Origin of the sequence: Paenibacillus sp. UNC217MF, assembly GCF_000686865.1 — a bacterium.
Taxonomy (GTDB): domain Bacteria; phylum Bacillota; class Bacilli; order Paenibacillales; family Paenibacillaceae; genus Paenibacillus_B; species Paenibacillus_B suaedae.
This window is the reverse complement of the sequence record NZ_KK366027.1, coordinates 1,122,599-1,180,269: the sequence shown is the minus strand read 5'-3', so window position 1 is coordinate 1,180,269 and position 57,671 is coordinate 1,122,599. Positions and strand designations below refer to the sequence as shown.

The following is a 57,671-nucleotide window of genomic DNA, read 5'->3' as shown; positions in this document are numbered from 1 at the left end:
ACCATGTTCCGCATTTTCCATTTATTGCGCTGTTGGAACGGAGCTTGAATCGGATAGCACAGTTCTCGATGAAGCAGGTGAAGCCGATTCGAGAGGTTGCGAACAAGGACATCCCTCTACTGCTGATACACGGCAAGGCAGACACATTCGTGCCAACACAGATGAGCGAACAGATCTATCAAGAGAAGACAGAGGGATTAACGAAGCTGGTAATTATCGACGATGCTGTGCATGCGAATGCATACCCAACCGATCGTCAGATGTACGAGTCTGCTGTGCATGATTTCTTGAAGGAAGTTCAGGATCAATATGACGAGGCGGGAGTCAATGTGTGGACAGGAAGCAATGCGAATGGAGCATGAGGTGCTGGGATTTACGCCATGTGAATTTATAAATAGCTCCAATTCATATCGATGAAATGGATGAAGGATGACTGTATGATGCAGTCATCCTTTTTTTTGTCTTCAATTGACAAAAAACGATGGTAAACATGTTCATAGAATGGAGGATATCGGCAATAAAAACCAATATCTATGTGACAGCGGTTGAAGTGAAAACCGATGTCGAATCTTTGAAAAAAATAACACTAGTAAGCATATAATTATAGTATAATATAGGCTACCACATGACAAAAAATAGCAGATTTCGATCTCCGCAATCGGGACTCCTTAAGGAAACTCACCATAGAAACGAACCCCCGAACGGTATCCTGACTATATTTCATCCTGCTGCATTCCTGACATTATTCCATGCAATCCTTGAATTTCACGTTTTTGATCGAGAATGATGACCCATCAGTTAGGAGCTTTCTTCTAATTAGGTAGGAGGGTTATCTCTTCATCTCTTCCTATTCTTATCACTTGCCATTCGCATATTGGAATTGGCTTATATTTTGCCAAGGAGGGATGCCTGCTAGCGATGAACACAGGTAAGATGAGTAATTAGGCAAGAGGGGGGATATCACCGCAGCGAAACAGACAAAAAACAACAAGAATCAATAATAAACAATATTATTCGTTGCGATTCCACAATGTAGGTGTTAGTATGAAGTCAATTACAGGAAAATCAAACCAATTTTAGTGCAGGGCATTCATCATTTTCATATGATATCGAGGAGTGTGTTCTATGAAAAGAAACATGTTCAAAGTACTGATCCTATCATTAATGGCTGTAGTTCTTGTTGCAACAGGCTGTTCAACAAGCGGCAAGTCATCCTCAGGCAAGGCCGCCGTAGACAAGGGGGCAATTGCTGACCTTCCACAATCAATTAAAGACAAAGACATAAAAATTATGGTTATTCGCAAAATCGGCGGTGATGACCATACCGCACAGTATCTAGCTGGAGCCAAACAAGAGGGTGAATCGCTGGGCTTCGTAGTAGATACCTTCTCCGCGAATAACGATTCTGCCAAATTTCATGATGCGATCGCTCAAGCGATGGATAAAAAATATGACGGCGTTATCATCTCGCACGGTGATGATGCGGCAACGGTTGAAGATGTAAAGAAGTTGACGGAAAAAGGAATCCCGGTCGTTACATTTGACTCTGTTCCAGAAGTGTCTTCGGTGAATGGGGTAACCATGACATCACAGGATGATGGCCAATTGGCAAGTCTAGCGCTAGACAGTTTGAATAAGCAGCTGAACGGCAAAGGGAATATTGTATACCTCTGGGTAGATGGATTTCCGCCAATGGTAGCTCGTAACGGAATCTATCAGCAATTTTTGAAAGACAATCCTGGTATTAAGGAAGTGGAGCGTTTCGGTGTGGCTGCAACAGACACATCTGTTCAGACACAGAATGCTGTTGCAGCGATGCTGACGAAGCACGGCAAAGGGGAAATCGATGCGATCTTCGCAACATGGGACGCGTTCGCAATTGGAGCAGCACGGGCGTTGAAGGAAGCGGGTCGTGAAGAGGTTAAAATCTACGGTATCGATGTATCGAATGCTGATCTGCAGCTCATGCAAGAGAACAACAGTCCTTGGGCTTCCACGGCGGCAGTAGATCCGAAGGTAATTGGGGCAGTCAATTTGCGCTTGCTGGCGAAGAAGATTGCTGGTGAAGATACACCTCCGAAATATGATTTGAAGCCGACTTTGATTACTCAAGTTCAATTGAACTCCATAGGTGATGCTGTCAACATGGAGAGCCTGAACAAGATTATTCCGGGCTGGGGTGTAAGCACGGACTTCGAAGAAGACTGGATGAAGGCGCTTAAGAAGGCTAACAAGGCGCAATAACAGGTCGAAGCTAGTCTCGCACAGTGACAGCGAACAGGCAAGCGTCGGATCAGACAACTGGTTAGGCGCGCGAAGCGCTTGCCTGCTCATCGTGAACAGGGGGTCAGGGAGATGGGGAAGACGAGCAAGATACTCCTGGAAATGAAGGATATCTCGATAGAGTTTCCCGGTGTACAAGCGCTTAAGAACGTTCATTTTACAACAGAGACGGGGAATGTGCATGCGCTGATTGGCGCTAATGGGGCAGGGAAGTCTACTTTAATGAAGGCATTGTCCGGTGCGTATAGTCACTATACCGGGGAAATCTGGATTAATGGTGAAGCGGTGACGATCCGTTCGCCGCGTCAGGCGAAAAACCTAGGGATTCAGATTGTCTATCAGGAAGTTGATACTGCGCTGATTCCTTACTTGACAGTAGGCGAGAATATCATGTTGGAAGATATGGTTCATGATATGGGGCCGAAGCAATGGATCAGATGGAGGAGACTTCATGATTCCGCTGGGCACATATTGAAGCGAATGAATGTTCAGGTACCAACCAAGAAACTCGTCAGTGAATTAACACTGGCGGAGAAGCAGATGGTGTTAATCGCGAGAGCAATCTCAACGAAATGCCGCTTTCTTATCTTGGACGAGCCAACAGCGCCGCTAAGTCATGCAGAGACGACTGAACTGTTCCGCATTGTACGCGATCTGAAGGCGAACAATGTAGGGGTTATCTTTATTTCTCACCGCTTGCCGGAACTGTTCGAGATCTGCGATGATATCACGATCATGCGCGACGGGGAACTCGTGACGAAGATGCGGATTGCGGATACCACCCCTGTTGAGACGATTGAATACATGTTGGGCAAGAAGCTTGGCGAGCAGTTCCCAGGGCGTGCATCTTCCATTGGAGGCCTGCATTTTGAAGTTAGCAATCTATCTGACTTTCATAAGATTGCAGATATTCATATGCATGTGCGCAAAGGGGAAATTGTCGGCGTCGCAGGATTGGTTGGAGCGGGCAAGACGGAATTATGCAAAGCGCTGTTCGGGGCTTCCGAGATTCAGTCGGGACAGCATAAGCTCGATGATCGACCGATAACCATTCGCAATTCACATGATGCCGTAAAGGCAGGAATTGCGCTTGTTCCCGAAGAGCGGCGCAAGGAAGGGATATTGATATTTGAATCTGTCGTGCATAACATCTCGGCAGCGAATCTATCGAGGTATTGCAAGTGGGGGCCGTTCCTTCAATTTCGCAAAGAAAGAGAAGAGGCAAGAAGGCTTATTGAGGAACTCGGCATTAAGACGCCTAGCGAACATACGAAAGTGCAGAATTTATCGGGCGGCAATCAGCAGAAGGTTGCGATTGGAAAGTGGCTGCTGGCTGATGCGGAAGTATACATATTTGACGAGCCAACCAAGGGTGTGGACGTCGGGGCGAAGAAGGACATCTTCGAGCTAATTACGAGGCTGGCGGAGCAAGGGAAGAGTGTAATCTACGCCTCCTGTGAATTGTCGGAAATCGTAGGCATTACGGATCGTGTGTATGTGCTGTACGACGGACAGATTGTGAAGGAACTGCACACGAACGATACGAATGAAGAGGAATTATTGTTCTATTCAACAGGAGGTAAATAGGTATGAGCATAATTCGGCGTAGTCAAGCTCAAGGACAGACACCCAAGTCGTTTGACTTTTTCGATTTTTTATATAAATACGGCACCATCATTACAATATTGCTATTGATCGCTGTGTTCGGAACGCTGTCAAGCAGCTTTTTGCTGCCGTCCAATATTATTAATATTTTGCGTTCGATCTCGATTGTAACCATTATTTCTATTGGGATCACGATCTCGCTTGCGGTAGGCGGTTTTGACCTGTCCGTTGGTTCCGTCGCCTCGCTTGCAAATGCGATCGTTATTTCTATGTTCGTATGGCATTCGCAAAATACATTCATCTCGATCATTGCTGCGGTACTGGTATGTCTGATTGCAGGTGTAGTGAACTCGTTCATGATCGTGAAGGTGAAAATACCGGACATGCTCATGACGCTGGCAACGATGTTCATTATACAAGGCTTGGCGCTTACCTATACAAGAGGGGCGACTGTCTCGCAAAATATGGTGATGCCGGATGGCTCGTTCGCAACGGGGAAGATAAGTGCTTTATTTGCTAAGATCGGGCAAGTTCCTTGGATTATTGTCATAATGCTCATTGTAGTCGCTGTTGTGCACGTATTCTTGAACTATACAAAACATGGCAGATATATGTATGTAATCGGGGGCAATATCGAGGCGGCGAAGCTGTCAGGAATCGCCGTCAATAAGTACCGAGTGCTTGCTTATATTCTATCAGCAGGGTTTGCGGCGATTGGCGGCATTATACTCGCTTCGCGTGTTATGACTGCAGAGGTGAATGCTGGTGCGCCGTATTTGATGGATGCAGTAGCGGCAGCCTTCATCGGCTTCTCTGTAGCAGGTGCTGGGAAACCGAATGCATTCGGTACATTCATTGGAGCAATCCTGATTGGGATCTTGCAAAATGGTCTTGTCATGATGTCGGTTCCATACTATGCGATGGACATCGTGAAGGGGACGGTGCTCGCATTTGCACTGGCATTAACGTATTACAAGAAAAAATAAGGCTTACGGGAGGGGAAAGGAATGAAATATACAACGTACTTTACAATGCAAGAAGCAGATGTAATCGACTATGCGTTAACGAAGCTGGATGTATTCTCCGAGGATGCGAGCTTGACCTGCAAGGAGATTGGGGACGGCAACTTAAATTACGTGTTCCGGCTCGTCGATGAGCAGTCGAAGCGTTCTATTATCATTAAGCAAGCAGGCCCTGTAGCGCGGATTTCGGATGAATTCAAGGTATCTCCTGACCGTAATCGCATCGAAAGCGAGATTCTGAAAATCCAAAATGAGCTTGCACCTGGACTTGTCCCGGAAGTATACAACTATGATCCGATCATGAACTGCTGTGTGATGGAGGACTTGTCCGATCATGTCATTATGCGCACCGCGTTATTGAACCGGGAGCAGTTCCCTCTGTTCGTGGAGCATATTACGACATTTATGGCGAACACATTGCTGTTGACATCTGATGTTGTCATGAATCATAAGGAGAAGAAAGAACGGGTTAAAACATTTATTAATCCTGATTTGTGTGAGATTACCGAAGATCTTGTATATACGGAGCCATTCTACAATTGTGCGAGAAACGATGTCTACGAGCCGATTCGTGAATTCGCAGCTAAGCATTTGTGGGAAGATGAAGCGTTGCTGCTGGAAACGGCTAAGATGAAGTTTGAATTTATGACGCATACTCAATCTCTGATTCACGGCGATTTACATACAGGATCAATCTTCGTGAAGCAGGATTCGACCAAAGTGATTGATCCGGAGTTCGCTTTCTACGGGCCAGCAGGATACGATGTGGGCAATATTATTGCAAACTTAATCTTTGCCTATGTGAATGCAGAATGTACAATGGAAGCGGGCGACTTGAAGGAACGTCATATGGAATGGATCATTGAAACGATTCAAGACGTTGTTGACCAATTCCAAACGAAATTCTTATCCTTATGGTCAACATCTGTTCTAGATAAGTCAGCTTCGTATTCCGGATTCGATCGATATTATCTTGATCTGATTATGAAGGATGCAGCGGGTGTTGCGGGGCTTGAATTGTGCCGTCGCACACTCGGCATCGCGCATGTGAGAGAGATTGCATCCATTGCTGATGCTGATGCAAGAGAACGTGCTGAGCGGATGTGTCTCATCATGGGCAAGCAGCTCATTATGGATCGTTCTGACATGAAGCGAGGCAGTGACTATTTCCGTATCATCAGTTCAAGCAGCGAGATGTACAGCCGATAGAATGGGAGGATGGAAGGATGAGTCAAATGAACAGCAGTCAAACAGTCAGCATGATATCGTCAGTTCGGTTAGAGGATGAGAAGAATACGCTAATCATTCTAGATCAGACACGTCTCCCAAATGAAACCGTATATCTCGAGCTTCAGAAGCTCGAAGATATTTGGGATGCTATCTATCATTTGAAGGTACGTGGTGCGCCTGCTATCGGCATTGCGGCGGCATTCGGGGTATATTTGGGTGTGAAGGGATCCTCAGCGGACACGTATGAGGAATTCTTCGAAGATTTCGGCAATGCGAAGCAATACTTGGGTTCGTCGCGACCAACGGCAGTGAATCTGTTCTGGGCGCTGAATCGTATGGAAGCAAGGCTGGAACAGGTGCGAGAACGCTCTGTTGCTGAGATTAAGGCAGCGTTGAAAGAGGAAGCAGAAGCGATTCGCGCAGAGGATGAACAGGTATGCGAGAGCATCGGCCGCTATGCATTGTCTCTGCTTCAGCCGAACTGGGGCATCTTGACACATTGCAATGCGGGGGCCATTGCAACAGCGAAGTATGGAACAGCTCTTGCACCTATCCATCTCGGCCAAGAGCAGGGCTATCAGTTCAAGGTATACGCAGATGAGACGCGTCCATTGCTGCAAGGGGCTCGCTTAACGGCCTGGGAGCTTAAGGAAGCGGGCGTGGATGTAACGTTGATCTGTGACAATATGGCATCTATCGTTATGAAGGAAGGCAAGATACAAGCTGTATTGGTCGGCTGCGACCGAGTGGCGGCGAACGGTGATGCAGCGAACAAGATTGGCACTTCTGGTGTGGCCATCCTGGCAAAGCATTATGGCATCCCGTTCTATGTATGCGCGCCATTATCTACGGTGGATTTGGAGTGTCAGACAGGCGACGATATTCATATCGAGCTGCGTCCTGACAGTGAAGTAACGAGCAAGTGGTATGAGCAGCCAATGGCGCCAGAAGGGGTTAAGGTATACAATCCTAGCTTCGATGTGACCGATCATTCTCTCATCACAGCAATCATCACGCAGCATGGCATTGCTTATCCGCCATTTGCAGATTCTCTGTCAGAGATGTTCCGCAAGGAAGCTGCGTCTAAGAAGGGTTGATCGACTGCTTAAAGTAATCGAGTTTATATTAATGAGACGAATCCGTTTCTAAACAAAAATCCCCTGCATGCAAATCGACAACGAACAAGGCGATTTGTCTGTCAGGGGTTTTCTTATTGTACATGTATTTATTCGCATTCGTATAAGGAGATCCCCTTCGTGCTAGTGACCTCATGCCATGTTTCATCCAAACGCTGATCAGTAACAATGGTGTGGATTTGATCCAAATCACAAATACTTGCGAAAGAAGTTCGGTCGAATTTCGTATAGTCCGCAGCTAAATATACCTTGTTTGCCCGTTCTGCGGCAATGCGCCGAACCTCAGCTTGTTGTTCATTGGAGTCTGTCAGTCCATGCTGGATGCTGACTGATCGGCAGGAGATGAATGCCATATCGAAGAAATAGCTCTTCATATTCACTTCCGCATTTCTACCCAGAGCCGACATGGAGCTGGAGGATATGCCGCCGCCAATGACAACAAGATGCACTTGTGGACTGTTCATCAATACATTAATAATTTTAATTGAATTGGTTACGACCGTCAGACGCTGCTCCTGAATCTGTTGTGCGATGTACAGTGAGGTGGTAGAGGCATCTAAGAAAATGGAGTCTCCGTTTGAAATAAATTGAGCGCATTGCGCTGCAATTCGCTTCTTGCCATCAACATGGATATGTTCTCGGAGCTGGATATTGATATCATTTTGAACACCATCAGGTATGTACGCACCTCCATAAGTTCGAGTCAATACGCCTTCCTCCTCTAGTTGTTTCAAATCTCGACGAATGGTCTCCTCCGTGACTTGAAATAGTGAAGTAAGCTTGGCGACCGTAACGCTCTTCTCCTCTTGGATGATATCTTTAATTTTCGCTTTTCTCGTAATAGGCAGCATATTGTCCGTTCTCTCCGCTTATGTTTGATTTTAACTCCATTATATCATACCTCCTCTCTATAGCTTGCCAACTTCATGCATAAACAATCCACATAAAACAACACAATACATTGACAAAACGGATATAAAGTACGAATATTAATTATGTGGCATACGAGGATTCAAACTTTAGATATAAGCCTCTTTATGTTTGATGTGGAGACAAGCCAGAGACACAGGGGGTGTGAAGGATTGAATAAGCTGCAAGCTAACTCAGATATGGAAATGAAAGAACTCATCTGTGAAATCGGCAGAAGGATGTATGCACGGAATTATGTGGCTGCAAATGATGGGAATATTACGATGAAGACGGAAGCGGGTACCATTTGGGCGACACCGACAGGGGTAAGCAAGGGCTATATGACACCTGACATGCTGGTGGAGATGGATATGCAGGGTAATGTTTTGTCGGGTACATACAAGCCTTCTTCTGAAATTAAGATGCATTTGCGAGTATATCAGGAGAACTCGGAGGTACGTGCTGTTGTTCATGCGCACCCTCCAGTGGCAACGGCATTTGCTATTGCGGGGATTGATCTGGATCAAGCTATTTCTCCCGAGGCAATTGTTAATCTGGGACGAGTAGCCGTTGCGCCCTATGCGACACCAGGTACGCAGGAGGTTCCTGATTCGATTGCCCCATATTGCAAAGGATATCATGCTGTGCTCCTAGCGAATCATGGTGCATTAACGTGGGGGAGGGATATGACAGAAGCCTATTTCCGAATGGAATCGCTGGAGCATTATGCACTGATGTACATGTATGCGAGCAGGTTGCTTGGTCGCACGAATGAATTGTCAAGTGAGCAGGTCGCGGAACTCGTAGACATACGAAGCCGGATGGGCGTTACAAGCGGTGGAAATCCATCGTTAAGGCGGCGGGAGGAAGACACCCTCTTCGATCAACTTGCGGATAAGATAGTAGAACGAGTGGTATCCAAATTAAAATCGTAGATATGCGCATCGAAACAGATCCCGAAGTCGGCAGGGTGAAGGGATTATTAGAAATTCAGGATGGATATTAATTCTAATTTCATACACAGACAGCCCCAAAGAATAGTCACAATCCATGCAGCTGCGTCGGATGCGATATCTTTGGGGCTGTTACTTTTTCTAAAGGGAGATATTTATTGTTTTCTCTGACTCATTCCATTCCACAGTGCTTGGCAATGCATCACGAAGCAACTGAAGTGGAACCATGAACTTGCCTTTGTATACAATCATGGGAGCCGTAAGTTTATTAATCGTTCCGTCAATGGAGAAGGTGTAATGGTTATGCTTAATTGGGACAATCACTTGCCGTTTCGCTGAAGATATGTAGATTTTGTTGTCTTTAACCGAATAGTTTGCTTGTAGTGCCTTTAAGGTATCGATAAGTGGAAGCATAAGCTGGCTGTCATGGCGTACAGCCTGAATAGGCAGTTTAGTTGCTTCCTTGTTAAGAGTGATGGCAGCTGCTACTTCCGTGACGATAGGTTTGTTTTCTTTTGCCTGTTTATTAGTTGTGTTACCAGGTTTAGCGTTGTTTTTGTTTTTTGTTGTTGATTTACTAGATGATGAAGATTTGGAAGAGTTGGATGATTTGGACGACGAACTCTTCTTAGAAGAAGACTTAGATCCACCATTGTGATAGTGGTATTCCCCATACTCCAATCCCCATTTTTCGCAATTCGTTCTACACGTATGACCCCCGTTGCTATCTGTTCGGCCAGGGTGTGCGATTGAGATCGATGAAAATGTCGTCATCGCAACGATACAAGCAGTACTTACGGCTATCAGCTTACTCCATCTTACACGTTTCATCGTGGTAACCCCTTTCTATTCGCATAGGTATTATGGATCGATTCTATTATAGTTCCACTACCTCTTAAGAACTAGGAAATATTTGAGAAATGACGAGATAGGTCAATGATTATCGTGTTTTTTGCCATTATGCAATTTCGGATGGCTGTGAGATAATGAGATGTAGAAGCATCTGCAGCAGGGGAATCCTGCACGGATAGCGTAAGGATGACGAAGGGGAATGACGTTCATGGCGGGCATAAATGAAAGATTAATGAAGCAACTTGAATTTGTGAAGGAATTGGATAAATTAAAGAAGGTGTTTCGTCGTTCGTATTTGCTTGATGGAAGCCGCCATGAGAATGATGCCGAGCACACATGGCATTTGACAGCGATGGCAATGCTGCTGCACGAATATACAAGTGAACGCAATATGAATTTGCTCCGTGTGTTCAAAATGTTAATTATTCATGATGTGGTCGAGATTGATGCAGGGGATACCTTTGCATATGACGCTGAAGGCAATGCAAGCAAGTTCGAGCGCGAGTCCAAGGCGGCCAAGCGGTTGTTTGGCATCTTGCCAGAGGATCAGAAACTGGCGCTAACCCAATTATGGACGGAATATGAGCAGCGTCAGACACCGGAAGCACAATTTGCCGTTGCACTTGATCGTTTGCAGCCGCTGCTTCACAACTATGTGACAGAAGGCAAGTCGTGGAAAGAGCATAAGGTAACGAGTGAGCAAGTGTTGGCGCGGATTCAAGCCATCCGAGATGGAGCTCCAGAACTGGGGAAGCTAGCGGAAGAACTCATCCGCAGTTCGGTGGAGAAGGGATACTTGGCTAACTAAGGCTGTCTAGCATCAAACCGTGAATACAGGGGGAAGGAGTGAATATGCATCCTTCCCCCTTTTCTCTTTGTTCATCTAGACGTAGAGAACCCAACGATTGCGGGTTTCACTCGAACCTTCCAGCTTCCATCCATTATGCTCATAGTATCCATTGAAGCTAGACTGAATAGGGCAGGCTGATTCTATCGGATGAGGAGCTAAGGTATCCGGCATTTGTCGCAATAGATGCTGCCCCCTGAACGGTTCCGCTACAGCAAATTGATAGAGAGAGATGCATGTACACCGCAATCCCATCCTCAATATTCTTCACTATTTGCCAACTAGAACGAACACGTTGTGATCTGGAGCTTCCATGACGGCAACGTGTCCAGATTCGGTAGGGAACGGTTCTCGAATCCAATGAATATCAGTCCGTTCTTGCAGCTTCGCATACGTCTCTCGTACATCATCAACGAGAAGTTCGATATCGATTTCTTTCAACTCAGGGTTGTCCTGCAGCACAAGCTCTGAGCTGCGTTCATCTGGGAAAGACAACCCCACAATTGTCCATGGTTCCCCATTTGGAAGAGGGCGTGTGATCGTCCAACTCTCTTTTAACCCAATTGCGGTGTAGACAGCAACGGATTCCTCTATGTTGGCAGTATATAATGCGGCACATTCCATTTTTCGTATCATTCTATTTCCTCCTTGTATCTCGTACTACTCATACTGTACTATCTAACCATGACAAATCATGTCATAGTTATGAAATCGTTTTACGATAGGGGGAGGGGGGAGTCTTGGGCATGAACAAATCCCAGCGACTCATTGAGTTGATGATGATTGTGAACAAGAAGCAGCAGTTTACCGCGCGTGAGCTGGCGGAAGAAAGTGGTGTATCCGTACGGACAATATTGCGGGATTTGCGCCAATTAGAAGAGCTTGGTGTTCCTCTATATACGGAGTATGGACCTAGAGGCGGGTTTCGTTTGTTGAAGGAGAAGCTGCTTCCGCCGCTGACATTTCTGGAGCAGGAGGCGTTTGCTATCTTTTTCGCCGTTCAGCTGCTGCAAGAATATAAGACAATCCCATTTGGCAAGGATGCCACGAGGGCATTATCGAAGTTCTATCAGGTGCTGTCTCCACATACACAAAAGCAAATCGACGCGATGAAGCGCTGTGTACGATTTTGGGTTCCTCCTCGTGAACAGGATATACCGCATTTGCAGCAATTGCTGCATGCTTCGCTCGACAATAAGGTGATCCAGATCCGTTATGCTTCCATCAGAGGAGAGGAATTGCGCGATATCGTTCCAATCGGCATATATGCCCATAATGGCTATTGGTATTGCCCAGCCTACTGTATGGAGCGGAAAGGGTATCGGTTGTTCCGTGCGGATTGCATGCTTGAAGTGATCGAGGTTGAGCAGCATACAGTACCTATGTTAGAGCTAATGAGCTTGGAAGAGTGGTTCGAGCCTCCCCAACTGAAGGACGATGTTGTTGCCATTTATGTGGAATTGACGAAGCTTGGGGTTCGGAAATGTCAAGCCGATCCATGGTTGGATAAGTCGCTGACTGTGCGCGAAGATGGGACGGGTGTGATCAATCACGTGATCGCGGCGACTGAGGTAGGCTATTTGGCGGACATTCTGTTTGGAATGGGGACAGATGCGCATGTCATCGAACCTCCAGAGATTATAGAGTTGATTCAGCAGAAGGCGGAGCAGTTAATTGCACAATATCAACACTTAGAGAGGTCCACTATGAATCTCTATTACCAGTCTATTTGAGGGATATTCTGGGGTTAAACCCCGTCTTTGGGCTTATTGTAATTGTGTGATCCCAATATATACTAAACAGAGAAGTAATAGATTTGGAGTAAATTTGGTAGGAATAACGAATTAATAGAGTGTGATTTCACATAAATTGACAATAATAGTCAAATGGTGCTAGAGTTGACTTATCACTACGTGCTGGTGTGAGAGGTGCCTTAGCTTATGATACTTACCGTCTCTTTTGGAAGACAAGGCCGTGAGTGGTTCGATATTGATGTAGCGGATGATTGTACAGTAGTTCAGTTGAAGGCAATACTTGGACTGAAGCTATTCGGAGAACCACCGAAGAATCATATGCAATATATTTTGGAAGTCAAGCAGCCAGAAGGATTATGGAGTACTGTTCCTGAGCAGCAGCGTTTGCTGGAGGCAGGTGTCCGTGAAGGGGCATACATTCGTGTACAGCGAGCGTTCTCCACGACTACAGATTCAGTACCATCGTTTGGTCGCCGAGCATTGTTCCAACTCGATGAGGCTGATGAACATACTGAGTAGTCGTGACAAGAGGAACGAGACGAGGAGTTGTTCAATGTGAACGTGATGTATCAGAGATCGCCTCGCATTAAGCCGGAATTACCAGAGGAGAAGCTTGAGATATTACGGCCTCCTGCTGAACCGTCGCGTCCGACGTTCTCTATCGTTACACTGATTATTCCGATTGTGATGACCTTGGTCAGTATCGGTTTCTACATATATATGTCCATGTCAGGGAAGATGGGCAATAGTAACTATATGATGTTTCAAATGATTACCATCTCGATGATGCTTATGTCCTATACGCTTCCATTTTTCTTGTATTTGAGCAACAAAAGACAGTACGTGCGCAAGCAGGCGGAACGAAGTCAGATGTATCTGGCCCAATTGGAGAAGCATCGTCTGGAGATTATCGAGAAGCAGCACGAGCAGCGAGCAGCGATGTATGCGATTCATGGTGATCCAGATGTGTGCCATCAAATTGTGAAAAATCGCAACAGCAGCCTGTGGGAACGCGGGCCTTTTGATGTTGATTTTATGGATGTTCGCATTGGCACCGGAGAAGTGCCTTTTTATATGCCAATCATTACTCCGCGAACCGATGGCTACGAGAAGGATCCGCTTATCGAAGCGGCTCATAAGCTCGAACAAGATTCTCGCACAGTAGATGAGGTTCCAATTACCTTGCCGTTGTATGAGTCGAAGGTAGTCGGAATCGTTGGAGACAAACATTCCGTTATGGAAGCAGTGCGGATTGTGATTGCTCAGCTGACGACAAGGCATTCGCCTGATGAGGTGAAGCTAGCTGCGCTCTACGATGAGCAGGAAGCAGAGAATTGGGGCTGGCTGCGATGGCTTCCGCATACATGGAATGATGATCGTACACAGCGTTATTTGGCTGATCGGCGTAGTACGGCACATCAATTGGCTGATCAATTGTATGGAATTCTAAATCGTCGCAAGAGTTTCCAGACGACAGGCGAGAAGAAGAAGCAGCTTCCCATTTATGTTGTTCTGCTGCAGGATAGCCAAATGATCGAGGAAGAGCCGCTATATCCTCTTCTATTAGAAGAAGCGAGCCGAGTGGACAGCTGTACCCTAGTGCTGTCTGATCGCAAGGAGCGGCTTCCGATGCAATGCCGCCTTATTGTCGAAGTCGGTGCAGATACTGCTGTATCTACGCAAAAAACGGATCAGGAGGGGATCGTTCAGCATTCCTTCCATATGGATCATTTATCTGCTGATAAGATCGATACGCTGGCAAGATATATGGCGCCGATTCGCTTGAAGCGTTCGGCTGCTTCAGATCTTCCACCCGTTCTAACGTTGTTCGATATGTTCGGTGTAGAACAAGTAGATCAATTGAAGCTGGTGGAACGCTGGAATCGAAATCGATATCCAGATACATTGCCAGTGCCCGTAGGTGTGCGTGCTGGTGGCAAGCTGGTGTCCTTGAATCTCCATGACAAGATTGAACGCAAGGGACACGGTCCACATGGACTTCTCGCAGGAACAACAGGCTCAGGCAAAAGTGAGGTTATTCAATCGCTAATTGCTTCACTGGCAGCTGAATACCACCCTCATGATGTGGCCTTCATGCTGATCGACTACAAGGGCGGAGGAATGTCTAATACGTTCGAGAAACTTCCTCATGTCGTAGGAACCATTACGAATCTAGACGAGAGCCTGATCGAACGTGCACAGGTATCGCTTCGTGCTGAGCTGATTCGCAGACAACACATCTTGAATGATGCGGGAAACATGCAGCATATTGACGAGTATTACAAGTCGCCGCTTCGCTATCAGAATCCGCTGCCTCACTTGATCATCATCATTGATGAATTTGCTCAGCTTAAGAAGGATCAGCCAGAATTCATGGATGAGTTGATCAGTATAGCAGCTATTGGACGTACATTAGGTGTTCACTTGCTGCTGGCGACTCAGAAGCCTGCCGGGGTAGTGGATGAGAAGATATGGAGCAATACACGATTCCGCATCTGCCTTCGTGTTCAGAGTGAAGGCGATAGTCGGGATATGCTCAAAATTCCGAATGCAGCTTGGATTACGCATCCAGGGCGCGGGTATTTTCAGGTGGGCAGTGACGAAGTGTTCGAGGAGATGCAATTCGCATGGAGCGGTGCACCTTATCTGGTAAAGCGTCAGGAAGGTCAGCCGCTGCGAATTGAAGTGAGCGAGGTTCGTCTGAACGGGAAGATGGAGGCTTTGCTGCCTAGTGATACACTATTGTCGGCCTATGATGAGCAAGATCAGCTGAAGCAGCTTCAAGTATTCATTGATGCTGTTGCCGAGGCGGCATGTTGTGAGGGAATTAATCGATTGCAAGGGCCATGGCTCGCCCCGCTGCCACAAGAGCTAGGTCGCAGTGAATTGTTCAAGCGTACACGGACGTTGTCAGGTGTTTCCGGTGATTTTAAGGGAATACAACCAATTGTAGGCTTGCTGGATGACGTCATGAACCAACGGCAGGAGCCGCTTGGCATCGAAATGGATCATGAACATTGGGCAGTATACGGAATGCCGGGAACGGGAAAGACAACATTTGTACAGACACTTCTCATGTCTCTCGCTGAGCAGTATGAACCTGATGTCTGGCACGGCTATGTTGTGGATATGGGGCGTATGCTGAAGGATTATGCTGACTTGCCTCATGTGGGCGCGGTAATTGCAGGTGAGGATGAAGATAGACTCAAGCGGCTGTTCCGCTATCTTCTTGCGAAGGTGAAGGAACGAACAGAGATGTTGTCCGAAGCCGGCGTCAAGACGATTGCTTCTTATCGGCAGGTAACACAGCTATCGGTGCCGAATATTGTTGTTATCATTGACGGGTATTTGAATTTCCGAACTTCCTATCCGGATGAGAATGAATGTTTGGAATATTTGCTTCGAGAAGGCGGCAGCTTGGCCATTTCATTCGTGATTACAGCCAATCGCGTAACCGATATTTTTGACAAATTCCGTAGCAATATATCGAATGCGATTTCGTATGAATTAGCTGATCCAAGCGACTATTACTTTGCTGTGGGCAGACCGGCTAGAACGCCGGCGCGGCTGCAGGCAGGTCGCGGACTCATTAAGCATAACGGGGTACCGATCGAATTCCAGACTGCTTATCCTGCGGATGGGAACAATGATGTAGAACGTGTTCTTCAGTTGCGTTCACAGATTCGATTGATGCACAATTCCTGGCAAGGGGCTGCAGCCCCACTCATTCGCAGCTTGCCTGAGCGTGTGCGTCTTAGTGAACTGCTGAAGCTGCACGACGATTCATACGAGGAAAGTGAGATCATAGAAGCGGAGCAGCTGCAATGCTCGGAACGGTTGCAACCCGTGCCTGTTGGCGTGCGCACAGATGATTTGGAGCCATATCTGGTCAATTTGAAGGAAGGTCCTCACTTCGTCGTCGCAAGTCCTATGGAGAGCGGCAAGACCTCATTCCTTACGAGCTGGATGCTGTCTTTGGCTTATCATATGTCTCCAGAACGTTTGCATATCTATGCGATTGATGTTCGATATGGGGACAATGGCGTTGCTTCGCTAAGAGACTTGCCTCATGTAAGGGAGATTGTAACAGAGGAAGAGCGAATTCCTGGATTCATTCAGCAAGTATATGATCAGGTCTCGTCCCGGAGTAAGGATGGAGGGGATCCAATCCTACTGCTGGTTATGGATGATGCAGATATGCTGTGCAAGCAGCTCACAGATTACACGGTCAAAGATCAACTGTCTGCGATCGTACGCCAAGGTCGGGATAAAGGGGTACATCTCGTATTGGCAGGGGTTCCGTCTGATTTTCCAACCTTCGGGGTGGACTGGTTTAACGATGTCAAAGCATCGCAAGCGGGATTTTTATTTGGGACGATTGATGCGAATGATCTGTCCTTCTTCCGAATCCCGATCTCAGAGTCGCAGTCTTCTGGATCTAGTGGGTCGAAGGTGCTTCCTCCTGGTCAAGGATATTTTGTTAGACGCAAATTTACAAAAATAAAGACAGCAATACCCTACGATGAAAAATGGACTCCGGCCGCATGGACAACACATATACATAAACGTTGGAAAGTGCGGGTCTGATGGGGGGTGGACACATTGGTGACGAGTAACGAACCATATCTACAAGCGCAAGATGGCAGAAGCGGTATTGAGCTTCATGTAAAAGAATTGTATTTTCTCGCTGGAATCATTGGATCTGATCGCTTGCTTGGGATCGAGGATCCATTTCGGGGCTATCTAACTGAGGAAATTGCAGAAGAATGGAATAAGGTCAAAGCTGCGCTGCTGCGCAAGGGATACTTAACGGAAGAGCCTGGAGGCAGAGAGCTGGCTATGCCATCTCACGTCTATTCAACGGTAGCGGTAACGGGATTGGCAAATCGCTCCTGCTGGGTTCGGTTTTCAAATGCAGCAGATGAGGGGCCTAATCGCGAAGTATATGAAGGCTATTTTCATTTTACGAATGAATTAGTCATCGAACGAGCACAGAAGCGGCTCCAACCGGAAATTTGCTCCTTTCGAGAATATGACTCGACGAATGAGGCATGTTCCGTCATTGTGAACCGCATGAACTGGGCTGATCAGCCGGAAAGCGAGATAGCTGCTGTTATGCTGTCCAAAAGGCATTTCCATAAACTCTATGAGCATGCAGATGATCTTTCCGTAGAGCAAATGACAAGTCAGCTAATGACCTTCGATGGAGAGGAAGCGGGAGCAATGGCCCTGGCGCATTCGCTGAAGCATCGTACCGCAGAAGGGGAGCTCTTGTTTCTTGTGTGGAATGAGAAAAGCTGGGATGTACAGGGAGCTGCTTTTCTCGTCGGAGGTTCCCGCAATTGGCTTATTCGGCAAAGCTCCAAAGGTGATGAGGATTGGCTGACTGCCACATTAACAACAAAGGAACAACTTGAAGGCCTGTTAATCGAGTGGGAACGCCAGCATTCTATAGAAGAAGGAAGGTGACATCGTGCGCATTATCGTAACGCCGGATGCGCTTCGTCAGGGGAGCCGTCAGTTGCAGGCAACAGCGGAGCAATTGAATGCGATTCAATCGTCATTGGAACGTTCTCTGCAGACGCTGGAGTGGGAGGTTTCTATTAAGGCTGCGATCGGAGAAAAATGGCAGCAAGCTTCTCGGTTATCGGCTCAAATACATACGCTTTTGTTTGATTTAAGCCAGCAGCTTCAGTCCAAGGCGGATCAGTTCCAATCAGCTGATCAGCAAGCGCACCCGATTCTAGGCCATGCCTATCAAATCGGTTCGGCGGCGTCATTATATTCAACGATAGGGATTGGGGGGGCATCACTGATTATCCCTGCTCTAGGGACACAGGTAGGCGCCATATCGAACCCAAATGCGGTTGTTCGGGCGATTGGCACACAAGAGGATAAAGGTTCAGGCGGTTGGAATTGGAAGCCAACGACTCCTGAAATGTATGGTTATGGCAAAGACGGATACCGCATGATCAATATGGCGAAGAGCGGGTTCAATGTGAATGTTCGTGGAGACGGCTACGTGACAATCAGCGGTGCAAGATCGAAATTCGCACTGTCTGAGGGGATTCAAGGAACGAGATATGCGGCATCGAATGCAGCGAATCATGCAAATGTGTGGAAATTCGTTGATCCAGTAGTTGCAGCAAAGGAATCGCTCTCTATCAAGGGATGGAGTGCCAAGCTTGGATATGCGGGGCTTGCATACGATACAGGTACCGCAGTCATGACGGATTACGAGAAGGGTGGCCCTAGTCGTGCAGCTGCCAGTACTGTTGTGAATGGATCAATCGGAGTAGGTACCATGGCAGCGAGTGCTGCCGTGGGAGCCTGGGTAGGTTCAGTCGTTCCTGTTGCCGGCACTATTGTAGGGGCAGGAGTAGGGTTAGCAACAGGAGCTGCTATCTCTATGGTTACGGAGGTAACCATTAACGGCAAGTCTATCAAGACCCATGCGGTTGATGCCGTTGACACTGTGGTGGATACCATGACTGATACCGTTGCGAGTGGAACGAAAGCGGCAACTGAAGCCGTTCAAGATGGCGTTAAAGCGGTGAAGAGCGGTGCAACGAAGGCTGCTGGCAAAGTTGTGAATAAGGTTTCAGATATGTTCGGTTCAGTAGGTAAACTGCTGCCTAGTTGAAGCTATTAAAACGGGTCTAATAGACTGACCTAATTTATGACATAGGAACTATATTATGATATTTATTTATCGCTCTGTAGGATCAGAATACTGCTCATGTTATTTGTACATTGGTTAATATGATCAGCTCGTCGCATCGCGTTTGCAGCTTCGATAAGAATTGTAGGATGCAAGAGTAGAAAGGGAAGGATGAATTATGGGGAATCAAACTGAACAACAACATGTTGGGAATGGAGAGGATGCATTGCTTCCACTCGGCTCTATCGTACTGCTGCATGAAGGAAGCAAAAAATTAATGATATATGGCCGCAAACAGCTGCAGATCACTACGAACCGTTTGTTCGACTATTTGGGAGTCATATATCCTGAAGGGTATATTGATGAGAACTACTCCTATTTGTTCAATCAGGAAGACATTGAAATGATTGTCCACGTTGGCTATACCGATGTGGAAGAAGAGCAGTTCCAACTCGTACTTCAGAGCGTTCCTCAGGCTCAGGAGTCCACATTTTAGAATTAGGACTGCAGACTCTTTTAAATTTGTAATAGATTTCATGTACAATTATGAATAGAAATATTTGCATAATTTATTTGTCGTTCAAATGTCTATGTCTACCAAAAGGAGGAACAAACATGGCAGGTCGCATTTTAATTACACCGGAACAGGTTGATCAAGTATCGAATCAATTCAAGCAGGGTGGAGATCAGAGTCAACAGATCGTAGCTACCCTGACACAGGCTATTCAAGGAATGGAAGGTCAATGGGAAGGGATGACGAAACAGCGCTTCTTCCAAGAATTCCAAGAAGCAAGCAAGCAGATGCAATCCTTCGTTCAAACCTTGAACACAATTAGCGAAGAATTGAAGGCTATTGCGCAGAAGTTCCGCTCTGTGGATGAACAGCGCTAATCGTTCAATTCTTACTTGAATACGAAGAGGAAGCCGGGCGTAGGACACTCCCGGTTTTTCTTACATCATACAGATGCATCATCTCGGGAGGATAGGAATTATGTCATTTCAGCCACAATCAGGAGATACGATCATTATTCAAGATATCGAATATCGGTTCGGCGAACATCCGGCAGCTCCTGGCCTCGTATATGCGCAGGCTGGCAGACAGGGTGTCATCTATCAGCTGCTTCCAACCCGAGGAGATGCTGTAGAGGCAAAGGCGCTCAAAGTGTTCCATCCGAAGTATCGTATCCCTGCGATGGTATATCAATCTGAGCTGCTCGATACCTATAGTGAGCTTCCAGGACTAAGCGTGTGCAGTCGGAACGTATTGACCCCTGAGAAAAACGGAGGACTTATCCAGAAGAGCACGGATTTGCTCTATGCAGTGGTAATGCCGTGGATACATGGCCCGACGTGGCTGGATATCGTTGCAGAACATAATCGGCTGACACGCCAAGACAGCCTGCAGATTGCCAAATCGCTGGCACGAGTATGCTCCGGTATGGAGCAGCGAGGTCTGGCACATTGCGATTTGTCTGCGCCGAATGTCATGCTTCCGTTTTTCTCGGAAGTTAAGCAGAGTTCGAAGGCATCATCGATTGAACTGGTAGATGTGGAGCAGCTCTATAGTCCTAAGATGGATCGACCGGATGTGCTGTTCAGTGGCTCTCCAGGATATGCTGCACATCGTGCGCTGCTGACAGGGATGTGGAGTGCATATGCAGATCGATTCGCAGGCAGCATTCTTCTTGCAGAGATGCTTGGTTGGTCATCTCAGCAGATCGTGGATAAGGCATGGGGCGAGAGCTATTTCGACCAACGTGAAATGCAAACCTCCTGCGAGCGTTATGAGGGATTGAAGCATGTATTAACAGAACGATATGGCGGCAAAGTATCGGATCTGTTCTCACGCGCTTGGGAAAGCCAGGATTTGAGCAGTTGTCCGACCTTCGGTGAATGGTTGATTGTGCTTAATGGCGTAGCCGAGGAAGAACAGATCGTTATAGACGTTAAGCAGCAGAATGCGCCAGAAGGAACGCAAGCGATTCATGAGCAGCGTTCAGAGGATAAAGCGATAGATAAAGAGGCGGAAGGATACACAGAAAATTCTGCTGTACAACCCGATGCAGTATCCGTCCCCCTTATTCCTGCTCGGGCTGATGTTGATCCAGATGTGGTCAATCGCCTGTTCCGGCAGGCCAGAGAACTAGAAGAGCAAAATCAACTGCAAAGTGCCTTGGAAGTGTACCGATCGGCTCATCATTTTGTTGAGAAGGAAAGTCCGATGCATATTGAGCTGGCTGCGGCGATTCAAGACTTGGAGCAGAAGCTTGCAAGGGTAGCAGATCAAATGCCACGGTCTAAGGTCAAGCTAGGGAAGCGAGCGATTGCGATCATTAGTGTAGCGTCAGCCCTCCTATTGCTTGGCTGTGGAGCTTTTGTGGTAAATCAGATGAACGAAGATGCGGTCAAGAAGGCTGCGGAAGAACGAGCGCTGCTTGACGCGAAGACTCAACAGTTGAAGGCGGAAGAGGAACGGAAGCAGGAAGAAGCAAAAAGGGTTCGTGAGGAAGAACAGCTCAAGGAGGAAGCGCGCAAGCAAGAGGAACAGCAACGCAAGGAAGATGAGCAGAAGCGCATAGAAGAACAGCAGCGCATCAAGAAGCTGGAGGAACAGAAGAAGAAGGATGCGGAGCGGAAACGCCTGCAGGCCCAGTATGATCAACAAGAGCAATATGAGAAGTATGTGGAGTGGAAGAAGAAGCGGGATGAACAGCTGAAAATAGAACAGGCTCGCGAGCAGGAGCGCAAACGGCTGGAAGCGGCACAGGCCGCACAGGCCGCGGAGAAAGCTGCTCAATTGAAGAAGGTTCGCAACCGTGACGTGGTACTGCTAATTGCTTCTTACAATAAAGCGTACAATGCACTATCAAGAAATAATATGAAAAATGCTTCAAAGTATGCGTTAGAGTTTACAGAACGGTATGAAAAGGACCCAGACTACTTCAAAAATGTAGGCAAGGTGGGGACGAGGGCTGGACATATTTATAAGTTCTTGAATGATACGTCCTATCAGCTGCCTGACATTTAGCGTGGACCAGGCACGATTCAAATAACATGCTATGAGGTGAATTGGACGGATGAACTACACGATACAGGCTTCACAGCGCACGCCTGCACTTCTCATCTATTTAATTGATATCAGTGCTTCCATGAATATGACGATGGCCGGAAGACGGCGAATCGATGTAGTATATGACGCATTATCCCAAGCGATTCGACAGATGGTATTCCGTTCTACGAAGGGAAATCGTCTGACACCGCGCTATCGCATTGCAATATTGGCCTACAGTGACGATGTCTATGATGTGCTGAATGGCATCAAGGGAATTGACGAGATTGCAAGCATGGGGGCATTACCTGATTTGACGCCGGTTCGCTTCTCTGATGCAGCCAAGGCGTTCCTTCAGGCAGAGAGACTGCTGGAGGCCGAGCTGCCTCATATGCAGGACTGTCCTGCTCCGCTTATTTGCCATATGACGGACGGAGTTGCTACTGGGGATGATCCAGCGCCAATTGCTAGGCGGATTATGCAAATGAGTGTGCCGGACGGCAATGTGCTTATCGAGAATATATTTATTACGGATCACATGTTGGATACACCAATTGAAGAACCCCGCAGGTGGAAGGGGATCGTGCAGGATACCATTCTTACCGATGAACATGCACAGAAGCTGCGAAGTATGTCTTCGATCTTGCCGGACAGCTATCGTGAGATGTTGGTGGAGGCGGATTATCACCTCTCATCAGGAGCCTACATGATGCTGCCCGGAAATTGTCCAGAGCTGGTCTCGATCGGATTCCAAATGTCTGCCGCTACTCCTGTGCGTTAATTGATTCCTAACGAAGGGAATTCACAATGAGGAGAGATTGCAGGAAGCTATTCAATCTCCGTATGCCTATTGTACAACGATACAGCTTGGATTACGTAAGAAAGGCAGGGTGAATCCGATTGAGTCTGACATCCTTTCACTACCGTTGTTCCCAACAGATGGATCAGCCGTTAATGACGATCGAGCAATCCTCTTTTCGCTGTAGATTTGCTTACGCACGAGCGGGAGAGACGGCGCAATATAAGGATAACAATCAAGATTATTTGGCCTTTCGCATAGATGGTGGTTCGCTCAGCTTTGTATTATGCGATGGGGTCAGTTTGAGCTACCAAGGAGATTTTGCTGCGAGGTTTCTAGGTGCCCATCTATTGGACTGGATTGCTGTTCAGTCTGAATTGAATGCCGAGTCTTTGCATGCTTATCTAGATTCTCTACGTGATGCAGCAGCTGAGCAAATGTCTGGGCTGCCGATTCCCTCGGGACTCCCTCCACTTGTGAAGGAAGTATTGGAAGACAAGAAACGAATCGGGAGCGAGGCGATGTTCACCTGCGGGCGGATTGATGGCACTGATGGAACGGATGAAGCAGAGCCGTATAGTCGAATATGGCTTGCATGGCATGGGGACGGGCGACGTCGGTTATGGCAGCATGGACAAGAAAGCTGCAATCTGTTCGAGACTTCCAGCTCAAGTGGAGAACGGTGGTCAGTCTATCGTGGTCTCATCGGCGGAAGAGCTCATACCTTGCACCACCATATTGAAGGCAATGCACCCTTTCGGCTGATGGTGTATACCGATGGGTTATCCGAATTGGACAGCCTGCTGTATCCGCCTGCAGACGAACTGCTTCGCCACAAGCTGGAGCATCGAAATGGAGAAATGCTGGAGGATGATGTGTCTCTGCTCGACATAAGCTGGTCATCTTGCGGAAAATAAGGAGATATGACAATATATCACATGCCGAACGCTTGCGAGTAAGGTATAATCGTAGCAAAGGAAATTTGAAGCTGGGCCTCTCTTGTCTATCTGCAGATACAGGTGACGAACTGCAGTGCTCGACAAATGGGAAATAAAGAGACGGCATCCGAGCTGAGGAAGGTTGCCACATGAAGAGAAAACACGCAGATCGCTACGATTGGAAACGGATTTTGTCCAAGCAGTTCGCGCTAACTGAAGTAGATTCTCCGGAATTTACAGGCTACATCTCTCTGATTAAATTCAATGCGGTGCGGCAGCCGTTAACAGTGACAATGGACGGGAAGAGAATAAAGCTCGTAGATACAGGATATTGCTGGATGCAATATTTCCCCTTGCATGAGCATTATTCCATTACGACTGTATTTGATGAACAGGGAGAGGTCATGCAGTGGTACGTGGATGTTTGTGAACCGGTCGGAACGGATGATCGGGGCATCCCCTATTTCGACGACCTATACTTAGACGTTGTGCTGCTGCCATCGGGCCATATCTTCCTCTTGGATGAGGATGAGCTGGAAGAAGCTCTGGAGTGGGGACGCATTACCCATGATCAATACAGCACAGCTGTGAAAGAAGCTTCCCGACTCGTTCATGAAGTGAAGGAACACCCATTAGTTAGACGAAGTAAAGAGGACTTTATAATGATGCAGCAATTGCTTATGCCATGAGAGAAGACTGATATCAGTCTTCTTTATTTCTTTATAGCACTTGTTCGCATTTCTGCATAACTTGACCCGTATTTAGATCCTATCTATAACTGGAAGTTATTTCGTATTGGTATACAGTAGGCTAGTCTAGTTCTAGTCACCATTAGCCAACCAATTTTTAACTCTCATTTGACCAAGGGATGGGTGTGGGTTGAAACTTTTTCCATACCTGATGCGTCTAAGATATGTACCTTGCAAATCGTGCATGCGCAAGAAGATGTAACTCAGTTAGGTCAGCCAAGTTTGTTATATATCAAGCAGAGGATGCATTTCCAAGTCAGCAGACCAGCCCAACAGCAATTGTCATGTATGCGCTCACACTGGCCTTGCTTCTTATCGCTGCTGTACTCACATTGCGCAAACAGGAAGGAAACGTAAAAAGAGAGTATATCAGTCGGACATGAAAAGGGTGGGGTCAAATGCATTTTCCAGTTGTATATTCTACATTATGCGAGCAAGCACTTAAGGAATGGATAGAAGAGAATTATGCTGTAGGCAAGGTTCAGCGGGTTGAATTTTTGCTGCGCGGAATGAACGATACCTATAAGGTGCATGGCGATGAAGCCCTGTATATTTTCCGTGTATATCGTGGGGATTGGAGAAGACACCAGGCAGTGGTTGAATTTGAGATGGATTTCCTTCTTCATCTACAAGCTGAGGGGATATCCGTATCCTCACCGATTACGGCATTGAATGGGGAACGTGTTCATCCGCTCCAAGCGCCTGAAGGTATTCGATTTGGCGTCCTGTTCACCTATGCTGTGGGAGAAGAACGCTCAATCGACAATGCCGACATTAGCCGATTGTTCGGAGAAGCAGTAGCGCAGCTGCACAGTGCAGCAGATACGTTTACAAGTTCATATGAGCGTCCTGTAATGGATCAGAATTATCTAATCGATAAGCCGCTGCAGGTGATTGCTGACCGAATTCAGCATAGGCCCGAAGATGTTCAGAAGTTGATGGCCATTGGCAGCGCATTGAAGGAGCAAATTACACAGTTCTCAGCGCTGGATTGGGGAGTGTGTCACGGGGATTTGCATGGAAATACTAATATTAGTTACAGCGGCGATCAGACGTATACTCATTATGACTTTGACTTGTGCGGTTATGGCTACCGCGCTTATGATATAGCAGAATTTCGCTTGGCTCGTGAGGTGCACTTAGGCAATGATCCTGGAAAGCTGTCAGAGTTGTGGGATGCATTCCTAGAAGGCTATCAGTCTGTACGTCAACTTCACGAAGACGATATTCGAGCAGTTCCCGTATTCGTTGCTGCACGTCAGTTGTGGTTAATGGGACTATGTCTCCATGATTTGCATATTGTCGGAAGCATCGATTCGGGCGATGATTTTATTGATGAGAAGATGGAGTATTTCAACTCGCTGTCTGTCGAATTTGCAGGTCGTCTAATAATAAGTTTATCGAGCGGAAATAGACTAGATAGGAAGTAGACAAGCGACTTAGCAACTTAGGAGGGACATCATGAATGTAAAGAAGCTGCCTAGAGAGCAGAAGGAAAAATGGATAGAGGATTTGAAGCAGTATTTTGAGACAGAGCGTGGAGAATCCCTGGGCATGTTCGAGGCAGAGGAGCTAGTTGACTATCTACTGAAGATGTTTGAGCCCTACTTATATAATCAGGCCATCGAGGATGCGCGTGCGATGTTGGAGCAGCGTATGGCTGGCATTGAAGAGGATCTATATGCAATGAAGAAATCGGAGAAGGGCAGCAGATAATCATGCCTTTTACCTTCGCACATCCACTGTATGCTGCACCTGTTCAGCGTCTTGCGCCGCAATACTTAAGTGTGACTGGGCTAGTTCTTGGAAGCATGGCACCTGACTTTGAATATTTTATTATGCTTGAACCGTACCAATTGATGGGCCATACGTGGAAGGGATTGCTGTTGGAAGCAATCCCTCTGTGTGCATTGTAATGGATGCAGCATTTCTTATCCAAGGTAGGACTTTCTGTTGAAGTGTATTGAATATATCGATGATGAACTCACCTGTAGAGGAGGGAGTCAATTGCAAATTCGAAAAGCGATGGCTGGCGATGCGCCTGGTATTGCGCGTGTTCATGTCGACAGCTGGCGCACTGCCTATCAAGGGATTATATCAGATACTTATTTGTCTAGCTTATCTGTACAAGCTAGACAAAATATGTGGGAGCATGCAATAGGACAGTTGACAGAGGACAAGTGTATTTATGTCGCAGTACAGGATACTGAGGAAATCGCAGGTTTTGCGATGGGTGGCCCAAGCCGGAGCGAACAATTTCCGGATCGAGCAGAATTATATGCACTCTACTTGCTGTCGACCGTTCAAGGACAAGGGCTCGGCAGCAAGCTGGTTTCACACGTGATGGAGCATTCGAAGTCGTTCGGACATACGAATATGTTGGTATGGGTTTTGAAAGGGAATCGTGCTCATCAATTTTATCGTCGTACCGGTGCAATAATCGTCGGCGAGAAAGAAATTGAGATTGGCGGAGAACCGCATACGGAAATCGCTATGGAATGGGGACAACTGTCGATATAACAGGTAGGATCCGACTACTCCGTTGTGAACAATTGCTCACCACACACGGGAAGCGGGACAGATACTACATTATACATAAGTAGGTGATTTGCAATGGCTTCAACGATACATTATCAATTAAAGCAGTTGGAAGGTTCCACGGCATTATACGCTTACGCTACGGAGGCAGGCGAGAAGAAAGGGTTGTTCGAAGTCGACTTTGTAGAGTATGAACGGATGTGTCAGAAAGGGCAAGTACCTTCGATAGAGGATACAGTTTATTTAATACGCAAGAGTGAGCATGACTCTAACTTTTATGGGGGAATACGTGTGTTTTTCCACCTATACAAGCATTATCTACAGCATGGTGCGTATGCCCATGAATATGGGCAGATGGCGTAAGTTGCATGCTCATGAATCCACACACAAACTCTGTCATTCACTTGATTCAACCATGCAGGTGAGAAGTGAGAGACAGCTTAGAGGAGGATAATCATCTTGGAAGCACTCATTATTCCTACGGAAACTCATAACATCCCACTAGATTTGCTGCTGCTTGCTGATCCGGAAGAAGCTGCCGTGAATCAATACTTGCATCGCAGTATCGGTTATACATTGAATGTGAAAGGAGAGACGATTGGAGCTGTACTTCTGCTTCCGACGCGCCCCCACACCCTTGAGCTTGTGAATGTGGCTGTTGCAGAAGAGTGGCAGGGCAAGGGCTATGGCAAGCAGCTTGTACAGCATGCCATTCAGTGCGCTCGTGAGCTTGGTTATCAAGTGCTGGAGGTAGGCACTGGGAACTCCAGTCTGTCACAGCTCGGTTTATATCAGAAATGCGGCTTCCGTATTTGCGGAATCGATACCGATTTCTTCGTCATTCACTATGATGAACCGATCGAAGAGAATGGAATTCCTTGCGTAGATATGATTCGTCTCCGCCTTATCTTGTAAACGTGTACTATAATGGATAAATAGATAGATTTGCATTTATCCATACGTTGATAAGAGTGGGAGCGTGTTACCGATGAATCATTTTACCGATGAAGAAATTCGCATCATTCGAGATCAGGCATTGTCCATTGAGCGAGAGGGGAAGCTTCCGCAGCAGCTGCTGCAATGGATTTATGAGCGTGGATTGTTCAAGTTGTTCGTACCAGTTGAATTACAGGGGAATATGACACAACTTCCCGAAGCGTTGAAATGGTTCGAGCATACGTCCTGGATTAATGGCAGCTTCGGCTGGCTCGTAACGATTGGCTCTGGAGGCGGCTTCTTTGCACCATTTATGACGCCAGAAGTGGCGAAGGATGCTTATACGAGGAAGGAAGCGGTTGTAGCAGGATCGGGGCATCCAAGCGGCACGGCTGTGAATGTTGAGGGCGGATACCGGGTGAATGGGCGCTGGAAGTTCTGCAGCGGCTCCACATATGCGACTGTGTTCACCGCCAATTGTGTGGTTCAAAAGCATGCCGAATCGGATACTGGAGGGGAATCAGCAGCGGAGCCGGTCATTCGTTCATTCGTATTCTGGCCGGATGAAGTTGAGATCGTGAAGGATTGGAACGCATTTGGCCTGAAGGCTACAGAAAGTCATTCCATTGTCGTACATGATGTATTTGTACCTGATGAACGAACCTTTAGCATTATGGAGCCAAATGGTCTTTACGATAACCCGATATACAGCTATCCGTTCCTGCCATTTGCAGAAGCATCGTTCGCTGCTGTAAGCATAGGGCTGGCAATGCACTTCCTGGAAGAGGCGCGAAATATTGCGGAGCGGAATCGCACTGTATGGGAAAATGCTTCAGTGAACCGTTATGATTCTATATCGAATAAAATCATCATTCAGAACGAATTGCTGACGGAAGCGGTAAGTGCGTTCTATCAGGCTATCGAGCAATCGTGGAACGAGCATACACAAGGCAAGGTACTCACGGACACGGATGTACAGGAAGTATCACTTCGGTGTAAGGAAGCTGGACAAGCAGCCTTATCATCGGCCAATGCGCTTTTCCCGTACTTGGGCATCCATGCAGTTATGGAGGATGCGCCAATCAATCAAATATATCGGGACTTGCAGACTGTGTGTCATCACTCATTGTTAGTGAAGTTTGATTAAGTAAGAGGTATACGTCACTTCCAAGATAGCTTGGAAACGACATAAAAAAGGCAGAGTAGAGATAGGAGGAATGTCTCCTGATTCTCTTCTCTGCCTTTATTGCTTGGGTCTGAAATAATTGGATACATCCTAAACGAGATGGCAGGCTACATAATGGCCAGGCTTGGCTTCACGGAATTCCGGAGCAGCAGCCGCACATCGCTCAGTTGCCACGGGGCATCTCGTACGGAAATGACAACCGCTCGGTGGATTGATTGGACTTGGGAGTTCACCGCTTAACACAATTCGCTCCTTCTGCGCCTCGATATCTGGATCGGGAACGGGAATGGCGGACATGAGCGCTTGCGTATAAGGATGAAGCGGCTCATTGTAGAGCGTCTCACTATCAGTCAGTTCAACCATTTTGCCCAAGTACATGACGGCCACGCGATCGCTAATATGCTTGACCATGGACAAATCATGGGCGATGAACAAATAGGTAAGTCCAAGTCGAACCTGCAGATCCTTCAGCAAGTTAACGACTTGTGCTTGGATGGATACATCAAGCGCGGAGATCGGCTCGTCACAAATAATGAGCTTTGGATCTACGGCAAGCGCGCGAGCGATGCCGATACGCTGTCGTTGGCCTCCTGAGAATTCATGCGGGTAGCGAGTAGCGTGATCTGGATTCAAGCCAACAAGATCAAGGAGATCCTCGATCCGCTTCTTCTTTTCTGCGCGGCTCGCAGCTAGCTTGTGAATATCGATAGCTTCTCCAATAATATCAGAGATGGTGAGCCGCGGATTAAGCGAAGCGTACGGATCTTGGAAGATCATCTGCATTTCACGGCGCATCGCTGCCATCTGCTTGCGCTTCAGGCTGTAAATATTCGTTCCATTGTAGATTGTCTTGCCGCCTGTCGGCTCGTAAAGACGCAGGACAGTTCGTCCTACAGTGGACTTCCCGCATCCGGATTCACCAACCATACCGAGGGTCTCACCCTTATGGATGGTGAAGCTGACATCGTTAACCGCTTTTAATATATTGCCGCGGCCTAGATTGAAATACTTCTTCAATCCCTGTACTTCAAGCAATGCCTCTCTGCTCATCGAGCCACCTCCTGCGCCAGCGGATGGAGAAGCCAGCATTTCGCTTGATGCGAATCGCCTACCTTCGTTGCTTCCGGATCGTAGGACATGCAGACTTCCATCGCTTCATTGCAGCGAGCACAGAACCCGCAACCTGCTGGCGGCTTAATCAGATCTGGCGGTGTGCCGTAAATCGGAATAAGCGGCTCGTCTTTCTTCTGATCCAGACGAGGCAAGGAACGGAGCAAGCCCTTCGTATAAGGATGCTGTGGATTTTTGAATATATCCCATTTCGTTCCAGTCTCAACGATTTTACCAGCATACATAACAATGACTCGGTCGCATAGATCAGCGACAATTCCGAGATCATGCGTAATTAATATAATGGATGTGCCCATCTCCTGCTGCAGCTGCTTCATAACGCGCAAGATTTGAGCTTGTATAGTTACGTCAAGCGCTGTAGTCGGTTCATCTGCGATTAGCAGGGATGGTTTGCAGGCAAGTGCGATGGCAATCATCGCGCGCTGGCGCATTCCGCCCGAGAATTCATGCGGGTATTGCTGGAAGCGGGAAGCTGGATTCGGAATGCCAACCATTGACAGCATCTCGATAGCTCGTGCCTTCGCCTGTGAAGCGGTCATTTGTTGATGCTTCATTAATACTTCAGTAATCTGTCGACCTATCGTCATCGTCGGATTTAATGAAGTCATGGGATCTTGGAAGATCATGCCGATATCCTTGCCGCGAATCGATTGCATGTCACGTTCTTTCAGCTTAAGCAGATCATTTCCTTTGAAGCGTATCTCGCCTTGCTTCACCTTGCTAGGTGGGCTTGGCAGCAGCCGCAATATTGATTGCGCCGTAACACTCTTGCCACAGCCGGACTCGCCTACGATCGCCACGGCCTCGCCTTGATTCACATGAAAATTGATACCGCGTACTGCCTTCACCTCGCCGCCACGGACGTGGAAAGAGACGTGAAGGTCGTTGATTTCCAATAAAGGCTTCATATTCGTCATCCTCCTCGTCTACTTTTTCATCTTCGGATCGAGTGCATCACGCAGTCCATCGCCAAACATGTTGAATGCAAGCATCGTCAAGCTGATAAAGAATGCAGGGAATGCGATACGCCATGGATAGACGGTCATCGCCTTCAATGCATCGCTAATCATCGTTCCCCAAGAGGCAGCAGGGGATTGTACACCAAGCCCGAGGAAGCTAAGAACCGCTTCGCCGAAGATCGATACAGGAATTGCTAAGGTTAGCGTAACGATAATCGGGCCGAGTGAATTTGGAATCAGATGCCGGAACAAGATCCGTGCTCCCGATGCGCCGAGAGAACGGGAGGCAAGGACGAACTCCTGATTTTTGAGTTGCATCATTTGCCCGCGCACAATCCAAGCCATATTTATCCAGCCAGTGAAGCACAGTGCCAATATAATAACGCCAAGACTTGGTTCTAGTACTACTACCAGTAGAATGGCGACAAGAAGGTCAGGAAGTGTGAATATAATTTCAGATGCCTTGTTCATGATTTCATCGAGTTTGCCTCCCACATACCCCATAATGCCGCCATATATGACGCCGACAATCAGGTTAATGAGGGCTGCGGAGAAGCCGACGATAAGTGAAATACGAGCGCCCATCCAAGTACGGGCGAACATGTCGCGGCCGAGATCGTCCGTGCCGAACCAATGCTCTGAGGAAGGTGGCAAATTCGTCTTGTCCAAATAATTGGTTTCGTAGTCATAAGAAGTTAACATTGGTCCGATGATGGCCATAATAATGAGCAGTACAAGAATAACGAGGCCTGTCATTGCTGCCCAATTGCTGCGCAATCGAAGCCACGAATCGCGCCAAGCGGATATACTCTCGCGTTCGATCGCCTCCGCCGCATGTTCGTCGATGTTCGCTTTTTTGAATTGCTCGGGCTTGATAGGGGGCTGATGCAATGGATTCTGTTTGTTGTAGGTAATCATGCCGCTTTCTCCTTTCCTTTGGCAAGCTTAATGCGAGGATCGATAACACCATAAGCCAAGTCAGTAAGGAAGCGAGCCACCATCAATATAACGCCATAGAACATAGTGATCCCCATGATGAGAGAATAGTCGCGGTTCGTAATACTCATTACGAATATTTTACCAAGACCACCGATTCCGAAAATATGCTCCACAATGAATGAACCGGTAACAATACCTGCAGTAAGTGGGCCAAGATACGTAACAACAGGCAAGATTCCGTTGCGTAAAATATGTCTGCGCACAATGACACCGGCAGACAGACCTTTGGACTTGGCTGTCTTAATATAATCAGAATGCAGAACCTCCAGCATACTGGAGCGAGTTAATCTGGCGATGAAAGCAATCGGTAGAGCTGATAGCGCAATGGTGGGCATGACATAGGTGAGGGGGCCTGCTAGTCCAAAGACAGGAAGTAGCTTCAGTTTTACCCCAAGCACGTATTGCATAAATGAGGCAAGAACAAAGCTTGGGACAGACACGCCAACGACAGCGAGTACCATGGAAGACGTATCAATCAGCTTGCGATGCCGCATTGCTGCAGCAATACCGAGTCCTATTCCAATCGTAACGGCCACGATTAATGCACAGATACCCAGCTTAAGTGAGTAGGGAAAGGATTCGCGGATGGCCTGAACGACTTCACGATCCTGCATTTTCATGGAAATACCAAGATCACCTTGAACGAGCTTGTTCAAATAAACGACATACTGTTCATATAATGGCTTGTCGAGCCCATATTGTTCCATGAGCCTTGCACGTATTTCTGGAGGAACGGCTTTCTCTGACAGAAATGGGTCGCCTGGGACAGCCTTCATCAATAGAAAGGTAAGTGTAGCCAGAACCCATAAGGAAATGATGAGATACATTAGCTTGGTAAGGACATAGCGAATCACATTCCACCAGCCTCCTGAAGGATAATTTCAACCTATAATGCTAAAGTCGGGATACATATGAACATTGCCTGCATATGTACCCCGACTATTTACATGCTCAATGTCACGATCGATCGATTAGTGTTCTGCAATATAACCGCGAGTGAAGTTTATTTGTCCTTGGTAGTCGATAAATACATTTTTGACGTACGGCTTCTGTAAATGAACATTAGTATGATAGAAAATCGGTATGATCGCCATATCGTCTGCAATCAGCTTCTTCTCAGCTTGCTTAATCAAGTCCATACGTGCATTTGGATCCACAGAAATCTTCGCATCTTTCACCAGTTTATCGAATTCAGGATTGTTGTACCCAATATCATTATTGCCGCTGCCAGTCGTATACAGATCGATGAATGACATTGGATCATTATAGTCTGTCGTCCAGCCGGCGCGAGCGACTTGATAGTTCAATGCTGTCCGGTTCTTTAGGAAGACACCCCACTCCTGATTTTCAACCTTTATTTTCAGTCCAAGCGTATTTTTCCACATATTCGCGACGGCTTGAGCAACTTTCTTATGCATTTCATTGGTATTGTGAGCGAGTGTAAATTCAGGCATTTGTGTCAATCCGGATTCCTTCAAGCCTTTTTCGAGAAGAGCCTTTGCTTCAGCGGCATCTTCCTTGAAATAGGCGGTATCGTCGGTTTCATTGCGATACTCATCATTTAAACCTGCGATACCTTTCGCAACAATACCAAATGCAGGTGTTTGACCACCAAGCGTGACTTTTTCAACAATTTGCTTACGATCAATAGCCATTGCCAGTGCCTTGCGAATATTGACATTGTCGAATGGCTTCAGCTTATTGTTGAACAGGTAGTAATACGAGGATGCAATACCTTTGATTTGAAGCTCATCTGGCTTCGACTCCTTCAGCATCGCAATTTGGTCGACCGGAATTTCACCAGTCGGCTGACCTGCGAATTCAAGTGCTCCCGTTTCATACATGCTGACTTCGGTACCAGGATCCTCGACAATTGTAATTTGTACTTTCGTAAATTTGATTTCATCTTTTGCATAGTAGTGTTCGTTTGGAACCAGTTCAAGTGAGTTTTGATGCTTCCAGTCTGACATTTTGAATGGGCCGTTCGATATGATAGTACTTGCCTCAGAAGCCCATTTTGAATCGCGGGCATCCGTGTGTACAGGGTAGTAGGATTGGAAGGAGAGTAAGCTTAAGAAGTAAGCAGTTGGATTCGTGAGTTCGACTTCCAACGTGTAATCGTCAGTGGCTTTTACTGCTACGGAATTTGGATCCGTGGATTTCTTCGTGTTGTAATCTTCTGCACCTTTGATGTAGTACAGCTGATAGGCATATGGTGGAGCTGGCAACATCTTAGGATCGAGAACACGTTTCCAAGCGTTCTCGTAATCTTTTGCTTTTACAGGATCGCCGTTCGACCATTTGGCATCTTTGCGGAGATGGAAGACATACTTGGTCTTCGTAGCATCTTCTTCCCAGCTCTCTGCGGTACCTGGAATAACTTTGCCGTGCTCATCCAATCGTGTGAGCCCTTCAAAGATATGGCTCAATACTTGGAAGGAAGTTGTATCCTGAGATGTACCAGGATCAAGGGAAGGAGGATCACTCTTCATGTTGAAGCGGAAGGTCTGATCTGAGGCGAGTGCCACGTCCTTATTCTCTTCTTTTTTCTCACCTGTCCCGCTGTCGCCAGGTTTCTGAGTCTCGCTCGGCTTGGACTCAGGGGCAGGCGTGCTGCTGCTTCCGCAAGCGCTTACAAACGCACTTATTGCCAGTAAAAGCGTCAACATAAGCATCATGGATCTACGTTTCATACGTGTACAGTTCCCCTCTCAATGGAATAATCGTTTACACCATACGCCAACCTTACTAGATGCAGGTCAGAGGAGATAATTGACACCTGGTTTGTACCATATACTACCATAATGTTAGGTGTTCGTCTTTATCTTTTTCGATGATTTTATAAAAAATTTATCAAATTCGTAACGATTACCGCATTGACAGCTTGCCAATTAAGGTACAATTAACTGTTAGAACACTTTTATCAAGGGGGAAGACATATGAAGCCCATACGAAATTCAGCCAAGGCAATCATCATATACGACGGAAAAGTGCTGCTTACGAAAAACAAGGATCAGGAAGGATTCTTCTATCTGTTCCCGGGTGGTGGACAGGAACATGGAGAGCAGTTAAGTGATGCTTTGAAGCGGGAATGTATGGAAGAAATAGGTTGTCATATCCGTGTGCACGACCTCACGTATGTTCGTGAGTACATAGGTAAAAATCATCAATTTGCAGAATGGGATGCCGATGTCCATCAGGTTGAATTTTATTTTGTCGCTGAACTTGATGAGCGTATTCCTCCGGCGGAGCAAGAGGCTCAGATCTTTGCAGGAACGAATCCTGACGAGTATCAGGTTGGTGTAGAGTGGGTTGCCTTATCAGCGCTAGATCACATTCGAGTCTATCCTGCACAATTGATACCCAAGCTGCAAGGTAGAGGGGAAAAAGACGTCTATATGGGAGACACGAATTAACATATACGCTAACGTTTTAACCTTCGCTATTTAAGAATAGCGTTGAAGGCTAGATCTGGGATGAGGAGCTCGATAGAGCTGCCTTATCCTTTTTTAATTGGTAGAAGATTGCTGCTTGCGAAATGCAACGACTCCAACTATAATGATAATGATTATCAATATCAATTTTATGTACATAAAAAAGTTGGAGGTTATATACATGAGCACATTGTTAATTTATGCGAGTATGACGGGGAATACAGAAGAAATGGCGGAAGCTGTGGCCGAAGGCGTCAAAGGAACTGATGAGGAGCTTACGATGAAGGAAGTCATGGATGCCTATGCATCGGAGATGGCAGAGTACGAAGGAATTCTGCTTGGCGCGTACACATGGGGGGATGGTGAACTGCCCGATGAATTCCTTGATTTCTTCGATGAGATGGATGATGTGGATCTGACGGGCAAGAAGGCGGCCGTGTTTGGTTCTTGTGATTCTTCGTACGCACAATATGGTGCCGCAGTGGACATTCTCATTGAGAAGCTGCGTCAGCGCGGCTGCGAAGTTGTGTTGGATGGCTTGAAGGTAGAATTGACGCCTAAGGCTGACGAGAAGGAACAGTGTAGACAATTCGGGAATGCTTTCGTTGGCAAGCTTCGTTCATAATCAGGTCTAGTTCTACCTCTGTTATTTCGCAATCATCCAAAGCGATAATACTAATAACAGCATCTAAAACAGACATCAGCTCGTGTCCTTATTGAAGGTAACGGGCTGTTTTTCTTTGTCACGTTGAAGAGATAGATAGAGATAGAGCGTGGTTAGACAATAGCGGGCGGTTATGGCATGATCTTGTGTAGAAGAATAAGGTGAACCCCAGATCCATAAGGAGGGAAATCATGATGCGCAAGACCGAACTGTTCTTTCCCGTTCCAGTCCTAGAGACAGCCCGTACACGTATGAAGGAAATGACACTTCAGGATGCTGAGGATATGTTTGAATATGCCTCTGATGAAGAGATTTCGCGGTTTGCAACATGGCCTGCTCACCAGACGATTGCTGATTCGCAGCGTTTTCTGAACTGGATTATCCAGCGTTATAGTCGCGGAGAGATTGCTCCGTGGGGAATTTACTGCAAGCAGTCGGAGCGGCTTATCGGCACATGCGGCTTTGGGAATTGGAATCAGCAGCATGCACGTGCCGAGATCGGCTATGCGTTGTCAAGATCCCGCTGGGGACATGGCCTCATGACAGAGGTTGTGAACGAGGTGATTCGTTATGGATTTACTTCGATGAAGCTTGTACGGATTGAAGCTAGATGCTACCCAGATAATACTGCCTCGATTCGCGTGTTGGAGAAGTGCGGTTTTCAGCAGGAGGGAGTGCTTCGTAAGCATATTTTTGCAAAAGGGTGCTACGAGGATGTTCATTTGTTCTCCATTATTAACGAAGACTTGTTGGATGGGCAGCAAGCATAAAAAAAGAGCAGTACAGGTAGGAACAGCCCGTATTGCTCTTTCTAGATTTCAGATCTATCCGCTCTATGGAATTATTGCTGCATACATACATCATCCAACCTTCTACCAATTGTTGAGCAGGGTAACGGTCTTCGTTTTGCTATCCCAGTCAAATTGATAAGTAAATACATTCTGCAGAAGACGAAGCGGGATAAAGGTTTTATTGTTAATAATTTGAGGGAATGTCGTGAGCACCGTATCCTTGCCATTCACCTTCATCTTGCCAGTTAGTGAACTCCACGTAATATCTGATTTGTCCCCTTCAATATATACAGTATGGCTGTATGATTCCCATCGTACCTTCAAATTCAAATGCGTGCTTAGATCCTTAATAGGGATATATGTCAGCCCATTCTCGATCAAGGCGTCATGGGATAAGGTATTCCCATCCGTATCTACCACACGTACGACCGGAATCGGAGCCGGTTGCATTTGAACCTTATGATCGGCACCATCACCAGCATAGGCGAAGCTTGATCCAATCAGTGTTATAAGTAGACAGCCTACTAGAATGGATAGGCTGTATTTCAATGTACGAGTAACATCTCTCATGTAAGCCCGAAACCCCCTTTAACAATAATAACGATGATAGAATGAAAAAGTTGCAACATTTAGAAGTCTTTTTTGATCTGGACAAGTACGGAAACGACGTGAGAAAATAAAAAACATGATTCTAAGCTATAATTGGTATAACAACGATTTCCTGTGGGGGAGTTCACGTTGGATAAAATTATCATCATCTCCTTACTAACTATGCTTATCCATTTATTTGAGACATTGTCCTATGCGGTTCGCTACGCGGGCGTACGTACAGGTAGACTTGCAGTTGCCCTATCATTAACCGGCATAATTGTCCTTGTATCTCGTACTTCGAATTTGCTTCAGGGCCCAATGACAGGGAAAATTATCGATTATGCAAAGCAGCATCCGGAATTTGATTTGGAAGGCCAGTTCCGTATTGTAATCGGCTCATCAACGGTAGGAACGCTGCTGGCAATGCTCTTTTTTCTAACAGCTGTCTTGATTGCAACTAGAGTGATACGTCATATGGAAGTGTCAGGCTCTATTCCGAAATTGATTTCATCCGTATCCCTCGATCAGATTCGGCATGTGAAGCATCATCTGCGAACGCCAACATGGAACATGCTCCGCTCGCTGCGGATCATGGGAATTCCGAAGCGCTTGCTGCTATTGAATTGTCTGGTCACCAGCATCTATACGATCGGGGTTCTGGCAGCACTGTACGCATCTGCATTGAATCCAGAGTATAGTACGGCCGCCTCGCAATCATCTGGACTAATTAACGGACTAGCTACGATCATACTCACGATCTTCGTCGATCCGCAAATGGCAATGCTTACCGATCGTGCAATGGGCGATATGACAGAACGGAATCGCTTAGGTAAAATATTCGCGCTCTTGATGTTCTCAAGAGCGGTAGGTACAATTATCGCTCAGTTGCTGTTCTATCCAGCTGCTGCATGGATTGCTTGGGTCGTTCAAGTTATCTAGGTGATGAACTCGCATTCGACAAATTGTCATTACCCATATTTATGAAAAATGAACCGTTCTTCTCCGTGAAATCCAGCGAAATACATGCCTGCTCAATGAATCAAAGGGCAGGTTTTTTTGTTGTTGATTTCTTGCAAATAGGTTCCAAATCTATGAAGTAAAATGGTAGGAGGGGGCACGTTTCTAACTTACATTCTGTTTTTCTTGTAGATCTGCGTTGAGAGGTGTTGTAATCCGTCGATTTATAGTAATATGAAACTAGTTTATTTTTCCAATGATAATAATGGAATAGGAGTGCTCAATTGTTTATGGTGGGGAAAGATCGCCCAAGTGTGATCGTGCTAGGCGGTGGTATCGCCGGCATGAGTGCAGCGCACGAACTAATGGAGCGTGGATTTCGCGTCTCTGTGTATGAATGGAGAACCATTCCAGGAGGCAAGGCACGAAGTATGCCGGTTCCCAATTCGGGGACGAATGGTCGACCAGATTTGCCAGGAGAACACGGATTCCGGTTCTTCCCAAAATTCTATAAGCACGTTACGGACACCATGAAGCGTATTCCCTATCAACGGCCGAACAGTACCGAGAGATTAACCGTATTTGATAATCTAATCGAAGGAACGAACTTGGGACTTGCCTTCTTCAATCGTCCTATGCTTCCTTTTCTTACTGAATTCCCGCAAACGATACGCGGCTGGCGCACACTGCTTAAATCACTATTCGATAATAAACTTGGTTTAAGTGAGAAGGACGTCGACCGTTATGTGAACTGTCTGTGGCAGGTTCTGACTAGCTGTGATGAACGCCGGCTACTGGACTATCAGCGAGTAGCATGGTGGGATTTTCTACAGGCGGAGAAGCAGTCAGCGGAATTCAGACACATCTTCACTGGCCTAACGCGCATATTGGTCGCAGCACGGGCGAAGGAAGCGAATGCCTGCACAGTAGGCACGGTAGCTGCAACCGTAATGCTGGATATGGTATTGCCAGGAGGTAGTGCGGATCGCTTGCTGAACGGCCCTACCAATGATGTGTGGATCAATCCTTGGCTGACTTACTTGAGACAAGGGGGGGTCGACTATCGCTTAAGAGCGAAAGTTGAACATATTCATTGCAAGAATGGCCGGATTCAAGGCGTGACCATTCAAGAAGAAGGCCGCTCCCACATTGTAACCGCAGATTACTATATCGCAGCACTGCCCGTTGAGGTGATGGCGGAACTGATTACGGAGGATCTAATCGAGGGTGATCCATTGCTGGGCAGACTGCCTGAGCTAGCGAAGAACGTAGAATGGATGAACGGCGTCCAATTTTATTTGAAAGAAGATGTCCCTATCATCCATGGTCATGTCATCTATATGGACAGCCCTTGGGCATTGACTTCTGTATCCCAAGCTCAGTTCTGGCCGCATTTCAAGATGAGCAATTTCGGCAATGGGGATGTGGCAGGTATCATCTCGATCGATGTATCGGATTGGAAAACGCCTGGTATTGTATTCGGGAAGCCGGCAATGCACTGCACTAGCGAGCAAATTAAGATAGAAGTGTGGGAGCAGCTGAAGCGGAGCTTGAATCAAGGTGAGACCATACTAAGCGATGATATGATTGTGCATTGGTATCTCGATGAAGATATTCAATTCCCGAACCCGCATGAAGTGATCAACATGGAGCCGCTGCTCGTGAATCATGTCCACACGTGGAACTTGCGGCCGAATGCATATACAGCAATTCCGAATCTGTTCCTTGCGTCGGATTATGTTCGAACGAATACAGATTTGGCTACGATGGAAGGGGCGAATGAGGCTGCGCGAAGAGCGGTCAATTGCATCATCGAACGATCGTCGATCGATGCCCCACCCTGCAAAATATGGGATATGTATGATTATCCATTGCTATCGGCATGGCGTTCCAATGACCGCTCCCGATTCCATAAAGGCCTTCCATGGAACGGGAAAATCATTGGCTGACTCGAATGCTCAACGTTCAAGGCATTGAATCGATAGGGAAAGGAATAATGATGTGATCCATTCCATATTAGCGCATGAATTCAAAGGGCTGCTCTATATTATGAGCGCAAGTCTTATGTTTCTCATCATCACGCCGAAATTCATGTTCGCTCATTACCGTCGCAAGCTGTTATTTATCTTTATCTTATTTTTGCTGACTTGTTTTTATATTGGGTATGAAGATATCGATCCATTGCTGTACGGGCTGCATTTAACTCCAGTGTCTCTTGCGCTAGCTGCTCTGTTCGAGGGTTTGCTTCCAGGGATATGTACATGGTTGGCATTCAATCTGTGCACATTACTATACTTGCAGATTTACTCGGTACCGACAATCATTGGTTCCACGATGATGCTCGCAGCTGGACTTATTCTGCACTATAAGCAGGTGCTGCAGAGTACCTATTTGAAGATTTTCCTCATGTCGCTGCTGCTGATTACGGTATATTTAGCTGGCTATCTGTTCTTCTTCGATCAATGGGATCAAGTGCAGGGAGTAGAGGTGGTGATTGCTGTCATCGGAACCTATTTGTCCTCGATGTATGTAAGCTACATCTATCATCATGTCAAAAATCAGGAACGGATGCGGGAAGAGCTTTTTCGTGCTGAGAAATATCAAGTTATCGGTCAGCTAGCCGCTTCCATTTCTCATGAAATTCGTAATCCACTGACAACTGCACAAGGCTTTCTACAGCTTATGAACCGTAAAAACTTGACCCCGGAACAAATTCAGACCTATCGGAATTATGCAGCTTCCGGCATTGAACAGGCGAATTCGATCATTACCGATTATTTGAATTACGCCAAACCAACGGTCGAGGTGGCTCGTCCGCTCTATGTTCAGGAAGAACTAGACACCGTCGTGCCCATGGTATCTCCACTTTGTTTACTGTCGAAGGTGGAGGTAGTTGTCCAGCATCTATCTCAAAAACCGATGTACATTATGGGAGAGTCGAAGAAATTCCAGCAGTCGCTGCTAAACATAATGAAAAATGCAGTCGAGTCCATGCCGGATGGAGGTACGTTGAAGGTTACCACCTGGTCGGATAACGAGGGAGTGCATATTCATATTAAGGACACTGGGGTTGGCATGAGCGATTATCAAATTAAACGAATTGGCATGCCATTCTATACGACGAAGGAGAAGGGAACAGGGCTCGGTCTAATGGTCGTTATTAGTCTGGTGAAATCGATGAACGGCACAATATCGTATTACAGCCGCCCAGATGAGGGCACTACTTGTGTATTGCAATATAAGCAAGTTCACTTGTAAGGGCGGAATATGGTTTTGCAAGTCCATAGAATGGCGAAACATACAACAAAGGACATTCATCTAGATATTACTGCTGCTAGAGAATGTCCTTTTGTGTGAACAAGTTATTAGGTTCAGAGATCAAATCGGTTAAGACATCAATTCGACCGTATCTTCGTCATCTGTGCACACGAGCGGCGATAGCTGATTCGCAGGTTCGTGAACAATCCACAGCTCGTGCAGCGCACGAGTACAGCCGACATACAACAGCTTCGCATCAAGCAAGCTGCATGGATATCGATGCTCATCGACGTCAAGAACAAGAACCGCATCGAATTCCAAGCCTTTGGACAAGTATACCGGAAGAACGGATATTCCGCCTTCGTATTGCTGCTCGTTGCCATCAATCAGGTGGATGCTGTGCTTCAGTTCTCCTTCGATATTTGCCTGAAGTGCTGCGTGCAATTCTCTGGCTTCATCCGCTGTTCGAGTCAATAAAGCAATCGTATTATGTCCATTGTCTTGGAAATCAGAGATAATCTGCTTCAGCTGCTCTGCCCTCTCGTTCGTCTTGCTGCTGACAATACGAACCTTCTGACCGCTGCGGAATACCGGAACGGCCAACATGTCTGTTCCTACACCTCGATCTAGGATGACGTTCGCGAATCGGATGATTTCCATCGTTGAACGATAACTGCGTGTTAAGGCGAAGTAATCCGTTGCATCCGCTTTGAACAGTTCTCGCATCTCTGACCAGTCGTGAATACCGGCATACGCATGAATCCCCTGTGAGAGGTCGCCTAAGATGGTGAAGGAGTGGTTTTTGGCAAAGTGGTCGAGTACTGCAATTTGTAAAGGCGAGAAGTCTTGCGCCTCATCGATGACAATATGATCGTATCGGTACTCAGATGAAATCCCGTGCAAACGGGAATGCAAATAGAGCAGTGCTGCCAGATCCTCGTGACGAACCACTTTTTTCTTCAAATACGCTAAGGTTTCTTTGCGCACGGGCTCTGGAATGACGATACTGCTATCGCTATCCGTGTCGCCCTGTTTCTTCGGTTCGAACAGGGAGCGATACATTTCCCATGTATCGAGGACAGGCCATTTCTTCATATAGGCTTTGAGACGCTGCGTTGATAGCTTCTTCTTATCCTTAAGAACTGTCTTGGAGTGTTCTCGCTTTAGTTCCATCTGAATCCAGCGCTGAATGCGGGCCATAACGCGCTCTTTGCGCTTGGCCGGCTCGTAGGAGCGATACTCCTCATGGAACCAGCTGTATATGGTTGCATACGGGAGAACGGTTCCGTCCCAAGGAGAGAAGTCGCCGCTTGGAACCGCGTTCTGCTCGTACTTCTTCATAAGCTGATCCATATGAGACAGCAAGGAGAGGGAGCCTTTGAATCGTCCCGAGACGTGATCGTCAAGGACTGGACGCGAATCCAAGGAACCGTACCATTTCTCGACTTGCTCCATCGGAGATGCGAGTGTTACGGATAGCTGCATATCCATTACCGCCAAAGCCCATTCAGGGAACGTCTGCTGCTGGATGTTGCCGACACCCAGTTCAGGCAAGACATCGGATATATAGTTCAGGAACATGCGGTTGGGCGCAAAAATCATCATCTTCTCGGCACGAATCTGCTCCTGATATTGATAAAGCAAATAAGCAAGGCGGTGCAGAGCAACGGTCGTCTTACCGCTACCAGCGACCCCTTGTATGAACAAGGCAGTGTTCTTCGGAGCGCGAATGATGCGATCCTGCTCCGCTTGAATCGTAGATACGATATCGCGCAGTCGATTGTCCTTGTTCTCTCCTAGCCGGTAGACGAGAAATTCGTCTGTAACATGGCTTTCGCCTTCGGAGCGATTGTAGGTATCGACGACTCTTTGCAATTGTTGTCCGCGTATCGCCAGGTTGCGCTTGAGATGCACGATGCCCTCGATAGGGCCGTCTAATGAATCATAAGATACCGGAGCTGTACCTCCAGAGAAGGAATAGAATAAGCTCGCAATCGGGGCTCTCCAGTCAATCACTAGCGGGTATGCTTCATTCTCGATTTCTGCACTGCGATGAACGCCTCGTTTGCCGACATACAGCTTGAGTGCTTCATCCTTGCCGTTTTCTTCGAAATCGATTCTTCCGAAATAAGGCTCCTTACGGGCTTGAGCCAAGCGTTCTTCCTGCTGCTTGCGGTTGTCCTCTAATACTTGCAGCGTAAAGTCGTGCCCAGTATAAGGGGCTACATTATGAACTTTGTCGTATTGCTGCTCGATGATGTCGAGCGTGTCTTTCAGACGGTGCTGCTCTTCTTGAAAGGCACTTTGAAACGTGTCGCTCACCTTCAGTTACCTCCTAAGAAAGGATTGTGTGATCTCTCCTACTTCTTTGTTGAAACACATCAAAATATGGAAAGAGAAGAATTAATATATCATATTGACTCTGAAAAAGCAATGAAATTCCATTGATACGCAGCTATTTCTTGATGATAAGTATTTAATGGTGAATGGAGATGTGCAGTTCCTTCAAACTTACACTATAAAGTATAGAAAAGGAGCACTGGATTCGGCAAGAGCCATGGGGTGGCTATGTTCGTCATAATGTACTGCACCAAGCCATATATAATGAGACAGGTGAGTGCTGCGAAGACGAGCCTATAGCTGAGAACGATGCGATTATGATGTATGCGCCAATTTTGAGATATGGTCAAGGGGACATCGCTGTTAATGTATCATCTGAACAGTAGCGTATTTCAATATAGGAGGGATGACATTTTAATGAAGCATTCCAAGCGATTTATTCTCTTATGTGTAGTGTTTATCGCCATGACGATTCTGCTGAGCGGCTGTATGCCTGGAGATGGTTCGTACACGGATCAATCACCAGCAGGTTTCTTCTGGGGGATCTGGCATGGCTGGATTGCGCCGATCTCGCTGATTTTTGGGCTTTTCAAGGATGGAATCCGTGTATATGAGATCAATAATACAGGCTGGTGGTATGATCTCGGATTCTATCTTGCGATTGTCGGCGGTTTTGGAGGGTTTGCGTTCAGTCGGAGAAAAGGAGATCATCATTAGTAGACAGTAAGCTGGTTGTCGATGTTGTCGATAAAAAGGATTCTTTGCATGCGGTCATGCGAGGATCCTTTTTTATTTTGATAGGAGTAGTGATCTGTCAAAATGGATTACATGACAAAAATGAAAGGAAATTGTAAGGCATAACAATGGTTACATTTCTTCACACCAAGTAAAGTATGTATACAGAACAGGTACGCGAAGGAGTGTAATTAGCATCTATGTTGGAAGTCAGAAATGTATCCAAAATATATGAAGGCAAAGTGTCTTACAAAGCACTTTCCGATTTGAATTTATCGATAGGCAAGGGCGAATTCGTCGGCATCATGGGGCCATCCGGAAGTGGTAAGACGACTTTCTTGAACGTGGTGTCCACGATCGATAAGCCGTCATCAGGAGAAGTATTGATTGGCGGGAGCAATGCACATGCCCTTAGTAAGCGTAAGCTAGCCTTGTTCCGTCGCAGAGAGCTTGGCTTTGTATTTCAGGATTTCAATTTGCTGCAGACCTTGACCGTGAAGGAAAATATTATTTTCCCATTGACGCTGGAGAATGTCAGCATTAAGGAACAGGAACAGCGTGTAAGAGTGATTGCGGACAAGCTTGGAATCGGACATATTCTGGACAAGCGCACCTATGAAATTTCGGGTGGTCAATGTCAACGTACTGCGATTGCGCGGGCAATCATCCATCAGCCGAAGCTGCTGCTTGCGGACGAGCCCACTGGTAATCTGGATTCCAAGTCAGCCAAGGACGTGCTTGAAATGATGGAAAAGATCAACAAGGAAGACGGCACCACGACGATGATGGTTACCCATGATGCATTTGCTGCAAGTTACTGTGACCGCGTCATCTTCATCAAGGACGGTTCGCTGTACCAAGAGCTGCACAAGCATGATGAGCGGCAAGTATTCTTCCAAGAAATTATGAATGTCTTGTCAGCATTGGGGGGAGCGGAAGATGAACTTTCGTCAGTTCGCGTTTAAGAACGTATTTCGGAACAAGCGGCTGTACGCTGGATATTTCATTAGCTGCGCCTTCTCCGTAATGATTTTCTTTGTCTATTCGATGCTGGCTTTTCATCCAGAGCTGAATATGGCTGGCAGCGGCAAGTACGGCAAGGGTGCACAGGCGGGGATGGAGGTAGCTCAGTACATTATTTATGTGTTCTCCTTCTTCTTCATCCTGTATTCCATGAGCGTCTTCTTGAAGACACGTAAGAAAGAATTCGGTGTGTGTATTATGCAAGGGATGTCTGACATGCAGTTGAAGCGCCTTGTATTTGTAGAAAATATCATTATCGGATTTGCTTCAACGGTTGCAGGGATAGTGACCGGGTTAGTAATGTCAAAGGGAATGCTCATGCTAGGCTCATCCTTGTTGTATTTGGATGCCCCATTGTCATTCTATTTCCCAACGACAGCGTTGTGGTTCACGTTCGCAGCCTTCATGGCACTGTTTATTGCGATTTCATTATTTACGGCTACCATATTACGTACAAGTTCCTTGATCGATCTGCTAAAAGCTTCAACGAAGCCGAAGCCAGAGCCCAAGGCTAATGCGGGGCTCGCGATATTTGCAGCACTGTGCATCTTAGGCGGCTACGGAACTGCGTTCGTAGTCCGCGGGGAACAGGTCCTATTCGCCATGCTGCCTGTAGTCGTTCTTGTCTCGGTAGGCACTTATTTCTTATTCACACAGCTAAGCGTGTTCATTATTAATAGGCTGAAAAAGAAGCAGAAGCTGTACCGCAGAAACACAAATATGCTGACCTTGTCAGACTTGGCCTATCGGATGAAGGACAATGCACGGATGTTCTTCCTCGTCGCCATTATTTCTACTGTAGCTTTTACGGCTATTGGTACACTCGTTGGCTTCAAGGCAATGCTGACAAATAGTGTGGCAGATTTGATGCCGCCTATGTCGTATGAATCGAATACAATGAACAATAAGCAAGAGCAGAAACATGTAGATTTGATTGAGTCAGCACTTAAGAAGGAAAACATCAAGTACGATGCCTACATCATTCATAGTAAAACAGCAGAATTCAAAGATGGATCGATTATGAAGGTGATGGGGGCAACGGAATACAATTCATTCGCCAAAGAGCGCATTCAGCTCCGTCAGGGTGAAGGATTCATGCTGGAAACGAAAAGCAATGATTTTGGCAATAGGAGCACAGCTTCGAATTGGTCGAAGGGGCAGTCCTTGACATTGAAGAAGACAGGTAAGTTGAAGCTTGTTGACTCAGTTGAGATGACCGACGATGTGAGACAATATGTATCGGGCGGCGAAGTGCTGGTAGTGTCAGATGAGGACTTTAAGGCAATCCCGCTTACGAAGTTCGACGAGACAAATTATATCTTCAACATGGAAAACTGGCAGGCGACAAAATCATTGTCAGCAGACCTGGAGAAGCAGTTCCAAAAAGAAAAGCAGCAAGACTTCCGCTTCCAATCCAGAGCGACATCGATGTCAGAACTCAATCAAGGAATGGGACAAATCTTGCTGACAGGCTTATTTGTCGGAGTCGTGTTCTTCGTATCAGCAGGCAGCTTCCTGTACTTCCGTCTGTTCTCAGATTTGGATAATGATCTTGTCCAGTATCGGGCGATTTCGAAGCTGGGACTGACAGAAGGGGAATTATCCAAGGTAGTTACTACGCAAATCGGACTTCTGTTCTTTGTTCCGATCATTGTAGCTATCGTTCATGGAGCGGTTGCACTGAATACGTTGCAGAACTTGTTCCCGAACGTATCGATTTTGAAAGAAATCATACTCGTATTAGGATCGTTCTTTATCATTCAGGTTGTGTACTTCTTATTCATCCGAGCGAATTATGTAAGAAAGCTGAAGCGAGTATTGTAACAACAAATGCTTATGTAGAGAGTAAGCCGTATCGTGGCTTGCTCTCTTTCTTTTTGAATCGCAGCTATGAGGAATGAACATGACAATATTGAAAGGAAAATGTAAGCAATAACAATGGTTGTATTTGCTAATCGGGAGTAAAGTGAAGGTACCGAAAACAACAAGGAGCGTGTAATTCTACTATGCTAGAGGTTAAAAATGTATCCAAAGTATACGAGGGTAAAGTCTCTTATCAAGCATTATCGAATTTAAACCTAACCATTGGCGAAGGTGAGTTCGTTGGGATTATGGGGCCGTCCGGAAGCGGGAAAACGACATTTTTAAACGTGGTATCGACAATCGACAAGCCCACATCAGGAGAAGTATTGATTGGTGGGAGCAATGCGCACGCCTTAAATAAACGCAAGTTGGCACTGTTCCGCCGCCGTCAGCTTGGCTTCGTGTTCCAAGATTTCAACCTGCTGCAAACCTTAACGGTGAAGGAAAACATCGTATTTCCATTAACATTGGAAAATGTGAGCATTAAGGAGCAGGAGCAGCGTGTGCAAGCGATAGCGGAGAAGCTGGGCATCAAGCAAATTTTGGACAAGCGCACGTACGAAATCTCTGGGGGACAGTGCCAGCGGACGGCAATCGCTCGTGCGATGATCCATAATCCGAAGCTGCTGCTTGCGGATGAACCGACAGGGAACTTGGATTCAAAGTCAGCCAAGGATGTTCTAGAGATGATGGAGAAAATCAATAAGGAAGACGGTACAACGACGATGATGGTAACACACGATGCGTTTGCTGCAAGTTATTGTGACCGTGTCATCTTCATTAAGGACGGCTCGCTGTACCAAGAGCTGCATAAGCATGATCAACGACAAGTGTTCTTCCAGGAAATTATGAATGTGTTGTCGGCAATAGGAGGCGCGGAAGATGAACTTTCGTCAGTTCGCGTTTAAGAACGTTATTCGCAACGCGCGGCTGTATGCCGGTTATTTTATAAGCAGTGCTTTCTCTGTTATGATCTTTTTCGTATATTCGATGCTAGCGTTCCATCCAGAATTGAATTTGGCGGAGAGTGGGGGATTCGGAAAAGGCGCACAAACAGGGATGCAGGTTGCCCAGTATATCATTTACGTCTTTACGTTTTTCTTCATTCTCTATTCGATGAGCGTCTTCTTGAAGACGCGAAAGAAAGAATTCGGTGTCTGCATCATGCAGGGGATGTCCAATATGCAGCTGAAGCGTCTCGTATTTCTAGAAAATACGATCATTGGATTTGCTTCGACTGTAACCGGTATAGCAGCAGGGCTGATTTTGTCTAAAGGGATGCTTATGCTCGGTTCGTCCATGTTGTATTTGGAGCATTCGTTATCGTTCTACTTCCCAACAAAGGCGCTTTGGTTTACATTTGTGGCCTTTATGCTGTTGTTCCTAGTAATCTCGTTCTTTACGGCGACGATCTTGCGAACAAGCTCACTTATTGATCTATTGAAAGCTTCGACGAAGCCAAAACCGGAACCGAAGGCGTCGGTATGGCTGGCTATTCTGGCTGCCATGCTGCTGCTGATCGGTTATGCGATAGCTTTTATCGTACGCGGAACCCTTGTTATGTTTGCACTGCTGCCTGTCGTCATTCTTGTGTCGATCGGTACATACTTCTTATTCACACAGCTAAGTGTGTATATCATTCATAAATTGAAGAAGAACAAGAAGTTGTATCGCCGGAATACAAACATGTTGACACTGTCCGATTTGGCATATCGGATGAAGGATAATGCGCGCATGTTTTTCCTTGTCGCGATTATTTCAACCGTTGCGTTTACAGCCATCGGAACGCTTGTTGGGTTCAAAGCGATGTTGACTGAGGGCGTTGCAGGATCGATGCCGCCGATGTCTTATGATTCCTATGCCGACAATAAGCAGGAGCAAAAACATCTTGCGTACATTGAGACAGGGTTGAAGGAAGAAAACGTTAACTATGACAGCTTCGTTATTCATAATAAAGATGCGGAGCTTAAGGATAAGTACTCATTCAATGCAATTTCCGTAACGGATTATAACCTGATCTCGGAGGATAAGATTCGTGTAGATGCAGGAAGTGCGGTATTGATGCAATTCAAGATGGATGACTTCGGATATAACAGAGGGAAGAAGGACTGGTCGAAGGGGCAGACTTTGACTCTGAGCAGTGGAAGCAAGCTTCAATTGACAGATGTACCGGACATGAGCAAAGATGTCCGCCAATACATCACTGGAAATCATGTGCTTGTGATGTCGGATTCAGATTTCAACGCACTTCCAAAGTCGAAAACCGATATGGATATGCATGTATTTGCGATGGATGACTGGCAGGGAACGAAGGCAGTTGCTGAGAAGCTGAATACACAGTTGAATGCTGATAGTACCAATCCCCACTATCGTTTTCAGGCGCGAGCGCTTGCGATGCAGGAAGTGAATCAGGGTATGGGCCAAATTCTGCTGACAGGCTTGTTCGTAGGAATTGTTTTCTTCGTGGCAGCAGGCAGCTTCCTTTATTTCCGACTATTCTCGGATTTGGATTCCGATATCGTGCAGTATCGAGCTATCTCCAAGCTGGGTCTGACTGAAGGGGAACTGTCAAAGGTTGTATCCACTCAAATCGGACTGCTGTTCTTTGTACCGATTGTCGTAGCTATCATTCATGGTGCCGTTGCATTGAACACACTGCAAAATTTGTTCTCGCAAATCTCTATTTTAAAAGAAATCATTCTAGTATTAGGTACATTCTTCGTTATTCAGGTTGTCTATTTCTTATTCATTCGAGCAAATTATGTGAAAAAATTGAAGAAGGTACTGTAATCAAGCAGTCCAAAAAAGATAGGAGCAGGTCGCCGTTGCGATCTGCTCCTTATTATTTATTTGCAACATTATGAGGTGAACCAATGCTTAGGATATTGATTTCCCTGTGTGCGATGATATGTCCACGCCGCCAGTACTAAGACAACGGCTCCAATTCCGACCGGAAACAACAGGTAAGTCCAAGGGGCGCCTGTCATCATAATAAGCAGTGGATCGGCGCCCGCAGGGGGATGAATTATCCCCCGCGGCAATTACGATACGCGATATTTTGGTAGAAAAGTTCAAGAACGAGCAGGAAGCGGATTGATGAGGTCTACAATTAGGGAGTAATCATCAATCTTTGTTTTCATTTAACTATTCATGCTGCATCGAGCCGTCGCGGCATATTGCTTATTTGGATCGCACTGATCATCGAGAATAATGGATTGTGCCGCCAGTCCCTCTCTCCATTGCAATGGCAGCGGACAATTGGTAACCAGCGTATGGAAGCTGGACAATTCAGCAATTTTGACAAGCCCTATTTTCTCGCACTTCGTTATATCTGCGACTAATATACTCTGCTTCGCATGATGCAGCATAATCTTGCGTATTTCAGCTTCTTCTTCATTGGCGTCAGTTACGCCGTGTGTAAGATCGATACCGGAGCACGAGAGGAAGGCTTTGTCGGCAGTATATCGGGCGAGGGCGTTGGCAGCAGCATGTCCAGAATAGGACAGTGATCGGCGGCGAAGAGTACCACCGGTACAAATTAATTTAATATGTTCAGCATCTGATAGTTCCATGATGACATTTAGTGAATTTGTGATTACAGTCAATTGCTTGCGCGCTTTTATTATTTTGGCGATATGGAGTGAAGTTGTACTCGAATCAAGCATAATCGTATCCCCATGTTGGATAAGCCTAGCGCACTTTGTTCCGATCCACTTCTTCTCAGACAAATAGCAGTCCTCGCGCACCCATACAGGGACGTCAGAGCTTACGGATGTCTCTGCTAAAAATGCTCCCCCATGTGTTCTTAGCAGGAGTCCTTCTTTCTCCATACGATCCAAGTCTCTTCGCACTGTTTCTTCCGTCACTCGAAACTGCTTGCTAAGCTCTGCGACGAGAACTCTGCCGTCCTGGAACAGGTGCTGCATGATGCGTTTTCGGCGTTCAATGGCTAACAAGGCATTTACACATCCTCACGATAAGGTGGACAATGGTGGCATCTTGCTTCATGTAGACCTCTATTATAGCGAAATATGGTATTTTTGACGAGTTAAGAAAGCATAACTATTTCACAACACGAATTAAGTAAATATTCTACTCTGGTCATCTCTAGAAAAAGGTTATAGACTAGAGGTGAATTAATCCATGCTTCATGCATTGCAGATCGAATAGAATGAACAGGACAAGGGAGATGAACGATCGATGTCAACACATATGCAGCCTACACTCGTCTTTCCGGTAATCAGTGACATACATATTGATCCTTCGGGTGAAGGTAGTGTCGCCAAGTTCGAACGAGCGATGTTGCAGTTGAATGCAAGGGCGCCTCATCAGGATGCGTTTGTTATTGTAGGGGATTTAACAAACAATGGACTTGAGGAGGAATACGATCGCAATTTGGAAGTATTCCGCAAGCATAAGCTGCCAGGAGCGACACCGCTCATCACGATCGGCAATCACGACTATTGGAACGGACTTCCGATTGAAGAAGCGCAGGCTCGCTTTCTTACAAAAACGGAGATGCCATCCTTATATTTTCATCAGGTCATTAAGGGTTACCATTTCATTGTCATGGCGACAGAGGATAAGGTTACATCAGGGTACTTCTCATTGGATCAGATTGCATGGCTTCGCGAACAACTGCAGGTGGCTGCAGCCGATTCAGCAGAGCGTCCTATATTCGTCTTCCTGCATCAGCACTTGAAGGACACCGTGTACGGCAGCGAGGACTGGGGCATTCAGGACAATATTGAACCGCTTATGGAGGCATTGCGGCCATATCCGCAGGTTATTACGTTCTCCGGGCACTCCCACTATCCGCTTCAGGATCCGCGCAGTATTCATCAGGAGGACTTTACTTCTGTTGGAACGGCTTCGCTTAGCTATATGGAAGTGGAACATGGCAAGCTTCAAGGAAATTTGCCGTTAGGGTTCGAGAAGTTCAGCCAAGGCTTGCTTGTCGAGGTATATGAGGATCGCGTTGCGATTCATAGGCTTGATTTCGAATATGATCGTCAGATTGGAGACGCTTGGATTGTGTCGCTGCCAGCGTCAACTTCAACCTTTACATATACCATTCATCGTGACACAGAAGCGCCATGCTTCCCTGATCACGCACAATTGCATGTAGAAGAGGAGTGTACAACTTCAGATTCTATCGTTATCGTCTTCGATCAGGCGTCCGATAATGAGCTTGTACATGCCTACAACGTTACGTTTGAGAATCGCAATGAAATAGAAGAGGCTGTACATTACGCTGCATTTTCCGAATCTTATAAATATCCGGTTCCGGAGCAGCTTCGTCTTGAGATACCAGAGTTGAAGCCAGATTGTGAATACTCCATCGCGGTACAGGCAATAGATGCTTTCGGCAATGTGAGCGAGCGTGTGCTGCAGGGCAGCTGTCGTACTCGTCCTGTTGAAGAGCTGAAGGTGGAAAATTAATTTATCCTAATTAGTATTCGAATATTGTATAACGCAAGTGCCCAAAGCAAACCAGTGCTTTGGGCACTTTTCGCATTCACCTCAGGATCATATTCGTATTTTTATGCATCGTGATGATAAAAACATGTAAAAGTATCAATAATCGTTGTTTTGTCATATTTCAACATTTCGTTGCAAGGCATATACTTCAATATAACTAGAGTGGTGCAACTAAAGAACTAGACTCATGCGATCTAGCAAACATCTTACTATGACGCTGTACTATTTTTTGAATGAAGAGGGGGAACATATGGGACTTGAAGCAGCATTGACTATTTTTCTGTGTACAATTCTTGTGTACTCTTCAATTGCCAAGCTAGTAAGTTATCATGATTTTAAAAAAACCGTACAACAGCTCAACTTTCCTTCTTTTACGGCATGGGGTGTCATAGTGTTCGAATTGCTAGTTGCAGCTTTACTAGTGTTTGATACAACTCATTTTGCTGGAGCGGTAGGTTCGCTTCTCCTATTTTGTTCATTCTATTTCGTAGCTGGAAAAGCACTATGGGACAAGAAAAAGATTACATGCAATTGCTTCGGGAAAACGACAGAAGAGCAGCTAGGTTGGGGGACAATGATAAGAAACACTCCATTCTTCGGAGCCTCTCTATTATGCATCTGGCTGCATAGTCCTGATTTCATGAGCGGAACAGCAGCTATCGAATGGATCAGTATTGCTGGTATCACTATCGGGCTCATTAATGTCTATACGTTATGGAATAATCGCAGCCTACTAAGTTAGGAGGACATGAATGGAACAGGTTTTTAACATTTCTTATTTTGCACTATGGATTATTGTCACATTGCAAACCTATTATATTATCCAAATTGGAAAAAAGCGAAATGTTCAACAAGCCAATACGAATCAAGGCCCAGTGTTGGTGCATGAGCATCATGGAGTGCCTGCGGGTGAACTGTTTCCTCAGCTCCAATTTGACTCGATTAATCAAGGATCAATTGATTTGAAGAGCATGACAAAAACAGGATTCCTCATCGCTTTTACCTCTGTAAGTTGTGATCAATGCAAACTCGTATACCCAATCCTTAAACGCTTCTATCAATTAAGGCCAGACATAGAAATTATCTTAATGATGCAGGGCAATGATTTTGACGTAGAGAAAATAATTGATCAATTTCAGCTAACGATGCCCATTGTCCCTATCATTCCCTCAGATATGGCCAGACTTCAGACAGGATACTACCCGTTCATCTATTACTTATCCTCCGCCGCAGAAGTACGAACCAAGAGCATTATCAATTTTGAAGAGCAGTTGAACTTGCTAGTTGAAAAGGGGCAGATGAAAGTTGCTGCTTAAAGTAATTGCAATAGGTAGTTAAGGCGTCTGCCTTTGACTATAAATATGACTATCTTGAAAGGAGGCTATGCATATGAGTTCAGGTTGCTTCACGACAGGCGGATGCACTTCGTCGAAGTGTGCGCACTATCCGCAAGAAAAATTTGTTTATGAAAGCGTTTATGTATGCGCAGGTTCTTCTACTACTACTTATTATTGTACTTGTTAGTAGCCGGACGGAGAAGAGAGGGACTCCCTCTCTTCTCTTTTTCATTACATTGAAAAGATCGTATAAACAGGAGAATAAACGATGGAAATTTCAAGTGATGGGAAACGTAATTTTAAAGAAAAAAGAAGACTTGTTATCAATGTACTATTTCAGTTTATCCCCACGATGATGAAGGTCATTCCTGGAATGACTATGATTATTGTTGTGTGCAATATAATAAGTTCGTTAATCCCTGTCGTTCAAATTTATCTAGTAAAGGAACTCATTGATGAGATAACCGCACTATTCGAAAGCCACTCCAGTTCCCTACTGACAATCTATCTGCTGTTAGGGATTCAGGGTACACTGCTGCTTCTCGATAAACTAATTCAATTTGGTGAGAAGATTGTAGGGTTTCGTGCGCAGCAGCACTTAAAGTTTTATTTTGAACACTTATTAGTCCACAAGTCATCTAAGCTTCCGCTTCGTTATTTTGACCGTCCCGCGTACTTTGATCAGCTTGAGCGAGCAGCTCTCGGCATGGATATTAGAGGGTTTTCGATATTTGTATTATTTATGAACGCGCTGCGGAACTCCATATCTATAATCGGAATGTTGTCTGTCTTACTATCCTTTCATTTGATACTCGCACTTGTTGTGCTGCTTATGCTGATTCCTAGTTTGTGGGTCAATTTATACTTCGGCCAGCGCAAATACATGCAAATGATTAATCAAACCCCAACACAAAGAAAAACACACTATCTGCTCCAACTTTTGCATAGCCGGCATGCAGCTAAAGAATTTAGAATCTATCAACATACAGATTATATAATAGGAAAATGGACTGAGTTATTTTGGAAAACAACAGATGAACGATATCAATTGGAAAAAACAGCGAGTTGGAGAGCCTTATTAGTTGGTTCTGTACAATCATTTTTGAACATAGGTACTTTCGGTATATTAGTATGGTTTGGTTATCAGGGGTTATTGACAATAGGCCATTATGTTTCACTGACGCAGGCTTTGGTGCAAATAGAGGGGTTCATATCAGGATTGGGACGCAATATAGCTGGGATTTATGAAGAATCCTTATTTGTCAGTGAAGTATTGCAATATTTACATATAGAAACAGAAGAAGACAAGGAAAGTAAAGAGGACACAGTTATGTTTCCAAGTCAGCTGCATGATTGTATTGAGGTGCGCGATCTTACTTTCTCATATTCGAATCAATCCAAGCCTATATTGAAAAATATTACTTTCCGTGTTGCGGCTGGAGAAAAAATTGCAATCGTAGGAGAGAATGGGGCAGGCAAGAGTACGCTTGTGAAATGTTTATTAGGACTCTATTTCCCGAATGAAGGCTCAATCACATATGATGGGATAGAAATTCGTGCAATAAATACGGCAAGCCTGCGGGAGAATGTGTCTGCTGTGTTCCAAGATTACGTCAATTACCAGCTAACTGCACGTGAGAACATTGCCATGGGAAAGTTGGGCCATATTCATGACGATGCAATGATTATGGAAGCGGCAGACAATGCCGGGGCAGGGGAAATACTGCGCAAACTGCCGCAAGGCATGGATACGGTGCTTGGGGCTATGTTCGAAGGCGGACATGAATTGTCTGGAGGACAATGGCAGAAAATCGCATTAAGTCGGGCGTTTATGAAGCAGGCACAATTCATGATATTGGACGAGCCAACGGCAGCTTTGGATCCTAAGTCTGAAGCGGAGGTATATGATCATTTTATGAAATTATGCGAGGGGAAGACAACCATTATGATCTCCCATCGATTGAGCAGCTGCCGGCACGCTGATCGAATTATTGTACTTCATGATGGTGAAATCATCGAAGAAGGCAGTCATGAGGAGTTAATTCATAAACAGGGCAACTATGCAGAAATGTTCGCTTCGCAAGCCGGAAGATATAGTGCTTAAATAGGAGTATTAAAGAAACAATACCGGAAGTCTCTGTCATGTTGAGATGAAAGGTATTGTTTTTTTTATAAAAGAACGTGTCAAAGTATCAATAATCGTTGGTTTGTCATATATCCGTGAAAGCGCTTTGCTTTTACAATGAAGAAGACAACATCTGGAAGGAGTTAAGATTTATTCAGCAAGAGTTATTTTGAATCTAGGAGGGATTTTCATATGGCGAAGGCAACCACGGGAGCAGAGATAGAACCGGGCCTGAACCTGGATAAGCATAAGAAAAGCGCATTAAAACGATTTTTTATGCAAATAGACATACAGCTCATGGTGCTGCCCGCACTTGCTCTAATCTTTATATTTTCTTATATCCCTATGTATGGCATTCTTATTGCTTTTCAAGATTATAAGCTTAAGGCAGGCTTCAATCTGTTCAGCAATGAGTGGGTAGGATTAAAGCACTTTATTGATTTTTTTAATTCGCCAGAATTTGTACCTGTTATGCGCAATACGATTATTATCAGTTTTATGAAATTTATCTTCGGGTTTCCAGCGCCAATTGTGTT

54 protein-coding genes (2 of these 54 running past the window's edge) are annotated in these 57,671 nt (G+C 46.0%); 42 read left to right on the top strand and 12 right to left on the bottom strand.

What is annotated here, in order from left to right:
* From BP95_RS0121375 to mtnA, 6 genes are all read left to right on the top strand, one after another.
* A protein-coding gene (locus BP95_RS0121375) for an alpha/beta hydrolase (protein ID WP_028533189.1) crosses the window boundary here: on the top strand, positions 1-362 show its end. The gene continues 613 nt to the left of window position 1, outside the view; the window shows 362 of its 975 coding nt (coding positions 614-975); the start codon falls outside the window, past its left edge; the stop codon is at positions 360-362.
* 763 nt (positions 363-1,125) lie between these two features.
* A complete protein-coding gene (locus tag BP95_RS0121370) occupies positions 1,126-2,244 on the top strand; it encodes a sugar ABC transporter substrate-binding protein (RefSeq protein ID WP_021253132.1) in 1,119 nt (372 codons plus the stop codon).
* A 111-nt stretch (positions 2,245-2,355) separates the two neighbouring features.
* Positions 2,356-3,870, top strand: coding sequence for a sugar ABC transporter ATP-binding protein (locus BP95_RS0121365; RefSeq protein ID WP_028533188.1), 1,515 nt, complete (start codon positions 2,356-2,358; stop codon positions 3,868-3,870).
* A 2-nt stretch (positions 3,871-3,872) separates the two neighbouring features.
* A complete protein-coding gene (locus BP95_RS0121360; protein WP_028533187.1) occupies positions 3,873-4,874 on the top strand; it encodes an ABC transporter permease in 1,002 nt (333 codons plus the stop codon).
* A gap of 21 nt (positions 4,875-4,895) precedes the next feature.
* Positions 4,896-6,119: an S-methyl-5-thioribose kinase gene (mtnK, locus tag BP95_RS0121355; protein ID WP_028533186.1), complete on the top strand. Its 1,224-nt coding sequence runs from the start codon at positions 4,896-4,898 to the stop codon at positions 6,117-6,119.
* A 17-nt stretch (positions 6,120-6,136) separates the two neighbouring features.
* Positions 6,137-7,237: an S-methyl-5-thioribose-1-phosphate isomerase gene (gene mtnA / locus BP95_RS0121350; protein WP_051614155.1), complete on the top strand. Its 1,101-nt coding sequence runs from the start codon at positions 6,137-6,139 to the stop codon at positions 7,235-7,237.
* Between the two features lie 128 nt (positions 7,238-7,365).
* Here mtnA and BP95_RS0121345 read toward each other — a convergent pair whose 3' ends face one another.
* Positions 7,366-8,127: a DeoR/GlpR family DNA-binding transcription regulator gene (locus tag BP95_RS0121345; protein WP_021253127.1), complete on the bottom strand. Its 762-nt coding sequence runs from the start codon at positions 8,125-8,127 to the stop codon at positions 7,366-7,368.
* Positions 8,128-8,385: 258 nt separating this feature from the next.
* Here BP95_RS0121345 and BP95_RS0121340 point away from each other — a divergent pair, with 258 nt between their 5' ends.
* Entirely contained in the window at positions 8,386-9,120 is a 735-nt protein-coding gene (locus tag BP95_RS0121340) for a class II aldolase/adducin family protein (RefSeq protein WP_036667448.1), read from the top strand.
* A gap of 159 nt (positions 9,121-9,279) precedes the next feature.
* Here the strand turns inward: BP95_RS0121340 and BP95_RS32090 are convergent, their stop codons facing one another.
* A complete protein-coding gene (locus BP95_RS32090) occupies positions 9,280-9,912 on the bottom strand; it encodes a stalk domain-containing protein (protein ID WP_419181958.1) in 633 nt (210 codons plus the stop codon).
* Between the two features lie 286 nt (positions 9,913-10,198).
* On the opposite strand from BP95_RS32090, the gene BP95_RS0121330 reads away from it, so the two are divergent.
* The gene (locus BP95_RS0121330; protein WP_021253124.1) at positions 10,199-10,798 is read left to right on the top strand and encodes an HD domain-containing protein; all 600 of its coding nucleotides are present in this window, start codon (positions 10,199-10,201) and stop codon (positions 10,796-10,798) included.
* Positions 10,799-11,107: 309 nt separating this feature from the next.
* On the opposite strand, the gene BP95_RS0121320 is transcribed toward BP95_RS0121330, so the two are convergent.
* A complete protein-coding gene (locus BP95_RS0121320) occupies positions 11,108-11,473 on the bottom strand; it encodes a VOC family protein (protein ID WP_028533183.1) in 366 nt (121 codons plus the stop codon).
* Between the two features lie 110 nt (positions 11,474-11,583).
* Here BP95_RS0121320 and BP95_RS0121315 point away from each other — a divergent pair, with 110 nt between their 5' ends.
* From BP95_RS0121315 to BP95_RS0121230, 18 genes are all read left to right on the top strand, one after another.
* Positions 11,584-12,570, top strand: coding sequence for a helix-turn-helix transcriptional regulator (locus BP95_RS0121315; protein WP_028533182.1), 987 nt, complete (start codon positions 11,584-11,586; stop codon positions 12,568-12,570).
* A 207-nt stretch (positions 12,571-12,777) separates the two neighbouring features.
* A complete protein-coding gene (locus BP95_RS0121310; RefSeq protein ID WP_028533181.1) occupies positions 12,778-13,110 on the top strand; it encodes a hypothetical protein in 333 nt (110 codons plus the stop codon).
* A 36-nt stretch (positions 13,111-13,146) separates the two neighbouring features.
* Entirely contained in the window at positions 13,147-17,178 is a 4,032-nt protein-coding gene (gene essC / locus BP95_RS0121305) for a type VII secretion protein EssC (protein ID WP_028533180.1), read from the top strand.
* Positions 17,179-17,196: 18 nt separating this feature from the next.
* On the top strand, positions 17,197-18,060 hold the full coding sequence (locus tag BP95_RS0121300) for a hypothetical protein (protein WP_051614169.1): 864 nt from the start codon (positions 17,197-17,199) through the stop codon (positions 18,058-18,060).
* Between the two features lie 4 nt (positions 18,061-18,064).
* The gene (locus BP95_RS0121295) at positions 18,065-19,234 is read left to right on the top strand and encodes a WXG100 family type VII secretion target (protein WP_021253118.1); all 1,170 of its coding nucleotides are present in this window, start codon (positions 18,065-18,067) and stop codon (positions 19,232-19,234) included.
* Between the two features lie 196 nt (positions 19,235-19,430).
* A complete protein-coding gene (locus tag BP95_RS0121290) occupies positions 19,431-19,748 on the top strand; it encodes a DUF4176 domain-containing protein (protein WP_021253117.1) in 318 nt (105 codons plus the stop codon).
* A gap of 119 nt (positions 19,749-19,867) precedes the next feature.
* Positions 19,868-20,143 carry a WXG100 family type VII secretion target gene (locus BP95_RS0121285; protein WP_021253116.1) on the top strand — a complete coding sequence of 92 codons (276 nt, stop codon included), beginning with the start codon at positions 19,868-19,870 and terminating at the stop codon, positions 20,141-20,143.
* Between the two features lie 100 nt (positions 20,144-20,243).
* Positions 20,244-22,280: a membrane protein gene (locus tag BP95_RS0121280; RefSeq protein ID WP_028533177.1), complete on the top strand. Its 2,037-nt coding sequence runs from the start codon at positions 20,244-20,246 to the stop codon at positions 22,278-22,280.
* A 49-nt stretch (positions 22,281-22,329) separates the two neighbouring features.
* On the top strand, positions 22,330-23,082 hold the full coding sequence (locus BP95_RS0121275) for a vWA domain-containing protein (protein WP_028533176.1): 753 nt from the start codon (positions 22,330-22,332) through the stop codon (positions 23,080-23,082).
* 119 nt (positions 23,083-23,201) lie between these two features.
* A complete protein-coding gene (locus tag BP95_RS31075) occupies positions 23,202-24,017 on the top strand; it encodes a hypothetical protein (RefSeq protein ID WP_155987324.1) in 816 nt (271 codons plus the stop codon).
* A gap of 170 nt (positions 24,018-24,187) precedes the next feature.
* Complete coding sequence (locus BP95_RS0121265; RefSeq protein WP_021253112.1) at positions 24,188-24,727, top strand: DUF402 domain-containing protein; 540 nt, start codon at positions 24,188-24,190, stop codon at positions 24,725-24,727.
* A gap of 458 nt (positions 24,728-25,185) precedes the next feature.
* Positions 25,186-26,217 carry a phosphotransferase gene (locus BP95_RS31070; protein WP_081819937.1) on the top strand — a complete coding sequence of 344 codons (1,032 nt, stop codon included), beginning with the start codon at positions 25,186-25,188 and terminating at the stop codon, positions 26,215-26,217.
* 31 nt (positions 26,218-26,248) lie between these two features.
* Positions 26,249-26,503, top strand: coding sequence for a DUF2164 domain-containing protein (locus BP95_RS0121255; RefSeq protein WP_021253110.1), 255 nt, complete (start codon positions 26,249-26,251; stop codon positions 26,501-26,503).
* A gap of 2 nt (positions 26,504-26,505) precedes the next feature.
* Complete coding sequence (locus BP95_RS0121250; RefSeq protein ID WP_028533175.1) at positions 26,506-26,703, top strand: DUF4184 family protein; 198 nt, start codon at positions 26,506-26,508, stop codon at positions 26,701-26,703.
* 91 nt (positions 26,704-26,794) lie between these two features.
* On the top strand, positions 26,795-27,307 hold the full coding sequence (locus BP95_RS0121245) for a GNAT family N-acetyltransferase (protein WP_028533174.1): 513 nt from the start codon (positions 26,795-26,797) through the stop codon (positions 27,305-27,307).
* 93 nt (positions 27,308-27,400) lie between these two features.
* Positions 27,401-27,688: a hypothetical protein gene (locus BP95_RS0121240; RefSeq protein ID WP_028533173.1), complete on the top strand. Its 288-nt coding sequence runs from the start codon at positions 27,401-27,403 to the stop codon at positions 27,686-27,688.
* Between the two features lie 96 nt (positions 27,689-27,784).
* The gene (locus BP95_RS0121235) at positions 27,785-28,240 is read left to right on the top strand and encodes a GNAT family N-acetyltransferase (protein ID WP_021253106.1); all 456 of its coding nucleotides are present in this window, start codon (positions 27,785-27,787) and stop codon (positions 28,238-28,240) included.
* A gap of 73 nt (positions 28,241-28,313) precedes the next feature.
* A complete protein-coding gene (locus BP95_RS0121230) occupies positions 28,314-29,408 on the top strand; it encodes an acyl-CoA dehydrogenase family protein (RefSeq protein ID WP_028533172.1) in 1,095 nt (364 codons plus the stop codon).
* A 129-nt stretch (positions 29,409-29,537) separates the two neighbouring features.
* On the opposite strand, the gene BP95_RS0121225 is transcribed toward BP95_RS0121230, so the two are convergent.
* From BP95_RS0121225 to BP95_RS0121205, 5 genes are all read right to left on the bottom strand, one after another.
* Positions 29,538-30,497, bottom strand: coding sequence for an ABC transporter ATP-binding protein (locus tag BP95_RS0121225; RefSeq protein ID WP_021253104.1), 960 nt, complete (start codon positions 30,495-30,497; stop codon positions 29,538-29,540).
* Positions 30,494-31,486 (bottom strand): ABC transporter ATP-binding protein, encoded by a 993-nt coding sequence (locus tag BP95_RS0121220; protein WP_021253103.1) that lies wholly within the window; start codon positions 31,484-31,486, stop codon positions 30,494-30,496. The genes BP95_RS0121225 and BP95_RS0121220 overlap by 4 nt, the downstream gene beginning before the upstream one ends.
* A gap of 18 nt (positions 31,487-31,504) precedes the next feature.
* Entirely contained in the window at positions 31,505-32,455 is a 951-nt protein-coding gene (locus BP95_RS0121215; protein ID WP_021253102.1) for an ABC transporter permease, read from the bottom strand.
* Complete coding sequence (locus BP95_RS0121210) at positions 32,452-33,390, bottom strand: ABC transporter permease (protein WP_021253101.1); 939 nt, start codon at positions 33,388-33,390, stop codon at positions 32,452-32,454. Before BP95_RS0121210 ends, BP95_RS0121215 begins: the two co-directional genes overlap by 4 nt.
* Before the next feature lie 117 nt (positions 33,391-33,507).
* Positions 33,508-35,229, bottom strand: a complete 1,722-nt coding sequence (locus tag BP95_RS0121205) for a peptide ABC transporter substrate-binding protein (protein ID WP_028533171.1) — start codon at positions 35,227-35,229, stop codon at positions 33,508-33,510.
* A gap of 246 nt (positions 35,230-35,475) precedes the next feature.
* Here BP95_RS0121205 and BP95_RS0121200 point away from each other — a divergent pair, with 246 nt between their 5' ends.
* The 3 genes from BP95_RS0121200 (at position 35,476) to BP95_RS0121190 (ending at position 37,404) form a co-directional block, all read left to right on the top strand.
* On the top strand, positions 35,476-35,952 hold the full coding sequence (locus BP95_RS0121200; protein WP_021253099.1) for an NUDIX domain-containing protein: 477 nt from the start codon (positions 35,476-35,478) through the stop codon (positions 35,950-35,952).
* 199 nt (positions 35,953-36,151) lie between these two features.
* Positions 36,152-36,595, top strand: coding sequence for a flavodoxin (locus BP95_RS0121195; protein WP_021253098.1), 444 nt, complete (start codon positions 36,152-36,154; stop codon positions 36,593-36,595).
* Between the two features lie 230 nt (positions 36,596-36,825).
* The gene (locus BP95_RS0121190; RefSeq protein WP_231515154.1) at positions 36,826-37,404 is read left to right on the top strand and encodes a GNAT family N-acetyltransferase; all 579 of its coding nucleotides are present in this window, start codon (positions 36,826-36,828) and stop codon (positions 37,402-37,404) included.
* 102 nt (positions 37,405-37,506) lie between these two features.
* On the opposite strand, the gene BP95_RS0121185 is transcribed toward BP95_RS0121190, so the two are convergent.
* Entirely contained in the window at positions 37,507-37,995 is a 489-nt protein-coding gene (locus BP95_RS0121185) for a copper amine oxidase N-terminal domain-containing protein (protein ID WP_028533169.1), read from the bottom strand.
* A 168-nt stretch (positions 37,996-38,163) separates the two neighbouring features.
* On the opposite strand from BP95_RS0121185, the gene BP95_RS0121180 reads away from it, so the two are divergent.
* The 3 genes from BP95_RS0121180 to BP95_RS0121170 all read left to right on the top strand — a co-directional run bounded on the left by BP95_RS0121180 (position 38,164) and on the right by BP95_RS0121170 (position 42,231).
* Positions 38,164-38,955 carry a lipid II flippase Amj family protein gene (locus tag BP95_RS0121180; protein WP_028533168.1) on the top strand — a complete coding sequence of 264 codons (792 nt, stop codon included), beginning with the start codon at positions 38,164-38,166 and terminating at the stop codon, positions 38,953-38,955.
* 308 nt (positions 38,956-39,263) lie between these two features.
* On the top strand, positions 39,264-40,922 hold the full coding sequence (locus BP95_RS0121175; RefSeq protein ID WP_028533167.1) for a hydroxysqualene dehydroxylase: 1,659 nt from the start codon (positions 39,264-39,266) through the stop codon (positions 40,920-40,922).
* A gap of 52 nt (positions 40,923-40,974) precedes the next feature.
* Positions 40,975-42,231, top strand: a complete 1,257-nt coding sequence (locus tag BP95_RS0121170) for a sensor histidine kinase (protein WP_028533166.1) — start codon at positions 40,975-40,977, stop codon at positions 42,229-42,231.
* A gap of 129 nt (positions 42,232-42,360) precedes the next feature.
* On the opposite strand, the gene BP95_RS0121165 is transcribed toward BP95_RS0121170, so the two are convergent.
* Positions 42,361-44,553, bottom strand: a complete 2,193-nt coding sequence (locus BP95_RS0121165; protein ID WP_021253092.1) for a HelD family protein — start codon at positions 44,551-44,553, stop codon at positions 42,361-42,363.
* Between the two features lie 435 nt (positions 44,554-44,988).
* Between BP95_RS0121165 and BP95_RS0121160 the strand changes: the two genes are divergently transcribed.
* The 5 genes from BP95_RS0121160 (at position 44,989) to BP95_RS0121140 (ending at position 50,982) form a co-directional block, all read left to right on the top strand.
* Positions 44,989-45,288, top strand: a complete 300-nt coding sequence (locus tag BP95_RS0121160; protein WP_021253091.1) for a hypothetical protein — start codon at positions 44,989-44,991, stop codon at positions 45,286-45,288.
* Between the two features lie 218 nt (positions 45,289-45,506).
* Positions 45,507-46,271: an ABC transporter ATP-binding protein gene (locus tag BP95_RS0121155; RefSeq protein ID WP_028533165.1), complete on the top strand. Its 765-nt coding sequence runs from the start codon at positions 45,507-45,509 to the stop codon at positions 46,269-46,271.
* Positions 46,246-48,153 (top strand): ABC transporter permease, encoded by a 1,908-nt coding sequence (locus tag BP95_RS0121150; protein ID WP_028533164.1) that lies wholly within the window; start codon positions 46,246-46,248, stop codon positions 48,151-48,153. Before BP95_RS0121155 ends, BP95_RS0121150 begins: the two co-directional genes overlap by 26 nt.
* A gap of 182 nt (positions 48,154-48,335) precedes the next feature.
* Complete coding sequence (locus BP95_RS0121145) at positions 48,336-49,100, top strand: ABC transporter ATP-binding protein (RefSeq protein WP_021253084.1); 765 nt, start codon at positions 48,336-48,338, stop codon at positions 49,098-49,100.
* A complete protein-coding gene (locus BP95_RS0121140; protein ID WP_028533163.1) occupies positions 49,075-50,982 on the top strand; it encodes an ABC transporter permease in 1,908 nt (635 codons plus the stop codon). The genes BP95_RS0121145 and BP95_RS0121140 overlap by 26 nt, the downstream gene beginning before the upstream one ends.
* 68 nt (positions 50,983-51,050) lie before the next feature.
* Here BP95_RS0121140 and BP95_RS32700 read toward each other — a convergent pair whose 3' ends face one another.
* Both BP95_RS32700 and BP95_RS0121135 read right to left on the bottom strand, forming a co-directional pair.
* Positions 51,051-51,233: an HPP family protein gene (locus tag BP95_RS32700; protein WP_268623256.1), complete on the bottom strand. Its 183-nt coding sequence runs from the start codon at positions 51,231-51,233 to the stop codon at positions 51,051-51,053.
* 99 nt (positions 51,234-51,332) lie between these two features.
* The gene (locus BP95_RS0121135) at positions 51,333-52,148 is read right to left on the bottom strand and encodes a DeoR/GlpR family DNA-binding transcription regulator (RefSeq protein WP_021253081.1); all 816 of its coding nucleotides are present in this window, start codon (positions 52,146-52,148) and stop codon (positions 51,333-51,335) included.
* Positions 52,149-52,392: 244 nt separating this feature from the next.
* On the opposite strand from BP95_RS0121135, the gene BP95_RS0121130 reads away from it, so the two are divergent.
* The 5 genes from BP95_RS0121130 to BP95_RS0121110 form a co-directional block, all read left to right on the top strand.
* Entirely contained in the window at positions 52,393-53,634 is a 1,242-nt protein-coding gene (locus tag BP95_RS0121130) for a metallophosphoesterase (RefSeq protein WP_028533162.1), read from the top strand.
* A 289-nt stretch (positions 53,635-53,923) separates the two neighbouring features.
* Positions 53,924-54,415, top strand: a complete 492-nt coding sequence (locus tag BP95_RS0121125) for a MauE/DoxX family redox-associated membrane protein (RefSeq protein ID WP_028533161.1) — start codon at positions 53,924-53,926, stop codon at positions 54,413-54,415.
* A 10-nt stretch (positions 54,416-54,425) separates the two neighbouring features.
* Positions 54,426-54,989 (top strand): hypothetical protein, encoded by a 564-nt coding sequence (locus BP95_RS0121120; protein WP_028533160.1) that lies wholly within the window; start codon positions 54,426-54,428, stop codon positions 54,987-54,989.
* Between the two features lie 289 nt (positions 54,990-55,278).
* Complete coding sequence (locus BP95_RS0121115; RefSeq protein ID WP_051614152.1) at positions 55,279-57,114, top strand: ABC transporter ATP-binding protein; 1,836 nt, start codon at positions 55,279-55,281, stop codon at positions 57,112-57,114.
* A 213-nt stretch (positions 57,115-57,327) separates the two neighbouring features.
* Positions 57,328-57,671, top strand: partial view of an ABC transporter permease gene (locus BP95_RS0121110; RefSeq protein ID WP_028533158.1) — the beginning only. Its footprint extends 631 nt past the window's final position; the window shows 344 of its 975 coding nt (coding positions 1-344); its start codon is at positions 57,328-57,330; the stop codon falls past the right edge of the window.

Bases quoted from the DNA above. Each gene is read 5' to 3' on its own strand.
- BP95_RS0121370 (WP_021253132.1), top strand. From the start codon at position 1,126: ATGAAAAGAAACATGTTCAAAGTACTGATCCTATCATTAATGGCTGTA.
- BP95_RS0121365 (WP_028533188.1), top strand. From the start codon at position 2,356: ATGGGGAAGACGAGCAAGATACTCCTGGAAATGAAGGATATCTCGATA.
- BP95_RS0121360 (WP_028533187.1), top strand. From the start codon at position 3,873: ATGAGCATAATTCGGCGTAGTCAAGCTCAAGGACAGACACCCAAGTCG.
- mtnK (WP_028533186.1), top strand. From the start codon at position 4,896: ATGAAATATACAACGTACTTTACAATGCAAGAAGCAGATGTAATCGAC.
- mtnA (WP_051614155.1), top strand. From the start codon at position 6,137: ATGAGTCAAATGAACAGCAGTCAAACAGTCAGCATGATATCGTCAGTT.
- BP95_RS0121345 (WP_021253127.1), bottom strand. From the start codon at position 8,127: ATGCTGCCTATTACGAGAAAAGCGAAAATTAAAGATATCATCCAAGAG.
- BP95_RS0121340 (WP_036667448.1), top strand. From the start codon at position 8,386: ATGGAAATGAAAGAACTCATCTGTGAAATCGGCAGAAGGATGTATGCA.
- BP95_RS32090 (WP_419181958.1), bottom strand. From the start codon at position 9,912: ATGACGACATTTTCATCGATCTCAATCGCACACCCTGGCCGAACAGAT.
- BP95_RS0121330 (WP_021253124.1), top strand. From the start codon at position 10,199: ATGGCGGGCATAAATGAAAGATTAATGAAGCAACTTGAATTTGTGAAG.
- BP95_RS0121320 (WP_028533183.1), bottom strand. From the start codon at position 11,473: ATGATACGAAAAATGGAATGTGCCGCATTATATACTGCCAACATAGAG.
- BP95_RS0121315 (WP_028533182.1), top strand. From the start codon at position 11,584: ATGAACAAATCCCAGCGACTCATTGAGTTGATGATGATTGTGAACAAG.
- BP95_RS0121310 (WP_028533181.1), top strand. From the start codon at position 12,778: ATGATACTTACCGTCTCTTTTGGAAGACAAGGCCGTGAGTGGTTCGAT.
- BP95_RS0121290 (WP_021253117.1), top strand. From the start codon at position 19,431: ATGGGGAATCAAACTGAACAACAACATGTTGGGAATGGAGAGGATGCA.
- BP95_RS0121285 (WP_021253116.1), top strand. From the start codon at position 19,868: ATGGCAGGTCGCATTTTAATTACACCGGAACAGGTTGATCAAGTATCG.
- BP95_RS0121280 (WP_028533177.1), top strand. From the start codon at position 20,244: ATGTCATTTCAGCCACAATCAGGAGATACGATCATTATTCAAGATATC.
- BP95_RS0121275 (WP_028533176.1), top strand. From the start codon at position 22,330: ATGAACTACACGATACAGGCTTCACAGCGCACGCCTGCACTTCTCATC.
- BP95_RS0121265 (WP_021253112.1), top strand. From the start codon at position 24,188: ATGAAGAGAAAACACGCAGATCGCTACGATTGGAAACGGATTTTGTCC.
- BP95_RS31070 (WP_081819937.1), top strand. From the start codon at position 25,186: ATGCATTTTCCAGTTGTATATTCTACATTATGCGAGCAAGCACTTAAG.
- BP95_RS0121255 (WP_021253110.1), top strand. From the start codon at position 26,249: ATGAATGTAAAGAAGCTGCCTAGAGAGCAGAAGGAAAAATGGATAGAG.
- BP95_RS0121250 (WP_028533175.1), top strand. From the start codon at position 26,506: ATGCCTTTTACCTTCGCACATCCACTGTATGCTGCACCTGTTCAGCGT.
- BP95_RS0121240 (WP_028533173.1), top strand. From the start codon at position 27,401: ATGGCTTCAACGATACATTATCAATTAAAGCAGTTGGAAGGTTCCACG.
- BP95_RS0121230 (WP_028533172.1), top strand. From the start codon at position 28,314: ATGAATCATTTTACCGATGAAGAAATTCGCATCATTCGAGATCAGGCA.
- BP95_RS0121225 (WP_021253104.1), bottom strand. From the start codon at position 30,497: ATGAGCAGAGAGGCATTGCTTGAAGTACAGGGATTGAAGAAGTATTTC.
- BP95_RS0121220 (WP_021253103.1), bottom strand. From the start codon at position 31,486: ATGAAGCCTTTATTGGAAATCAACGACCTTCACGTCTCTTTCCACGTC.
- BP95_RS0121215 (WP_021253102.1), bottom strand. From the start codon at position 32,455: ATGATTACCTACAACAAACAGAATCCATTGCATCAGCCCCCTATCAAG.
- BP95_RS0121205 (WP_028533171.1), bottom strand. From the start codon at position 35,229: ATGAAACGTAGATCCATGATGCTTATGTTGACGCTTTTACTGGCAATA.
- BP95_RS0121200 (WP_021253099.1), top strand. From the start codon at position 35,476: ATGAAGCCCATACGAAATTCAGCCAAGGCAATCATCATATACGACGGA.
- BP95_RS0121195 (WP_021253098.1), top strand. From the start codon at position 36,152: ATGAGCACATTGTTAATTTATGCGAGTATGACGGGGAATACAGAAGAA.
- BP95_RS0121190 (WP_231515154.1), top strand. From the start codon at position 36,826: ATGATGCGCAAGACCGAACTGTTCTTTCCCGTTCCAGTCCTAGAGACA.
- BP95_RS0121185 (WP_028533169.1), bottom strand. From the start codon at position 37,995: ATGAGAGATGTTACTCGTACATTGAAATACAGCCTATCCATTCTAGTA.
- BP95_RS0121175 (WP_028533167.1), top strand. From the start codon at position 39,264: ATGGTGGGGAAAGATCGCCCAAGTGTGATCGTGCTAGGCGGTGGTATC.
- BP95_RS0121160 (WP_021253091.1), top strand. From the start codon at position 44,989: ATGAAGCATTCCAAGCGATTTATTCTCTTATGTGTAGTGTTTATCGCC.
- BP95_RS0121155 (WP_028533165.1), top strand. From the start codon at position 45,507: ATGTTGGAAGTCAGAAATGTATCCAAAATATATGAAGGCAAAGTGTCT.
- BP95_RS0121150 (WP_028533164.1), top strand. From the start codon at position 46,246: ATGAACTTTCGTCAGTTCGCGTTTAAGAACGTATTTCGGAACAAGCGG.
- BP95_RS0121145 (WP_021253084.1), top strand. From the start codon at position 48,336: ATGCTAGAGGTTAAAAATGTATCCAAAGTATACGAGGGTAAAGTCTCT.
- BP95_RS0121140 (WP_028533163.1), top strand. From the start codon at position 49,075: ATGAACTTTCGTCAGTTCGCGTTTAAGAACGTTATTCGCAACGCGCGG.
- BP95_RS0121130 (WP_028533162.1), top strand. From the start codon at position 52,393: ATGTCAACACATATGCAGCCTACACTCGTCTTTCCGGTAATCAGTGAC.
- BP95_RS0121125 (WP_028533161.1), top strand. From the start codon at position 53,924: ATGGGACTTGAAGCAGCATTGACTATTTTTCTGTGTACAATTCTTGTG.
- BP95_RS0121120 (WP_028533160.1), top strand. From the start codon at position 54,426: ATGGAACAGGTTTTTAACATTTCTTATTTTGCACTATGGATTATTGTC.
- BP95_RS0121115 (WP_051614152.1), top strand. From the start codon at position 55,279: ATGGAAATTTCAAGTGATGGGAAACGTAATTTTAAAGAAAAAAGAAGA.